This window comes from Alteromonas sp. MMG017 (assembly GCF_018100795.1).
In the GTDB taxonomy this organism is placed as follows: Bacteria; Pseudomonadota; Gammaproteobacteria; order Enterobacterales; family Alteromonadaceae; genus Alteromonas.
Window position 1 is genome coordinate 1 of record NZ_JAGJDY010000012.1, and the last position, 57,671, is coordinate 57,671.

Here is a 57,671-nt window from a genome sequence, read left to right on the forward strand (position 1 = left end):
GCCAAAAGCATTAAAGAAAGGCGCTCATTAGAGCGCCTTTTTTGTGTCTTGCGTTTATGTTTTGAGAGGGAGTCGCCCCCATCAGAAACACGGCGTGTACCCATCCATGGGGCCTTCGCTACAGCATCCATGCTGTAGAGAGTTTCAGAGGCGCACAACGCCCTTCCTTCCATAGCGTACCATCGTACGCAGCCACTAAGCTGAGCGGGAGTTGCCCCCATCAGAAACACGGCGTGAACCCATCCATGGGGCCTCTGCCACAGCATCCATGCTGTGGAAGGTTTCTGTTGGGGGCGACTCCCTCTCCTATAAACGCTGACCTGCACGATGAGGTAGTGGCGCGTGAATCCATCCATGGGGCTTTCGCTAAAGCATCCATGCTGTAGAGAGTTTCCGAGGCGCACAAAGCCCTTCCTTCTAAAGCGGGCACCGCACGCACCGACCTCACTTAGGTGAGTGTAACTAATAACCCATCATAAACGCGGTCTAATTCCATCCCTTACCATTAGGTCTATTGCCATATGTTTTCACTAACAAAAGTAAGATTTACTGTGCTTTACTATAAATTTTATAGGCCCTTGCAAGTGCTCTGATTTAACCGCGCCGGTTTAGTAAGGGCGGTGTATTGCATAAAAACAAAGGTATTTGCCATAGTGAAAAGTACATAAATGTTATAGTGTAACAATAGTGTGTGATGATAGATGCAGGCAGTATTTGGTTTAGTCGGGTACACGTAAATCAAGTGCGTAAGTATCAGTACAAAAGAGTGATAAAAATGATTAATAGAAGGCAGTTTTTTAAAGGGGCGGGTACCTTGGCATTTGCTGGGTTGGCATCAAGTGCGCTGGGTAAGGCGAATGCGGGTATGTTGACGCAAACAACCAAAGGTTATGGGCCGCTTGTGCCTGATCCTAAGAAACTTCTCGATTTACCTCAGGGTTTTAGTTACCAAGTTATCTCTGAACTGGGTGATGCCATGAGTGATGGATTACATGTGCCAGATCGTGCTGATGGTATGGGGTGCTTTGCGCTAGGTAATAATAAGGTTGCCTTAGTACGTAATCATGAATTACAGGCCGCTCACTTATCTATTCAGCCGGAATCTATTCAATCTCATACTACTGAATTAGCTTACGATAAATTTGAAAACGGTGTTGCGCTACCAGGGGGCACTACCACGCTGGTTTATAATCTTGATACTAAGGTTGTTGAAAAAGAGTTTGTTAGCTTAGTTGGCACTATTCGTAATTGTGCTGGCGGTGTTACCCCTTGGGGTACGTGGTTAACTTGCGAAGAATCTGTTGATAAACCTAACGGTGTTATTGCTAAAGAGCATGGTTATATCTTTGAAGTGCCCGCTGATGCCGACAAGTTAGTTGAGGCAAAACCGCTTAAAGAAATGGGGCGGTTTAACCATGAGGCGGCTTGTGTAGACCCAGAAACCGGTATTGTTTATTTAACAGAAGACAGAGGCGATAGTTTGTTTTACCGTTTTATTCCTAATGTTAAAGGGCAACTGGATAAAGGCGGCAAGTTACAGGCGTTGCGTATACAAGATGTGCCTCAGTTCGATTCTCGTAACTGGGATAAGGCGCGTATGAATCTGGGCGAATGGTTAAATGTAGATTGGGTTGATTTACATACGCCAGAAAGCCCTAACGATGATTTGCGCGTGCAAGGTTACCAAGCAGGGGCAACACTGTTTGCTCGTGGTGAAGGGCTGCATTGGGGCAACAATGAGCTTTATTTTTGCTGTACCAATGGCGGGGCTAAGCAATTAGGTCAAATAATGCGTTATCAGCCACAGAGCTCTCAGCAGCAAGGCGCGGAAGCTGATTCTGTTTCAAACGCTGAAGCTTCAGGTGGCAGATTGCAATTATTCGTTGAAAGTGACGACGCTAGTTTATTTAACTTTGGCGATAATCTAACAGTAAGCCCTAATGGTCATTTGATTGTATGTGAAGATCAGTACACCGAAGTGGTAGATAATCACCTAAGAGGCGTGACGCCAGAGGGTGATATTTATAATGTTGCCAAGCTTCACGCGCAAAGTGAGCTTGCTGGCGCTTGCTTCACGAATGATGGCAGTGTGTTGTTTGTGAATATGTACTCTCCCAGTAAAACCTTGGCGATCACTGGCCCTTGGATGGCACTTTAACTAACACAATGTTCAAGTAAGTTATTATTGGTAATGTGCTTCATGTTTATGTGAAGTACATTGCTTTTCTACTTTTCTACTTTTCTACTTTTCTACTTTTCTACCTTCTATTTCCTTTCTTTCCTTTTTCCTATCTATCCCTTTCTTCCCTGCCATGGTTGTCACTCTAAATTGGGTTCAAAGATACTAACTTCTTGTTATAAAAATAAAATTTACCTGTTGGTTTAACGACCAAGTAAATCGCCACTTCTCCCCAGTTCGGCCAGGCTAAAATACCAATCGAAAACCTCAATCATTTTTCTATTCTTTAGTCACATCTATAAATTCAATTAACTTAATCAGTTTATGTCGTTTTAATAGTTTTCGCAGAACAGTAATAATACTCGCATCAAACAAGGAGAGCTGTTGTGAGCACTATTTTAAGAAAACTTGCACCACAAAAATTTGTTAGCAAACCGACCCATCCGGTTTGCAACTATGCGAATAACTATTATGGCGACCAAATTTGTGTCGCTCAGAAAAACCCGACCACTAAAACTCGTATTTCAGGAGCAGCATAAATGAAGCGATCGTTTACCCGTAGTATTATAAGTTGTGTAACCGTAGGCATGTTAAGCATGGGCTTAAGTGCTCAAGCAGATACCCTTACTCGTCAAAATGGCGCACCAGTTGGAGACAACCAAAACTCTCAAACTGCTGGCCCATGGGGCCCTGTGCTTTTACAAGACTCTCACCTAATTGAAAAGCTAGCGGCGTTTGACCGTGAGCGTATTCCAGAGCGTGTGGTTCACGCCCGTGGTGTTGGTATTCATGGTTACTATGAAAACTACGAAGATTTATCTGACGATACGGTAGCTGCACCTTTCCAAGGTGAAGGTAAAAAAACCGAAGTATTCGTTCGCTTTTCATCGGTAGTACACGGTCACCTTTCGCCTGAAACGCTTCGTGATCCTCGTGGTTTCGCCGTTAAATTCTACACTGAACAAGGAAACTGGGATTTAGTAGGCAACAACTTCCCTGTGTTCTTTATTCGTGATGCAATTAAATTCCCAGATATGGTTCACGCATTTAAACCGTCTCCGGTAACGAACAAGCAAGATGCTAAGCGTGTATTCGACTTCTTCTCGCATGTTCCAGAATCTACACACACATTAACCATGTTGTTCTCTGACTATGGTACGCCCGCAAGCTACCTAAATATGGATGGTTCAGGTGTTCACGCTTTCAAATTTGTTGATGATGAAGGCAATGTGAAGTACGTGAAATTTACGTGGAAAGCGAATCAACCTATTAAGAACTTCACTGCTGAAGAAGCAATGAAACAACAAGGTATGGATTTCCAGCCACACACCACTGACGTTTACACTCGCATTGGTGAGAAAGGCGAGACAGCTTCATGGGATTTGTATTTGCAAGAACTTGAGCCAGAACAGTTAGACGACTTTGACTTCAACCCGTTAGATACGACTAAAATCTGGCCTGAGAAGTTAGTTTCTTCACGCAAAATTGGTCGTATGGTGTTAAACCGTGTACCTGACAACTTCTTTGAAGAAACTGAGCAAGCTGCATTTGCACCAAGTAACCTAATTCCTGGTATCGAGCCGTCAGAAGACAGAATGTTACAAGGTCGTCTGTTCTCTTATGCTGATACACAGCGCTACCGTTTAGGTGTTAACGCTTACCGTATTCCGGTTAACGCACCTAAAAATGTTGAAATTAACAACCACGAGCAACATGGCCAGCTTCGTACTACATCAACTAACCGTGATGTTAACTACCAGCCTAGCCGTCGCTTAGACTTGAATGAAGATCCAGCATACCGTTACTCAAGCAAGCCGCTTGCAGGTATGACACAGCAAATTCCTTTCTACAAGGAACAGAACTTCAAACAAGCGGGTGAGTTCTTCCGTAACCTTGATAAACAAGGTCGTAAGAACTTAATCAACAACATGGGTGGTGCATTGGCATCGGTACCTGAAGAAGAAATTCGCGTCATCATCAGTGCTTTCATGTACAACGCTGATAAAGACTATGGTACTGGCGTTGCTAAGCTAGCCAAGGTTTCTATCTCGCAAGTACGTGCAGAAGCAAAAGCCCTAATGGACGAGCAAGCAGCCCGTGCTGCAAAAGCTAAGAAAGTAGCGGAAAGCTTAACTGCTCTTATGCAATAAGAAACACTAACTACGAACTCGCCCTACCTATTTAGGTAGGGCAGTTGTAGTTATCAAAAATTATCAAAGACTTCGTTTGAATAACCTGATTTGCCTAGTAGGCTTTTTTTAATATCAACTACTCATATCTATCATTACCAACGTCAACAATAGGAGATCCACAATGCACATCGTTAAACGCACACTATTGGTTTTTACTTTACTGCTGAGTGTGAGCCTATGTCATGCACAAACTAGTGTTGATGACCTTAAAGCACGCTATTTCGACGCTGCCCGCGAGGGAAATGTTGAATTGCTTCAAGCTTTTTATCAAGCGGGTCTTGATGGGAACGTAGCTGATGAGAAAGGTTATACCGCGCTTATTTTAGCGGCTTACCATGGTCATAATGATGCGGTTTCATATTTACTTGGTAAAGACAGCATTAATGCCTGCCAAGAAGATAATAAAGGTAATACCGCTTTAATGGGGGCTATCTTCAAAGGACATCTGAGTGTAGCTAGAAAGCTCATGTTTGCCGAGTGCAATATTGATGAAACTAACGCTCAGGGGCAAACCGCATTAATGTTTGCTAGCTTGTTCGACAGACAATCTTTAGTGAGTGAGCTAATTGAAAAAGGCGCTAACCCACAACATAAAGACTTAGCAGGCAACTCAGTAGCTGATATTGCATTATCGCAAGGCAACTACAATTTGGCCAAATCGCTGAATGAGTTACATGTTAATCGGTGATACCGAAGTAAATAGACATATTCGAAGAACGTAAACGGGGGCATTGCCCCGTTTTTTTATTTTAGGCATACGTACTGCGAAAGACATTCACCATACAAGTGCTCCCCAAACAAGTACTTCCTTATAGAAATACAGCCTAAGTAAGGTTGCTATCCAACTTAAAATAATGGATTAAAAGTAGGGGCAACTCCCTATGGCTGGAGCTAAGTGATGATTAGATACTAAGTATTAGGAGATAAGCCTAATAATACTTATCTCCTCAAAAAAATGTAGAAATAGAACAACTGAAATAAGCCCTAAATTTATAAGTTGGAAACCTTATGAAAATATTTATTACGCTGCTCACGCTTACTATCGCCTCTCCGACATGGGGAGCGCTAATCACGTTTGACTTCAATCGGCTTTCGTTATCCTCTAGCACATCACAGGCTACGGTAACGGGATCTATTACGTTTGATGACACCATGTCAGATTTTAGTGCCTACACGTGGGAAAGCTTTGGTTTTAACTTCGAGTTCGATGGCGATACTTTCTTACTTGACGAAGATCATATTAGCGATATTGAAATTGTAGACTTGGAAGACCTTATATTCGGCGACGATTCCAGCAGTGGGTATGAAGGCTTTGTTTTCTCATTTTTCGATGGAAATTATACATTGGCAACAGGACAAGGCGGTATGGGAGCAGAAGAAACCTGCTTTTTTACTGACACGGATACTCTATGCGCAAATGAATTGTTCAGTTTAACAAGAAGCTCATCTCAAGATGGCGCAGTATCGGTCAGTGAACCACCTTTGCATATGTTTGTTCCACTATTATTAATGGTGCTATTCGCCAGAAAAAGAAAAATATAATAAAAGCATTGGGCGAAAAATGGCCCTAAAGCGCAGCAATTTGTTCCCGCCAATTTACTTGTTTCTCGTAAGTTGGTGCCTCCGCAGCCCCCACATTTTGTGGGGGCTTTTTTATGTCCAGTTCAGTGTTTGGCTAGCTGATTTTATTATACTTATGGTTATAGGGGGAACCCCCCATAGTGTCAGTGCCTCGCTTACGAAATACTCAAAGGGTAAAAACAACGAGGTGTACTATGAAAATTTTAAACAAGAAAAACTTATTAGCCGTTGCGGTAGCGTGCGCTTTACCGGCAAGCATGGTTAACGCAAAAACTTTCGACACAACGCTTGCAGACAAATTGCTAGCGGCGCCATCAGAGCTACAGCAAGTTATTGTCACGTTTGAAGGAAATGGCCCCCTTTCATTAGATCAATTAGACGCACTTGACGTACTGGGTATTACATCAGGTGTTAGCCTTAAGAACCTGCCTATCGCAGGTATTATGGCCACGAAAGCACAAGTTGACGCATTGTACAGTCGCGATGACGTAGTATCAGTTTGGAACAATGATCCACTTGTACTAGAAAATCATGAGTCGACCCAAATAACAGGCGTGCAAGCATTACGAGCAGACCGAGATTTGCGTAATAACGGCATACCTTACTCAGGCCGCGGTATTGGCGTAGTGGTTAACGACTCGGGCGTAGATGGCACCCATTCTGATATTGCTTTTCCTGACCACGTAGTTCAAAACGTACTTGCCCAAGTTAATTTAAATAGTTTTAGCAGCATCTTACCCATCTCTTATATCGAAAATGCGCCTAACTCAGATATCGGTGGTGGCCATGGTACTCACGTAGCTGGCACCGTTGGAGGTAATGGTGCAAAGAGCAGTGGCTTACATGCAGGTGTAGCGCCAGGCGCTGATATTATCGGTTACGGCTCGGGGGCTGCACTATTCATATTAGACACCCTAGGTGGTTTCGATTATGCCCTTACTCACCAGTACGACTACAACATTCGTGTTATTTCTAACTCGTTTGGTAATACAGGTGATGTAGGTACTGATTTTAATCCAGATGATCCAACAAATGTCGCGACGAAAGCATTGGCAGATAATGGCATTATTACGGTGTTTTCAGCAGGAAACTCTGGCTCTGGTGAGTCGACAATTACCGGCAACTTTAAAAAGGCTCCTTGGGTTATCACAGTAGCGGCTGGCGATAAGGAAGGCAATTTGGCTGACTTTAGCTCTCGCGGCGTAGATGGGAAAGGAGGCCAAGTTGTTGTCGATGGTGAAGTGTTTACATGGGAAGATCGCCCCACTATTACAGCACCTGGCGTAGACGTTGTTTCTGCAAGAGCATCAACATCGAGTTTAGGCGCACTAAGCGCTACCGATGATGCTGCGATGATAGAACCCGCCCATTTACCTTTCTATACTGTATCAAGTGGTACTTCAATGGCGGCGCCACACGTATCTGGGATAGTTGCATTAATGCTAGAAGCTGATCCAAGTTTGCAGTGGGAAGATGTGAAATCAATTATTCAACAAACTGCTACACCAATGGCGGGATTGGCTGAATGGGAAGTCGGTGCGGGTTACGCGAATGCTTATGCCGCCGTGAATGCGATTGTTAACGGCGTTGAAGTATATGGTGATACGTTAAAGTTAGACCGAAAATTTAACGGTTTTGCCAATGTATCGGAAGGCGAAAGTTTTACTTTGCCAACCACATATCTTCCTGTTGGTGAGCCACCGGTAGAAACCTTCGATGTGGGCCCTGACGTGTCTATGGTATTGGCAAGTGCTACCATTGAAACGGCAACGGCCTTTGTACTAGAAGACCCTGCGGGCAACCGATATGGCTCAGGTATTGGTTTGCCGCTTTTGGGCTCTTCAGTAGGTACTGCAGCGCCTGGTATGGCAGGGCAGTGGAAACTATATAGCAGCGGTATTGGAAGCGTCAGTGGGATATCTGTTGATCCGCTGGGCGTAACTAATGGTGTGGGAATTCCCTCTACTACAGACGTGAATATTCGATTACTAGAAACTTCTGGTTATGTCGGTATTGACGATGTTGCAGGTCACCCATCACAGTCATACGTTGAATACGTCATAGCTAATGAATTAATGGATGCTACCACTGATGGTTTTAAGCCGGACGACGCACTTACCCGTGTTGAATTCGCTGATGTACTTACTCTAAGTAATAGCGTGCGCCAGTCGATTGTTGGCAATACTGCGATGTTTTTTGATGTGGATTCAGCGTTTGCTGGAGCGGTTAACGCCGTCACCTCAGAAGGGGGCGTGTTGAGCGATCTCACCTTTAGCGAGAGCCCTCTCATGCTTACCGGTGGTAGCGAGCATTTTGGCGCTGCTGATACTGTGACCAAAGAAACCATGGCCTATTCTTTAATACAGGCATTAGGGTTAGAAGCGTCGGCACAATCTTTCGATACGGCTGAAACGCTGGTAGCCATTGTATTTGACCAAGCAGTACCCGTTGCCGATAGTGAACTTATTGTGCCTGAAATGCGCGGCTATGTGCAGCAAGCATTAGCCATGGGGTTAATGCAGGTGCAAGTGGAAGTAGAGCAAGGGCCATTTGATTTAGAGCCAACACTGGTGGCTTACTTCAACCCTACTGATGAAGTGACACGTGGAGAAACAGCCTTCGTGGTGACTCAGGCTCATCAGTTGTAAAAGCAATCGCTATTCAAGAAGGCCGGCTTTGCCGGCCATTCTTATTAGTTCGGCTGAACTGCTCAAGTTGAGTTTCTTGTATATATTACTTCGGTGATTTTCAGCGGTTTTCAGACTCATATTCAATAGCTCACCTATTTTTTTGCTGGTATTACCGGCAGCAACCAAAAAGAAGACTTCACGTTCACGGCGCGTTAGTACACTCAATGGGCTAACATGTTTTTGAAATTGCTCATCCTCGCAATCACCCACTCTGTCGGGGAAGAATGTTTGCCCTGCTGCTACTTTTTTTATGGCTTCAACAAGGACATCGCCAGATGATTCTTTTAATACATAACCTTTAGCCCCTGCATCACGCATGGCTTCTACATACTCAACTTCGTTATGCATCGACAACACAAGTACTTTGGCATCGCATCGCTGGGAAAGTATTTTATCAATGGCCACAAGGCCACTCATTCGAGGCATGGAGATATCCATAAGAATGACATCGGGTGAGAGTTTAACCACCGCTGAAACAAGCTCGACGCCGTCATCGCATTCACCGATAACGCTGATGTTATCAGTGGCATTTAACATTTGTGATACGCCTTGGCGCATTAATACATGGTCGTCTGCGAGCACTACACGAATTGTCATACGGGTACCGTTACTGTTGTTCTTGTGCCTTGACCTACAGCCGACGTTAACACTAATTGTGCGTTGAACGCCTTAGCGCGATCTCGAATACTCGATAAGCCCACACCGGGTTCTACGGATGTTTTATCAAATCCGTCACCATTGTCCACAATATCTAAGCGAATAACATTATTATGAAAGGCAAGACTTAGCGTAACTTTGCTCGCGTGGCTGTGTTTTATGGTGTTCACCAAGGTCTCTTGTGCAATGCGAAAGAGTAAAATACTCACGTCTTTAGTAATGCCTGCTGGAATATCAATGGTGCACTCATATTCAATATCCTCAGAGGCAAGCAAATTACGACAAAGCCAGCTTAACGCAGGTTTTAGCCCCAAGTCGTCTAAAATGGTAGGGCTCATCAACCTAGACAATTGGCGCACATCATTTAACGCCATTTCAGCCAAACCATGCAAGTTTTCAAGTTCAGGTGACTCTGTTGACAAAGCCTGCAAGCGTCGAGTAAGCCCTGTTAAAAGCTGACCAATACCATCATGTAATTCACGGGATAGCTTTGCCTTTTCAGATTCTTGTTGCGCCCATAGCCTTTTAGCGAGCTGTTGGAGTGTAGCTTGTTCATCATCAAGTCTGTTTTTAAGCGAGTCTTGAAGGGCTCGAATTGAGGCGAGCTGCTGCTCAATATCACTCAAGGTAGGCCTGCCTATATTCTAATGCTTGCGTTTCCGAAAGCTGCTCAAGCCATTGTGAACGCAAGGCTTTTAGTTTTGCTTCGTATTCAGGAAATACTGAGTAGTAAACATGATTGCGCCAGTAGTCTGGATGAACGGCTAATTGTTGCGCTAGGGTCTTGGCTAGCTCAGTTTTGCCAGCCCTAACTTCAAGATATAGCCAATGCAGATAGGACTGATAATAAGTTGGCTTGATAAGCGTATTAATCGTCTGCATCACTTCGCTGTTAGGTTTAAGGTTCAATCGATGTTGAATATCCAACAAAATTTTAAGTTCTGTCACTACAGGAATATGAGAGGTGTCAAAAGACGGGCTAAAGTCGGCTGTATTTATTGGTTGTTGCTGATGCTGTAATGCTAATAGTAGCCACTGCATAACAGCATGCTGATCGCGCCTTTCTTTAGCTGCTTCGCTGTCGATACTTGAAAGCACATCTTTTAAACACGGCCAGTCAGCTGTACGAAGACAGACTTCGCCATGCCATAAACTCACTTCAATCAGTGCTCTTGTATCTGAAGCACGCTCAGCCAATTGCTTAGCTTGCTCTATTTGGGTGAGGGCTTCACTTAACTTACCATTACTAAAATGGAAGTAACTAAATAATAAGTGGTTCACCATTTTTTCTTGATCGTTTTGCTGGCTCAACTTATTATCAACTTCAGAAAGATAGCGGGTAGCGGCGTTATTATCACCTTTTACTAAACTTAACTGTGCCAAGTTCTGATACGTTCGAAGCAGATGAGATTGGTCGTTGTTTCTCTCAAATAAAGTTTTGGCCTGCTGCCAATAAATATCTGCAAGTGACAAGTCGCCAATCAAAAAATGCATATAAGCCACATTGCTCATACTTTCTGGTTTTAGTACTTTGTCATCGATTTGAACCCGAATATCTAAGCCTCGTTTATAGTGCAATAAGGCTTTTTCGAACTCACCTTGTTCTTCATAGAGAAAGCCTAACGTATCATTGATGTGAGCTTCTTGTTCTAGATCACCGATATCCATTATTAGTGACAAAGCCTCTTTTAACGAAGACTCCGCTAGGTCGACTTTGCGAGTAAGTGATGCTGCAATCGCTAAATTGGCAAGTGTTTTAGCGCGCTCAGAAGGTTGAGATGTCGCATCTCTAAGTGATAGCGCGTCTTGAAAATACGATGCTGCAGTACCGTGTTCTGCAATACGTAAATGAGCGATACCAAAAGCATTAAGTACTAAGCTTTCACCTTCCTTGTTTTTGACTTTTCTAAACGCAACTAGCGCTTGAGTAAGGGTTTCACTAATGGCAGTGTCAATGTTGCCCCCCATTATTTGCAAACGCGCAAGTTCAAACCAAAGTTGGCCATCATTAGGCCGTAATTGCAACGCGGCTTGGTAATCGTCCATGGCCAACAGTGGCTCGTTAGCCCACTGATGTATATCGGCACGCATGGCAAGCAAGTCGGCTCGATTCGGGTAAAGGCTAATTAGCGCATCAATAGATTGCTGGGCCAACGAAAGATTATCATCTAATTGCGCCCGAAGTAGTTCTCCCTGCAAACGCCAATAGTCGCCAATATCGGGTATTGCCATTAAGATATCGAGAGACTCTCTAGCGACCAAAATATCGTTATTATTGAATGCTAGCTCAGCGTGAGCTAACCACCCCCCAGGATAATCGGGTGTGCTGGTTATCATTGCTTCAATAGCATCGTCACGGGCCAGAGGCGGTCCCGCCTGCCACGCATCATGTAACGCACTTAAGTAACGCAAGTCTGGTGTGTCTACCTCGGTGTTTAAGTGAGAAAACAGTGCTTCAACGAGTTTGTCGGCGAAGGCATCTAAATCGTCAGCCAAGCTGTTGGTCGTAATAGAATGACTTACTGTAAATATCTGTGTATTGGCTGGCATGCTAAGTACACTGGCGTGAAGTAAGTATGATTGGCTGCTAGTGGGAGTTGCATTAAGTAGCAACAGGCTGTCGGTGCCAAGGATTGCGCTGAAATCCACTCTATCATTGTCACTGTCCATAGGGGACAGTGCTAAATTTCGAATTAGCGTCGTGCTTTCGTTTTCGCCGACAAGCGCAATATCAGGGTGAGTTGAAAGAGGGTAGCGAAGTAAATCACTAATGGTGCCTAATAGTGGATAGTTGTTGTCGTGAATTATAGCCAGTTGTAGTGTTTTATTACCGAATCCATCTGGATTAGGTTTCGTTTTATTCACCACAACGGCAATCGTTGCTAACACAAGCAAAAATATTGTGAATGCGGCGACGAATTTTGACGATGAAACAGGCGTATCAGCTTGGGTCAACGCTTGTGTTAGGGTAGGGCGCTTTTCTGGAATTTGATGGGTAAGGTTGCTAATAAACTGAGTTTGCTTTCTAAGCCACAGGGTGTCAGATAACGAAAATGAAGACAACGCCACACAACTGAGCATATCGTTAAGCACTTTACCGGCACTGTAGGTATCAGAAAATTCCCCTGCCTTTCCTGAGTGAATCACCTCTGGGGCCGAGTACTGTAAATGGCCGCTCGTTTGCTCGCCATTTTTTTCCAATTGGCCTATGCCGAAATCAATGAGTAATAAATCATCATCTGCATTAATAAGGATATTGTCGGGCTTTATGTCACCGTGCTTGATATCGACACTTTGGCAGGTGGCAATTGCATCAAGTAATTGGTGCGACCATTTTTGATATGTTTTGCGAGAAATAGGGCGTTGAAGGCGCTCGAATAGCGGCTCACCTTCTATGTATTCCATAGTGAAAAAGGCGTAATAGTCGTCGGCAAATACATCGTGAACACGAATAATATTAGGGTGTTGAAGTTGTCGAGCAATAACAACTTCATTACGAAGAACCTGCATACTGGCTGGATCGGTAGCGGCACCAGGAATGAGTTTCAGTGCTACATCAACCGCAAGTAACTCGTCTTTGGCGGCATATACACAGGCCTGAGTGCCTGCTCCTAGCTGTTGAATGATGCGAAACCTATCAGCAAGAATGGTTCCGGAGGCAAGTCTAGGCCCTGATGGCAAAGCCTCAGTTTGAAAATGTTCAGGCGTTGAAGGTATATTCCCCGGCCCAGTCAAACGCATCTCCACACTACAATTACTACAGCATAGGTATCATCTCGCGCGTTATGCTGGGCTTATCGCAACGAGTGAAACCGATATTATTCTAATTAATTAGAGAAAGTTTATGCTCTATGGCGTGGAATAACAAACGAAGAGACAATAAATTGGCGAGAGACTTGGCAAACTCGATGTCCGTGTCGGTGAAATAGCGTCTTCCCACTAGGGAATCTGCGTATAAAACGCCTATTGGTTTATCGTCTATGCAAACAGGCACACTAATAGCGGCTTGAATACCATTACGAATAATACTTTGTTGCGCGTTTAGCGAGTCATCAACAACAATATTGCCTACCGCCAGCACCGAATTTGTTTCCATCGTGCGTTGAATAATAGTGCGGCTTCCGGTGAAGTTTTCCGCATTCATCCAGGGCTCGTAACCTAAACCAAACAATGCTTTATTTTCTTCATCAAACAAGATGAGGGAGGCGCGCTCGCAGGCTAACGATTGAATTAAACATTCGCGAGCGATATGAACTAACGCACTACTGTCATTACAGTTTTGAAGTTGGTGTTGATAGCGCTTTAATTGCCGCTCTCGCCATACACGTTGACTATCTAACTGAATGACTTTGTTATGCTCAACTGGTGTGAGTTGGCATGAAATGGGGCCAAAAAACAAATGCTGGGGTTTATTAATGGCAATATTTTTAACTGGCATGCCACCACTGAAACAGCCCGTTGAACTGGTATCGTTTAATTGCCATAAGTGGTCGTTAGTCGCCTGTAATTCGGCATGCAAGCGAGAGATTTGAGGGTGCGCTATGACAATGTCAGCATTGTGCGCACGACCTATTCGATACTGCCTGCCCTCAAAAAGTACGTGCTCTGCTACGCTGCCATTAGGTTGAGATACTGCAATTTGCAATGGCATAACAAGGCTCCATATAACCTGCGATTTACAGTGTGCGTAAACTAAAACGCAGGGTCTGCAATTGTGTCAGCAATATCCCTTTTGCGTTTACCACGCTACCGTTAGCAAGCCATACATCAGGAATTTGACTGCCAGATGCACTATCAACAACCGAAATTAGGCTATCCACTGCAGTTAATGCAGCAGCATCATCATCTATCGCCAATGCATTTTGAATATCGTTAATGCCACTATCTAGCGCACCTTGAAGTAGCAAAGAAATATCGCTTCTATTGCTATTAACGGTTTGGCTGATTTTACTGACTTTATCGCTAATGACTACACTTGGCGCGCGAGTATCAAGCAGAATAATAAAGTCCGAGAATTGTCCTGTACTGCCCCTTGCGCGAAGACTACCGGAAGATGTCAGTGTAGTAATATCTTCAAAAGTGCCATCTGCATGAGAGGTAAAGAGTCGAAATGGAATGGTAGGAACGTAATGGAGGGCCTTAGTATAAAGCTCAACCATGGCTACGCCTTCAAAACCAAAACCCGAATCTGCTTTTGGTGATATTGATACCAATACAGGAAAGCCAGATGTCGCGCTGGTTAATAATGAAGGTAGACGGTCAGTAATTAATAAGTCACTGGGGTCGAGAAGCTCGGCCGTAATGTCAAAGTTACTCGCATGAAGACCAATACTATTTTCAAACTCGATGGTGAGATCGACTTCAATTGCAGTAGTCAGTGATAATTTGGCTTGTATGCGGTTATCATCAACCGTAAGTATGTTCGGTAGAACGATTTGAGCTTGGGCGGTAGAAAACAACATTACCGCAAGGGTAATAACGCTGACTAAGAGCTTAAACTTCATTTGAGATATTTTCATAATACCAATCTCTATTAAACCTTGTTTAAAAAGTAACCCGAAAAGGTACTGTTATCAACAACTATAACAGCACCATTTTTCATTCAGCTGTTATTACTCATAGTATTGGGTAAACAATCTTGATGAAAGAACAGCGTAGTGGGCGCGGGTTACCGTCGACTCAGGATCAAAACTTGCTGTTAGCGTTGGGGTAACGCTAAAAGGGCTTTGTTCAGTACCAAAGGAGACATTAATTAGCGACATCGTAATGGCGAGTTGGACGTAGCCTTTTAATTCCGCTGGAATTTGATCTTGATCGGCGAGAACTATCTGTTCACCACTGTAATCGACAATAATGTCGGCATCAGGGTCGAAACTGGTGGCAACCGACTCTAACCCTAGCATTTGAACCATAGCATAAGCCGTGTCTAACTTACTCATTACACCAAACGGGTTGGCACTACCGTCTTCACTATAAAGCACGGGCGATTGTGTGCGTAAGTTGTCTTTTAATGCGCCGCCACTCACCATAACCGACTCAACAAACGCTTTATCAAAGCCTGGAACGGCACCAATGTTAGGAACGTCTTCGTTTAATAAGTCACGGTATTGTCTTACGGCGCCACCCATTACCGCATAGCGGGCAAAGTCTTTGCGTTTTAAGCCAGCATCTGGATAAAAGCCTCGGTTGTTAAGGGCATCCATTAATCGCTCACTGATCGCAAATTCAATCGCGTTTTGTTGTGCGTGGCCTTCAATATCATCAATGCCTTCATAACCACCACTTTCTTCAAACGATACCGTTACTTCAAAGGTTTCAGGAATACCTGGTCCATTAGTGATGGCCAGAGGGTCTGCTTGAATACCAGAAAGCGATGTTAAGCCGTAGGCATAGATTCCCCAAGTGCCTGGCATTGCTGGGGCAGACACACGCATAGTGGTACTTAATACTGGCGTAGTAAGGTTACCAAAATACTCGGTACCATCTGGGGCAACTAATACCAATTTCGTTAGGTTTGCTAAGGTACTGGCAGAGGCTTTAACGAGTACTTCGCTTTCGCCGACCTCAAAGATCTTTACTTCAGGTTCTCCCACTGGTGCATAGAACACGTCGAACACTTCTGTACGCTCACTGGTTGATACCAATGCATTAGCTTTGAAGGTTTTCGACGGTAAATTATTAACGGTTAAGCTGTGAGACATATCATAGTCGAGTGCAGCGGCTACTGCAGAGCGAGCATTAACGTAACCCGCTCCGACTTCCCAGCGTTCGTAACCTGGCATATTTGTGGCGGTTTCTTGCAAAATTTGTTTAATTGAAGCGTTGTCCAAAGATGGGTTTGCTTCAAGTAGCAGTGCAATGATGCCTGACACGTGGGGCGTTGCCATAGAGGTGCCTGAAATCATGGTATAGAACGGTAGGTTCTGTACTTCAATGGCATCAATATCTGCTTCACCACCGTTGGCCGCTAAGTTCGTTGTTGCTCGGGTAGAAACAATATCTACACCTGGGGCAACAACGGAAACCTCGTTGTTATATGTCCACTCGGTACCATCGGGCATAGTAAAATTGCCAGACTCGCTGTTGAGTCCCCGCGAAGAAAAGTCTGCCAAGCCACCAAATTTATCGCCAGCACCTACCGATACACCCCATGGAATTTGCGCATAAGGATTATGTGAATCTTCACCTGGACCATCGTTACCAGCAGCGAAAACACTGATCATACCTAGCTTATGAGCCTTATATGTTGCTAAAGATACAGGCCCTAATGGCTCGTACTTGCCGCTTGAACCCCAAGAGTTACTAATGACTTTAATTGGGTTGTCGTAGCTATAAACATTATTAATGGCAAAGTCGAAACCGCCAATGGTATCTAGTAAAAGCACTGCCCCACCGGAACCATAGCCAATAATGTCAGCATCAGGCGCGGCGCCTACATATTTGCCATCCGACATGCTGCCGCTACCAGCAATAGTGCCTGTTACGTGGGTACCATGACCTGAGTTAAGGTCGGTGTTAACTTGTCCTCTCAAGGTCAATCCATCAGTCACACCGGTAATGCCAATCACAGAAGCATGGGTAAGGGCTTGTACATTTTCTACCACGGTATCACCGAAAAAATGATCTTGGTGCGATGCATCAATACCCGAATCAATCACCATTACCGTAGAGCCTTTGCCGGTAAATTCCATACCGTTTCGCTGAATAAAGCCTTCGTTCTGCAAGTCTGCAACACCGGTAATTTCGCGAGCATCTGCGTTATATAACTTCATTTTTCGGTTCGCAAATACAGAGCGAACGCCGTCAATTTTTGCAATGGCATCTATTTGTGCCTTTGTGGCGATAACACCAACGATGGGCAATGATTTAAATTGAACGCCCTCTGAAATGCCGAGATTTAAGAGTTGTTGTAATTGAGATTCGGCTAAAGGGTCTAGCTGATCGTAAGTCACGACCGCCATAAGTGAGTCGTTTACATCAAGCGTGGTGAGTGTGTCGGTAAGCTGAGCGCCAATGTAGGCATCAGCTAACGTGTGAGCCGCTGGGCTTGCGAGCATGGCCGCAGCTAAGGTAGATAGGGCAAACTTTTTCATTATTCTCTCCAAAATGAGACTGCATGTTTATGTGGATATTCCCGTGATAAGACTGTCATCTTCATCGGGTATCCTTTGCAGCAAGGTACGCCCTTATAATGTCGGTTTGTTTTTTGTTCGAACATAGGGGTTTCACCCTATATGTCAGCGAGCATTGATATTGGCTGCAATGACTGGGCACTTTGCCGGGGTTAGTACTAATGTAAGTTCTGGTAGAAGCTCCAATAAAAGCACCTGTAAACATGCCGTATAGCAGTTGCGCTAAATAGCTGGTTTTAGGCTATCTTCAATACACGCAATCGCTTTTGATACGCCCTGCCGTTGATGGAAAACATTGTCTAGGAGAAATACCAAAAATGAAGTTTGACTCTATAAAATCTAGGCTTGTACTAATGACACTGATTTGTGTTGTTGGAATGGGCATGCTGGTGGTCAGTCAGCATTATTTTACGCAGCGGCTAATTGAATTAAACCAGCAGCGGGATTTATTGCTTCGTATGGGCCAAGACTTACTGCAAATGCGACGTCACGAGAAAGACTTTCTGATGCGCCATCAGCAGGAGTACTTTCAGCTATTTATTGAGCGTTCTGAGAGTTTTAGTGCTCGGCTTAATCAGCTTACCCCTTTAATTAGCGATTATGATATGCCTACGTCGCAATTAGGAAACTTAGCCGAGGGAGTACATAAATACCAACAACTTTTCCAACAAGTGGTTACGTTACAAACCGAAATAGGGCTGGTGCCAACATCTGGTTTGTTAGGGCAGATGATTGAGACTGAGGGAGCATTGCTCAGTCAGTCGTATTTTGACGTTGGGTCGAATGCGCTCATTCAACTTGATGGCGCAAGGTTGGCCATTCGCGATTTTCAGTTAACCCACAATAATTATTACGCTACCCTTGCCATTCAAAATATAGAGCGGCTGGCACAGGTGCAAAGCACGGGTAAGTCTGCACAGGTAGACGAATTACTCGGCTTATATAAAGAAGCGGTGGGAGCACTTGCTATTGCCCATCAAACATTAGGCCTTACACATAATGAAGGTTTGGTAGGGCGCTTTCGGCGACAAGCTCACAGTGTCGAGCAGCAGCTCACGTTAATCGACCAAGCTCTACAGCCTATTATTGAAAACCAAGAGCAAAAAGTAAAAATTTACAGTATCAGTATTGCGGTGCTCACCTCGGTGCTTTTAATTTTAATCCTAGTGAAGAGCTTCGCCACATTTCACCGCGCTTTTTCTAATTTCGTTATGTTCTTCTATCGGTGTAAGCGCCAATATCAGCGAATGGATCCGAGGAAACTCGGTTTTGCTGAGTTCAAATCGTTGGCTGAACTTGCCAATGAAATGGTAGAGTCTCGTCAAGCAATTGAAGAACGACTCGCTGTTGTGGAAGCAGAATTAGCACAAAAGCAGAGAAAACCAGAGACAAGTTGAAGGTAGGTGAACGTAGATATGCAATTTAACAAATTAGGCGGTAGCGACTTATCGGTATCGGATATTTGCCTTGGAACCATGACATGGGGTATTCAAAATACTCAGCAAGATGCCGATGAACAATTAGCAATGGCGATAAGTCATGGTGTGAATTTTATCGATACCGCCGAAATGTACCCTGTACCGCCGAACGATAAAACCTATGGTGATACCGAACGGATTTTAGGTAACTGGTTAGCAAGAAATCAATCAGCACGTGACTCGCTTGTTATCATGACAAAAGTTGCCGGAAGCGGCTTGAGCTATATAAGAGAAGGCGGTCCTATTACGGCAAGTGCCGTTGAGACGGCACTGAATGATTCGCTTAGCCGTTTAAATACCGACTACGTTGATGTCTACCAGTTACATTGGCCAAACCGCGTTACCCCACACTTTGGAAAGCATTGGCCTGATCGCGCTAACCCTACCAAAATCAATAAACAGCAAGAAATCGATGGCATGCGAGATATTTTAACCGGTATCAAAAAAGCGCTCGATGCTGGAAAAATTCGCCATTGGGGACTATCCGATGATACCCCTTGGGGTATACACACGTTTTTGACGCTGTGCAAAGAAATGAATATTCCTTTACCAGTTTCTATCCAAAATGAATTCAGTTTGCTGCATTTAAAAGATTGGCCGTACCTTATTGAAATGTGCGCGCTTGAGAACATTGCCTACCTTCCGTGGTCGCCGCTTGCTACAGGTATGCTAAGTGGTAAGTACATGAACGGTGATAGACCTAAAGGTTCTAGATGGACACTGGTTCAGCGCCAAGGGTTATTCAGAGACAAAGAGCCCGCTCGTGAAGCCACCGCTCGTTATGTTGAAATTGCCAAGCGAGCAAAGGTTACTCCATCGCAATTGGCTTTAGCATGGTGTAAACAAGTGCCAGGTGTGACTTCTACCATTATTGGCGCTACTACCACTAATCAGTTGGCTGAAAACTTATCTGCGTTCTCACTTAACCTTGATGAAAGCACACTGAAGCAAATAGGTGAGGTGGTTCGCCGCCATCCGTTAGGTTATTAGATACTGGTAACAAAAGGTGCAAACGTTAGAGCGTAAGTTTCTAATATTACGGGCCAAGTCATAACGACTTGGTGCCAGCCCTAAACACAGCCTGTCTTACCCAAGCATTGCAGTAAGGTTATAAATTGCGGTGATTTTATACTGTCGACGTTGGTCATTTATCTGTCACAACTTCGTCATAGTATGAATTCACTGTTATTTATTGACTGTTATTTTCTATGTCTCTATCAGATTCACCTCTTATTTGTGAAACCGAAACCCAGCATGGTAACTGGCGCCGTTGGCTACTGCTTATTGGTCTAGTGTATTTAATGTTGTTGGCCGTTAGCATGATAGGAAGCGGCTTCAAACTTGCCGCAGGCGATCAAGCTAAAACACTATTCACGTTTGCTAGTAACCCCATCATGGGGTTGATTATTGGCATGGTGGCTACCGCGCTCATTCAATCTTCAAGTACGGTGACTTCCATTATTGTTGGTATGGTAGCGGGTGGTTTACCTATCACCATTGCCGTGCCCATGATGATGGGAGCGAATATTGGCACCAGTATCACAAACACACTAGTTAGCCTTGGGCATGTCGCCAGAAAAGATGAATTCCAACGAGCATTTAACGCCGCCACTATTCACGACTTTTTTAACGTGATGTCAGTGTTTATATTTCTGCCTCTTGAAATGGCGTTTGGCATTCTAGAGCATACCAGCGCCTTTGTAGTGTCTATGCTAAATGCAGGTGGCACAATGGGGATTGATGGCTTTAACCCAATTAAGGCAATCACCCAGCCTGCGCTTAGTATCGTAACAGGCATGGTAAGCGGTTTACCTACTGTCTATCCCGGTATCGCCAAAATCATCCTTGGTATTGGGCTTATTGTTACTTCAATTACCTACATGGGGAAAATTATGAAATCCCTCATGGTGGGTAAAGCAAAAGATATTTTGCATAAAAGTATCGGAAAGGGGCCTATTTCGGGAATCTCATCAGGCGCGCTAATGACAGTGTTAGTACAGTCTTCCTCTACCACCACCTCGCTGGTGGTGCCATTAGTGGGCAGCGGAATATTAAAAGCAAAAGATATCTATCCGTTTACGCTGGGCGCGAATGTTGGCACCTGCATTACGGCGTTAATTGCGGCGCTTGGTGTGGTGGGTGTGAATGCAGGTGTTGCATTACAAATTGCCATTGTGCATTTGCTGTATAACGTTTTTAGCGTGGCGTTAATTTACGGTACGCCTATGTTACGCAATATTCCGTTAGATTTGTCTTACAAGCTATCGGTAATTGTGGCCGAGAAAAAGTTTTATGGGGTCGCTTATATTGGTGGGTTATTTTTCTGTATGCCGCTAGGTATTATTTTTATATCAGTGTAGCTTTTCCCACCGCTGTTATAGCCGCGAACTAAGGCTGGTGCTTACTTTGCACCTGCCTTATGTTGTTTTAAAGTTTATAGCCTTAAAATGTGTAGCGCTAGAACGTTGTTATGTCGGCGCTACTTTGCCCAAACACAAACATATTGCGCTTTCCACATTGCGCCATATGGTTGCTAGAGGCATAAGGCGTACCGGACTGTGTTACGTCGCTTTCCCATCCTTGCCCATTTTTAATAAACGCTTTTAATTCGAACCAACCGTCTACGGTTTTACTGCAATCCATTTGAACATCGAGCATCCAATAATGATCGCCCCATACGTTTGACGGGGTTTCTCCAAAACCATCGCTAGCCACGGTTTTCACTGCGCCCCACGATGAAGGCCAATTGTTGGTAGTCCAATCAAGCGCGCTGCCTTGTGCTTCGCTACTCTGGCTAGCTTCAACACCGTACCAATCAAGGTAATTGTCGTTGGCTTTCCACGGTGCCGTCGTGGTGTTGCGCATATTGTTGTGGGTAATGGGAATGGCACACGCATAGTTACTTGTTGTACAAGAGATTCCTAAATTTGATGCAGCATAGTCATGATCAATTCCGCCTCGAATAAACATGTCTTGTCCACTTTCGGTGGTGGCTTGTACAAAAATAACAGTGCGTTGCCAATCTGCATTGGGGTCGTCTGTGGTCAGCATTGCCCCTTGATGAATAGCAATGGCTTCCCATGAAGCAATATTTACGGCAACAGAGCCATCGGCGGCAACGGATATCACATCACCGCTACATTGGGTTTTGGCTGCATTAATATTACCGGTTAACACGTTGCAATATTGACCCGGCGCCATGGAGGTGGGAAGCGTGGTATTCATGGCATAGCTTTCTTTGTTAATGGCTACAAATCCACTGTCTGCGCGACCAAAGGCGATTTGGTTGCCGCCATTGCTCCACCAGTCGGTTACGACGAAATCATCTGAAGTGTGGTCTCTGAAATCAACGCCGCCTGTAATATACGACCAACGATGTTCGCATTTCCAGTTGTCAGCAAAGCATTCCAGTGTTCCGTTGTTATGCACGGGTACTGATGGTGCGCCGGCATCGGTGTCGCCATGGAAGTCGTAACTCGACATGACTTTGGGGTAACCATAAGGCCAAGCCAGCATAAAGATATTCGCTAGGTCGTATAACCGTCCGTCTTCAAAGGTAATAACGTTACCGCCTCCACCGTGACCTCGTTGATTATCATGGTTATCGACGAAAACCACGGCTTGATAGCTAGGCATAAAGCCCCACGCTTCACCGAAGTTACTTAGCCAAGCAAGTGATCCATTGCGAAAAACATTGCCAATTTCAACTGAGTATTTAAATTCGGTCACCAGACCATTTGAGAAATACTCATTAGCACCAACTGCCTCACCGCCTTGATCTATTACTTCTTGAAACACGAGGGGAGAGCCGTTGACCTGATTGATTATGCTCGATATGTCGACCGCAGGCATATGTTTAGAGGCATCCAGTCTAAATCCAGCCACGCCTATATTTACCAAGTCATTAAGATAGTTTGCTAGAGTGCTTTGTACGTAACTAGACTCGGTTTTCAAGTCAGCCAAACCGACTAATTCACAGTTTTGAACTTGCCATCGGTCTCCATAGTCATCAACCGAGCAGGTGTCATGGAAATCTTGAAGCGAATACATTGGATAACTTTTATTCCCAAAGGTATTGCCGTTTGTTCCCGTACCCGACCCTGCAGCCATATGATTGATGACGGCGTCAACGTAGATATCTACACCCACAGCATTGCAGCGCTGAACCATATTCGTAAAGTCTGCGCGAGACCCTCCGCGACTTTCTAAATCGTAGCTAACAGGCTGGTAACGAGCCCACCACTGAGGAACATTAATATGTTCATTCGGCGGCGACACCTGCACAGCTGCATAACCATTTTGGCTTAAATAAGTTTCGCATTCGGTTGCTACATCCTGCCAATCCCATTCGAATAAGTGCACGAATGTGGAGGGCTGTGAATGCGCAACGGGGGAGGCTATACCACAGCCTAGTAGGGTAGCAACTGCACTGGAAGTCAGCAATTTACGGTTGATCATAAAAGAGTCCTGGTGGCGTTGTTTAACTGCGTGAGAAAACTAACTAGACACTAGAGTGTAAATTAAATGTAAACAACGTGAATACGTATGCAGGCAGATAAGAATAAAAAGGGCGCCGAAAGAGGCGCCCGTAGTCATTACTGGTAAGTATCAGATTAAAAAGCGTATTTCGCAGAAACCTGTAGACGGTTCATGTCACCTTCCAACCCTTCCTCAATTTCGCGATGTGCAAACGCATACTCAGCGCCAAAAGTAAGTGCTTTGGTGGGTGAGTAGAGAAGGTTAGCCCGTGCACTATAGCTGCTTTCCGTCACACTAAGACCGGTAAGCGCTGTATCGTTATCAATATCCAATGCTGAAAACATGAAGCTGCTTCGCATTTTGTCGTTCCAAAGGTGACGGTAGGCGATAGCATAACCCGTTGAATCGATAGCTTCTAAATCGCCATCGGCAGTAATGACTGCCCCATTAGCTGCATTTAGTGCGGTGTATCTACCCATTCCTTGGCCTGTATTCACCATAAAGCGAATATCATCGCCGCTCGACAGTTTGTATTTTCCTGACAAGGCAACGCCGTAACTGGTTTCATCGGCGTCAATGCCACTGCCGTCATCATATGAAAGCTGGCGCACAAGACCTGCTATTTTTACGTAGCCCCAGTCTTGTTTCGCGGTGTAAGCCGCTACAAAATCAGGTACAGCATTGTCGTCAGCCACAATACGCCCACCGCCACCATTAGGTGTGACGGTAGTTTCAGGATTTTCTAAAGCCAACTGTAGGCCACCGTTGGTGTATCGCACCATGACTTGTCTACCGAAAGTAATACCGTCTGTGGTACCAATGAAATCAAGAGATTCCGGTAGGGAACCCACGTCCATAAATGTGGTCCATGTTTGACCCACTAGCCATTCTTTATACTGAATGTAGGCGTGGCGAACACGAGGAGTATAAGAGTTACTAATACGTTCATCACCACCGCTAGTGACGATAAAATCTAATTCTAATACCCCTTTGATTTCGTCACCTTCTGCTGTTGGCGTGTTGGTGCTAAATCTAAAGCGGGATTGACGAATATGTGCATCGAATTGGGTGCCTTCATCGCCGCCTGAAACCGGAGTCAGCGAGGGTATGTAAAAATCTCGACCAATACTACCGGAACCCAATGTGCCCTCAGAGTAGTTGCTCACCATAGCGTCGGCTTTTATGTAGCCGGTAAATTTAACGCTGGTATCGCCTAAGTCAGCGGCGCTAACGAGAGTGGCGCTAGACGCTGCAAGTGCTAACGATACGGCTAGCACTGAGTTTTTTATTGTGGCTTTCATTATATTTGCCCTAAAGTGTGGTTAAATAAATGTAAATTCAAAGTTAACTCCTATAGGTTTGCCGACCTTGCTATAAATTGAAATAAGCTAATGGTCGCATACGACTATAGTCGTAATTGATGAGCGGTTGAATTCCTAGGACTAAAGTTTATAAACCGTAAGACCAAAGTCGCATTTTTACTTTATAGTCTAATCATTACAGTGTTTAGTATATAAAAGCATTTCACATTATTGATATTGGAGGCAATTTTTTATGACTGCCAGTAAGACTTTTTCTGTTCCTGACGCGATTAAAAGTACGACCCACTTAACGGATGCTCAGTACGCTGAGATGTATGCTAATTCTGTAGCACACCCTGAAGCATTTTGGGCTGAACACGCTAACTTACTTGAATGGTTTAAAAAGCCGACCAAAGTGAAAAACACCCATTTTGGTGACAATGATGTTTCGATAAAATGGTTTGAAGACGGCGAGTTAAATGCCAGTTACAACTGTATTGACCGCCACCTAGCAGACAATGCAGGCAAAGTGGCTATTCATTGGGAAGGTGACTCTCCTGACCAAAGCCAAGATATTACGTTTCAAGAAGTGCATGATGAAGTCTGTAAATTAGCTAACGCACTTAAATCACTTGGTGTGGCTAAAGGCGACAGGGTCGCTATTTATATGCCAATGGTGCCCGACGCTGCTTACGCTATGCTGGCGTGCGCCCGTATTGGTGCTATTCACTCTGTTATTTTTGGTGGCTTTTCGCCGAACGCGATTGCCGATCGTATTAACGACAGCGATGCAAAGGTGGTTATTACCGCCGATGAAGGCCGCCGAGCAGGTCGTTCTGTGCCTTTGAAAGCCAATGTAGATAAGGCACTATCAAAAGGTGCTTGCCCATCCATTACTCATGTCATCGTTAAAAAGGTGACTGGCGAAGATGTAGCTTGGAACGACAGTCACGATGTCTGGTGGGATGAGCTAGTCGCAGATTGCTCTACTGAATGTGAGCCTGAAGTGATGAACGCGGAAGACCCACTCTTTATCTTGTATACATCAGGCTCAACAGGCACTCCTAAGGGCGTAGTGCATACTACCGGTGGTTATTTGCTGTATACCGCTATGACCTTCAAATATGCCTTTGATTATCAAGAAAATGATATTTACTGGTGTACTGCCGATGTCGGTTGGATTACTGGGCACAGCTATATGGTGTACGGCCCTATGATCAATGGTGCATCACAGGTGTTTTTTGAAGGTGTTCCTACTTATCCAGATGTGCGTCGTATCGCGCAGGTAGTAGAAAAATACAAAGTGAATAGCCTTTACACTGCACCAACTGCTATTCGCGCCTTGATGGCGCACGGTGACAAGCCAGCAGAAGGCTGTGACCTATCATCGTTACGGTTACTCGGTACAGTGGGTGAACCTATTAACCCTGAAGCCTGGGAATGGTATCACCGAGTGATTGGGCAAAGCCGTTGTCCTATTATGGATACATGGTGGCAGACTGAAACCGGTGGCCATATGATTACGCCATTGCCAGGGGCGACAGCACTTAAGCCTGGCTCTGCTACGCGGCCATTCTTTGGTATTCAGCCAGCACTGTTTGATGCTGAAGGCAACGAACTTGAAGGCGCAGCCGAGGGTAACCTTGTAATTAAAGATAGCTGGCCAAGTCAAGCTAGAACCGTGTATGGCGATCATCAACGCTTTATCAGTACCTACTTTAGTGCCTACAAAGGTGTATACTTTACCGGTGATGGTGCAAGGCGTGACGAAGATGGCTACTACTGGATCACTGGGCGCGTAGATGACGTGTTAAATGTATCCGGTCACCGCTTAGGCACGGCTGAAATTGAGAGCGCATTAGTGGCACATCCAAAAGTGGCCGAAGCGGCGGTAGTGGGCTTTCCTCATGATATTAAAGGGCAGGGTATTTATGTTTATGTTACCCCAATCGACGGTGTTGCCGTTGATGATGCGCTAACCACAGAGCTTAAAAACTGGGTTAGACAAGAGCTAAGTCCCATTGCGACACCTGATAAAATACAGTGGTCGGCTGGCCTACCTAAAACCCGTTCAGGTAAAATTATGCGTCGAATTTTGCGTAAGATTGCCGCGAACGAACATGAGCAACTTGGTGATATATCTACATTGGCGGATCCGTCAGTTGTTGATACACTCATTAAGGAGCGATTAAACAAATCATAAAGGATAATGCAATGACAACCCTGTTAATTGCCGATGATCATCCGTTGTATCGGGATGCCTTAAGAGGCGCTTTGTCATTGTCTTTACCAGCGCTGACGCTATCAGAAGCTGGTGATTTAACATCGACAGTCGATATTCTCAATCGCGAGGATATCGACTTATTGCTGCTTGATTTACACATGCCGGGCAGCAACGACCTTTTCGGGTTAATTCATATTCGTAAACTGTTTCCTGATGTACCTGTAGCGGTGGTGTCTGGCACGGAAGATACCCAGCTAATATCAAAAATTATGAGTGCCGGCGCGCTGGGGTTCATCCCTAAAACTGCCAGCTCGGGTGATATTGCTAATGCGGTACAAGCTATTTTAGATGGGGATGTATGGCTACCACCCAACTTAAGCGATAGCGTAGATGAGATTGATGAAGCGTTTTCAGAGCTTGCGGATCATGTTGCTTCCCTTACGCCTTCACAATATAAAGTACTGTGCTTTATGCGAGACGGATTGCTCAACAAGCAAATTGGTTATAATTTGGATATTGCAGAAGCGACGGTGAAAGCGCACGTTACCGCTATTTTTAAGAAGCTTGGCATTAATAACCGCACGCAAGCGGTATTAATAGCATCGCAATTAGAGCTTGAGCCACCTGCTACAAGTGATCACTAACATTCTTTAGTGATGGTTCAACCTGTTCGAGTACAGGCTTGGGGGTAAAATAAGTTAGGTAATGTTTAAGTGCTGCCTTACTCTGTTCACTCAGCAGCGGATTTTCTAGTTTAATCACAGTACGTCCACGCATTAGCGCCATGCTCTCTTGGTAAACGGGCTGTGCCATCAATGTTTTCTGAAACTCACCGGACGCCAGCAAAATAGTCAGACCTTCACTAATTCGGTTTGCCAACGCTTCCTGATCTGACGCGACAAAGTAAAACAGTGCGCTTTCATAAGACACTAGTAGGTGTGGTTCAATTTTCAGTGTGCTATCAGGCTGCTTATCCAATTCATATTGTATTTCCATTACGCTTCGTGGAAACATATCGGCAAAGCCCTCCGCCACAATTCTAAACGATGCTTGATAGGTGGTTTCAAGTACGGGAATTTCATTGTGACGGAAAATACGCGTGTCAGGCCAGTCATAGCCTTGCACCGCGCGCATCGATTTTAAATTTTCAAACGTTAGGGGGGAATCGAAGCGATTATCATCGGCACGAATAAGCATAATTCGCTTACCAAAAAATCCGCCCATAATAGGAATACGAATTGCGCGATGTTGTTTTTCTCTGTCAATAGAAGACACACTCCATGTGATATCTAACATGTCGTGTTCTAAGCTTCTTAATTGGCGCTCTTGAGCAACTTCCTGTTCGCTCACTTTTAACTCGAAGGTACCATATTTATCTTCAGTTACTTCCAATGCTTTGAACAATAATGTTTTAGCGTAAGCGTATACAGGATCGCGACCAGGATGAACATTGGGAAGGCGCAACTGACTATGCTGCATAGCCGGTTTACTTTCCTTTTCCATACGAGGCGACTCGGTGCTTTCGCCTGCAAAACCCGATGGGGAGGATAAGCTACTTAGCAGTAAGAAAGTAGATATTAATAATTTACGGCTAATCATTTGTCCTATCATTGTTTCGACTATTAATCCTTCCCTGTGAGTAAAAAGTCGTACTCGGGATCAACTAAAAAATGGCCGCTCATGGCTTCTCTACCAAGTAACATAAGATACGTCATTTCAGAGCGGTCGGTTAAGGTTAATTGAATTTCCCATTGCACACTATCCATGATTATAGGCGTTACTATCACATAACGCTTCTCTCTTGTCGCGGTAGAGCTTTTAACTCGCTTTTTTGTTTCAACTTTGACTTCTCTTCTTACCACTCTATCTACATTATGAATATCAGGGTGGATATCGAAGCGTATCCACAATTCATCATCTACCTCAAACTCTTCAATGTTATCTACATGCAAAGAGGAGGTTGCTGCGCCGGTATCAACTCGTACATTCAAATCGGTGATGGTAAACGCAGGTAGGTCGCACAACTCTACCGCTCCGATTACTTTTTTATCCGTCATGTTACTACCTTAATCAAGTATATTCTGTTTCACCTGGTAGCAGATTATCTTGTAATAATTCAACATGTTCTGCCACAGTGTCCGGTTGAGAGAAGTAGGCGATATGGTATACCGCTTCGCCTTCTTGAGTGAGAGGGATATTTTGCTTCCCAACCACCACACCTTCGGCTGGACTCTCGATACTGGCCAAATAGCCGCCGAAAGGGTCTGCTATAGTTGCCAGCTTATCGCCCTTGTTTACATGATCGCCTAACTGGGCTAAATGGGTAACAAAGCCACTTTCCGTTGCGCGTATCCAGCCGCTTTGGCGGGCAATAAAACGCTCTATATTGTGCCCTTTGCTACGACTCTTATTCAGCATACCTAAGTGACGCATGGTATTAATAATACCGCGAAGGCCCGCACGAATAGAAAACTCATCGTACCTAAGCGCTTGTCCTGCTTCATAGAGCAAAATTTTAACGCCACTCTCGCTAGCTGTTTCTCGCAGAGAACCTTCGCGCAGTTCAGCATTTAGCAACACGGGAACGCCAAACGCTTTTGCCATTTCAAGCACTTCAGGGTCGTCTAAATCGGCGCGAATTTGAGGTAAATTACTGCGATGTATTGCACCGGTATGCAGGTCTATGCCTACATCGCACTTTTGCACAATTTCCTTTAAAAATAGGTTGGCTAGTCGACCGGCCAGCGAGCCTTTCTTACTACCAGGAAAGCTGCGGTTTAGGTCGCGGCGGTCGGGTAAATAACGCGACTGGTTCAACACGCCGTACACGTTCACCATGGGTACCGCGATAAGCGTACCTCTTAACCGTTCAATGGCCCGTGAGCGAATGAGTCGACCTACAATTTCAATACCATTAAGCTCATCACCGTGAATAGCTGCACTGACAAACATAGTAGGTCCGGGGCGTTTCCCTCGGGTTACGTAAACCGGAATACTCATGTTTGTTGCGGTGTATAAAGGGGGCATCTCCAGCTCAATCTTGACCGATTCACCGGGCGCAATACTCTGCCCACCAATGACTAAATTATCCACTGCCACTTAGCCTTTACCTCGCGTCTTCGTTTTGTGCGGCTGCGCACTTTTCTCAATAAATTCAATGATCATACCGGCGACATCTTTATTGGTGGCTTTTTCAATGCCCTCCAGACCCGGTGATGAATTTACTTCCATTACCACAGGCCCGTTGTTTGAACGTAAAATATCGACACCACAACAGTTCAAGCCCATGGTCTTAGCTGCATCTACGGCAGTTTTTCGCTCCGCAGGGCTTAGTCTTACCAAGCTGGCTTGACCGCCTCTATGTAAGTTAGAGCGAAACTCCCCCGGTGCTGCTTGGCGTTTCATTGCAGCAACCACTTTTCCGCCTACTACAAAGCAGCGAATATCAGAACCGCCGGCCTCTTTAATAAATTCTTGCACTAAGATACTGGCATTTAGTCCCATGAAGGCTTCAATAATCGACTCTGCCGCTTTATGGGTATCGGCCAATACCACACCAATACCTTGAGTACCTTCAAGCAGTTTAATGACCACGGGGGCGCCACCCACGGTTTTTATCACGTCTTCTATTTTATCTGGGTGATGCGCAAAGCCAGTACGCGGCATGCCAATGCCCTTGCGTGACAGCAATTGTAAAGAGCGCAGCTTGTCTCTGGAGCGGCTAATTGCTACCGATTCATTCACACTGTATGTGCCCATCATTTCGAACTGGCGTACGACCGAGGTTCCGTAAAAGGTAACAGAAGCGCCTATGCGGGGAATAACCGCGTCGTAATAAGGTAGTTTATTGCCTTTGTAACGTACCGATGGACGAGCACTGGTTATATCCATATAGCAATGCATGGTGTCGATAACATCTACTTCGTGACCGCGTGCACGCCCAGCCTCTACTAAACGAGAAGTAGAATAAAGGCGAGGGTTCCGGGATAAAATCGCTATGCGCATTATAAATTGCCTGTGGTTATAAAGTGTGTTTAAAAATGAGTGCTGCTTAATCATTAGCACCTTTTATGGTGCATAGCCAGATTAGTCGGACTACAGCGAATTGGCGCGCATCATAAAGCACCTTTTATTGATGGTCTTACGAATTATTATTGTGGTGGCGACAGTAATATCTGGATGAACTCAAAAACGTTACGCGATAGCATGGGGTAACATGAGGATATAATGAGTTTTTTACTATGATGCAGTGGTGGCAAGAGGTAGTGGTATGGCTAACGGCCTACCAATCAAACCTTATTTGGAGTGGGTTGGTTTTACTGTTTTATTTAGCAGCTTCAAGAAAAATCCTACCCAAACTTGAAACCAATATCGAGAAAACTAAATTAAAGTCTACCAGTGCGATTAAGGGCTTATTTGCCGCTAGGGTTATAGTGGCCACGGTATCGTTAGCTTTATTGCTGCTTGCATGGGGAATAGACTTCTCTGGCTTACTGGTATTATCAACCTCCATTATCACGGTAACTGGGGTAGCACTTTTCGCCAGTTGGTCATTAATAAGTAATATTACCGCTTACTTTATACTGTTGACGAACGTTGCATATCGCCGAGGGAATTTTATTCGTATTCTCGATGGTGATAATTTTATAGAGGGTTACATTGCCGACTTAGGGCCATTTAGCACACGGTTGGTGACTTCTGAGCGCGAAACGCTAATGTACCCTAATAACCTTATTTTAACGCGCCCTGTGCTTATCAATCCGAAATCAGCGTGGGGCACTATGGGTAAAGTAACCCCAACAACGACAGTGAGTAAAACGGAAGAAAAAACCGATAAGCCGACGAAAAAGAGCAGGGTGAGAAGCGACCCGCAAGTTTAGTCGCTATCGGTATAGTGTGACTCGCGAATGTGGCGAGTCATGCTTTGAAGTAACGCTCTTAGTTTTGCTGGCTTTAAGGGTTTAGATAGATAGTTAACTCCTTGCTCCTTACATTTAGCCACTAAATCTTCATCCGGTGTCGCGGTAATCAAAGCTGCGGGTAAGATGGCATCAAGCTGGAACCTGATTTTATCTATCAAGGCTAGGCCGTTTTGTGTTTCATCGTGGCTTAATTGATAGTCCATCAATAATATCTGAGGGGACGTTTGCTCAATCAGGGCTAGGGCTTCATCCCACGACCCGGCTAACATCACTTTAACGCCCCAGCGAGCTAGCAACGTTTGCATTGCATCTAAGTTCTCCCGTTGGTCGTCTACACAAAGTACCTGCAATCCAGTGAAAGTTGTGTTTTTAGGCTTGGTTGTTGTACTTACTGCAGAACCTGGCTGGGCTTTTGGCAGGCTAAAAGTAAAGCAACTGCCTTTTTGCGGTGAGGACGATACGGTTATATCGCTACCCAATTGCTGACTTAACCTTCGTACCACGCCTAGTCCTAAGCCAATACCATGCTCTGCACTTTGATTGATGCGATAGAAATCACTAAAAATGTTATCTTTTTTATCCTCCGAAATACCAATTCCTGTGTCATAAACACGAAAAGAAACAGATGATTTAGTGGACTTAATAACGAGTAAAACTTTGCCTTTTTGGGTGTACTTCACTGCATTTGACAGCAAATTTTGCATAATTCGATATAAGTAGGTTTTGTCGGCCATTACCCAAAGTGGTTTCACCCATACCCGCAATGAAAGGCCTTTTTCCTGTGCTCGCATTCTTATATCGTCAATAAGCGGGCTGAGAAGCGCTTGTACATCTACGGGCTCGATGTCTGGTTTCATTTCACCTTGATCAAGGCGTGAGATATCTAAAAGCGTACCGATAAGTGCCTCACTTGAGGTTACCGAATGGTGCAGCTTTTGAATGATTTCATGTACACCATTCGATAGCTCTTGTTCTTCTAGCGCTGAAATATACAACTTGGCGGCGTTTAAGGGCTGAAGTACATCATGGCTGGCCAGTGCTAGGAAGCGCGTTTTACTGGCATTCGCATCTTCAGCCGCCTTTCTAGCCCTAATTAGTTCAGTTTCTGCACCAGAGCGCCGCTCTATTTCAAGCCGTAGTTCGGCGTTAATAGTATGCACCTCTTCGGTACGCCGCTTAATTCTGGCTTCTAAGTCGATATTGGATTCTTCAAGGGCCTGTTGAATCTCAATATGGTCGGTGATGTCATTAAAGCTGGTTACAAAGCCACCGCCTGGTAGGGGATTGCCCACCATTTCAATCACGCGGCCATCTTTTCGCTGACGTTTAAATCGGTGGGGTGTACCAGAGCGCAAATGTTCCAAGCGCTTTTCTACTTCCGCTTCTACGTCCAGCTTGCCAAATTCCCCTTGTGATGCGTTGAAGCGGATAAGTTTCTCTATAGGTATGCCCACCGCGAGAAAATCTTCAGGGTAGGTATAAAGAGCTGCGTATCGCTTATTCCAAGCGACTAAATTTAAATGTTTATCGACAACGCTAATACCTTGATCCATGTTTTCCAACGAGGTCAAAAGCGCGGTCATATTAAATTGCATGGCTTGTGTGGTGTCGTCGAAAAAGTTAATGACTTCCGTGAAGTCCATTTTCTTGCCACGCAATGCGCTGTCTAACAATACTTTGGCGCTAGATGCCCCTATAACACCGCCAAGCGCGCGCTCACAAAACGTAAGAAAGTCTTCATCGGGAGAAGCTTGGTGGTTCAACGTGCAGCTATTGTGATGCTGATACTGCTCAATAAGTTGTTCGCATCGGCCTGTGCCCATAAAGGTCGATAGCAGCGTAATAAGATCGGATACCGTTACATTGCTATTTGGCCCTTTAATGACACTATTTTTAACCACAGCAGGAGACACAAAAGCCTCGGCTTGAATTCTGTCGATAAGCCGGTGCGGGGCAAACCATGAAAAAATAATGTACATCACGGTATTCGCGCCAAGGCTAATCATCGCGCCTTGGCTGATAAGTTCGTTATTGGCAAATTGTGATGTTTGCTTTCCTACCAACGGGAATACTAACCACAATACCCAAAGTATTATTCCCACTAACAAGCCCGCGTAAACACCATGGGCATGCGCACGCTTCCAATATAATCCACCGAGGATCGCTGGCATTAATTGAATCACCAATGAAAACGCAATAAGCCCAATTGAATGGAGCGAGCGACTACTGGTCATTTGTTGATGATACAAAAATGCCATTAGCAGTATGAAGCCAATAACAATACGTCTTATAAGGCGTATTTGCGCAGAGAAATCTTTCTTCTCAGAGTGGCTGCCGCGAAACGCTAAATAGCGGGGCAAGATCACATCATTGGTTAACATGGTGCTTAAGGTTAGGGTTGCCACAATTATCATTGCAGTCGCAGCTGATAACCCCCCAACAAATACAATGACTTGTAGCAAGGCAGAGCCGGAAAACATAGCCAGGGACAGTACGTAAGAATCTGGCTCAACACTGGCGCCAGCAAAAATAGCTTTACCCGCAATAGCAATAATGGGGATAACTGCAGAAATAATGGCGAGATAAAGCGGGAACAACCAGCGGGCTGTTTTTAAGTGTGAAAGGCTCAGGTTATCAATGACCGCCACATGGAATTGACGAGGCAGGCACACAATAGCAGCCGCAGCCATAATGGTTTGAGCAATGAAGTTGAACGAGCTAAATTGCGATAATGCGGCAGTGTTCACAAAGGTCTCTAAAAAAGGGCCTGTTTCAGTTTGTCGCCACGCGCTATACCCCACAAACGCAACCAACACCAAGGCCAGCAACTTAATAGTGGACTCAAAGGCGATAGCGAGCATTAATCCTCTGCGGTACTCGGTTACATCGGCATGCTTAGTACCAAAATAAATCGCAAATATCGCAATAAATGTGGTGGCAGCAATCACGATGAAATTGCTATTAGGCTGTTGAGTTAATAACTGAAAAGTGGAGCCAATCGCTTTTAATTGCAACGCAATATAGGGAATGGTAGCCAGCAGCGCGATAACGGTCACTAACAAGGCGACGGTTTGGCGCTTGCCATAACGAGACGCAATAAAATCAGAAATAGTGGTGATATGTTGCTTTTTGCTTACCAGAGTTAGCTTATAAATAAATCGATATCCAAGCACATATACCAAAATTGGCCCTAACATAATGGGCAGATAAATCCATGTATCGCGGCTGGCTTGCCCTACCATGCCAAAAAATGTCCACGCCGTGCAATATATGGCGAGTGCCAGTGAGTAGATGGCTGGGTGCGAGGTTAACGCTCGTGCTCGAGGCGAGTTCTTATCGCCCCAACTTGCCAAAGAAAAAAGCAAAAATAGATACAGTACCGCAAGCGTAACCCAACCGAACGTCATGAATTTCCTTTAACCTAAAGTTAACAAGTCTGTGTGCATTATAATCATTTCGACCATAGTCTACCTACGACCATGGTCTCATTTGGAATTTGAATGGTGAGGTCTAGAGTATACGTCGTGCTCCTAAATGCTTGACTTTTGCCGCTCTAAGGCCTGTTCGGTCTAAACAAAAAAGCTTGGCAATAATGTTAGCAAAGCCGGGCGTTAGGAAAATGTAAAAATAAAACAATTGATTAACCTGACATGAGGACGGAACAATGGCATTTAGAAATGATGACGACAAAAAAGCATATTGGAAGGAGAATTTGTCTCTCCTCGCCAAGCTTTTGGTCGTTTGGTTTGCGGTGTCGTTTGGCGCCGGCATTTTGTTTGTCGATGTGCTAGACAATATCCACTTTTTTGGATTTAAACTGGGTTTCTGGTTTGCGCAACAAGGTTCCATTTATGTGTTCGTCGCTCTAATTTTTGTTTATATGTCAAAGATGAAGGCGATGGATAAACGTTATGGCGTAAACGAGGAGTAATACCATGGACGTTCAACTACTAACATTTATTATTGTAGGCGCAACATTTACGCTATATATCGCCATAGCTGTATGGGCTAGAGCGGGTTCTACTAACGACTTCTACGTTGCTGGTGGCGGTGTACCCCCGGTACTAAACGGTATGGCTACCGCCGCAGACTGGATGTCGGCAGCTTCATTTATTTCAATGGCCGGTCTTATTTCCTTTATGGGATACGACGGCGCAGTTTACCTAATGGGATGGACTGGAGGCTATGTATTACTTGCCTTGTGTCTGGCACCCTACCTACGTAAATTCGGTAAATTTACTGTACCGGATTTTATTGGCGACCGCTACTATTCCCAAACCGCGAGAACCGTTGCCGTTTTCTGCGCCATCTTTGTTTGCTTTACCTATGTGGCAGGGCAAATGCGAGGCGTGGGCGTAGTATTTAGTCGTTTCTTAGAAGTCGATATCGTAACCGGTGTGGTTATTGGCATGGTTATCGTGTTTTTCTACACGGTATTAGGCGGCATGAAAGGGATTACCTATACTCAAGTTGCGCAGTTTTGCGTAATGATTTTTGCGTATATTGTTCCAGCAGTGTTTATCTCTATCATGGTGACGGGTCATATACTTCCACAAACGGGGTTCGGCGCCACGCTCGCAGATGGGTCGGGGATGCATATATTACAGAAACTCGACAGTCTGTCGGTGGAACTCGGGTTTCATGAGTATACCTCTGGGTCGAAAAGTACCATCGATGTGTTCTTTATTACTTTTGCATTGATGGTAGGTACGGCTGGATTACCTCACGTTATCGTTCGTTTCTTCACCGTTCCGAAAGTACATGATGCACGTAAGTCGGCTGGTTATGCACTTGCGTTTATCGCTATTTTGTATACCACCGCACCGTCGTTGGCTGCATTTGCTCGAGTGAATATGATTGAAACTATTAACGGACCTGAGCTAACCGGAACAAGTTACGCTGAAGCGCCGTCGTGGATTAAAAACTGGGAGCAGACTGGGCTTATCGAATTCAACGATAAGAACGGTGATGGGGTGATGTTTTACTCGGGTGATGAACGCAACGAAATGAAAGTTGACCGTGACATCATGGTATTAGCTAACCCAGAGATAGCAAATCTACCTGCTTGGGTAATCGCATTGGTAGCCGCGGGTGGTGTAGCCGCAGCATTGTCTACGTCAGCTGGCTTATTGTTAGTTATCTCAACATCGGTTTCACACGATTTATTAAAACGAAACTTTATGCCGAATATTACTGACAAGTCAGAGCTATTTTTCGCACGGCTTGCGGCTGGGGTAGCCATTGTAATTGCCGGTTACTTTGGGATAAATCCACCGGGCTTTGTAGCGCAGGTGGTCGCCTTCGCGTTCGGTCTGGCGGCATCCAGTTTCTTCCCCGCCATCATTATGGGTATATTTAGTAAGCGAATGAATGATAAAGGCGCGATTGCGGGCATGATTGCAGGTATTGCGTTCACCGCCGCCTATATTATTTACTTTAAGTTTGTGAACCCTGCTGCAAATGTACCTGAAAACTGGTGGTTTGGTATTTCCCCAGAAGGCATAGGTACCTTGGGTATGATGGTTAATTTCCTTGTTGCTTTCGTTGTCTTTAAGTCTACCGATGAAGCGCCGGAAGAAATCCAAGAGCTAGTAGAGAGCATTCGTTATCCGAAAGGAGCGGGCGAGGCATCTGCGCACTAACGATGAGAAGCTAATTGTCAAAATAAGACACTGACGCTCGGTAATTGGCCGAGCCTTTGTTAAACCAACTCGCTCAAAGGGGTAACTCTAAACGGCGGGTTGGTTTTTATCGTTTCAGGAGCATTACGTATGACCGCTATTGCCCAGCAAGTCGCAGATTTTGTTGCTGCTTCTGCGCCCTTTGATACGCTTGATGTGGATTCATTAACTGATTTACTTACCTCGGCAGAGTTGCTCTACATAACAAAAGAAAACCTAAAAACCTTAATGGGGCAATCTCGCCGAATTTATCTCATCCAAAGTGGTCAGTTTTCGGTAAGTGCAGGGCAAGAGCCCCCCCGTTATGTCAGCGAGGGAGACTACTTTGGTTTTCAGTGTGTTTTGGACGGTAGCGACTATCCGATAGCGGTGACGGTAGAGAGCCCTGGCTTAGTGTATAGCTTTGAAGAAGCACCATTTAAAGCCCTTCTTCAATACGATAGCATTAATACTTTTTTCAATGGCCTGCGACATGATGCGCTGCAAAATCAAGCCATTACAGAATCAAAATCTATGTGGTTGTACAAACCACTTTATGATTTAACCGAAAATGCCCCCATTGGCACCGATGTAAGTACGCCTATTCAACAAGCAGCTCAATTGATGACGGATAACCGGGTGTCATCCCTTTTAATCACTGAAGCAGGGCAGCTGGTTGGAATTGTTACCGACAGAGATTTACGTTCTAGAGTGGTTGCCGCTGGCATTGACCTGACGAATCCTGTTAGCAGTGTTATGACGTCGTCGCCGGCAAATGTTGCCAGTAACCTAACGTTATTTGACGCCATGGCGTTAATGACCGAAAAAAATATTCACCATTTACCCATATTAGATAAAGACAGTCATGAACCTGTAGGTATGGTAACGGCCAGTGATATTGTTCGCCACCAACGAGGTAGCGTACTATTTATCATTGGCGAACTGTCGAAAGCGAGCAATTTGTACGAATTAACACGTTTAGCGTGGCAGCTTCCGCATTACTTTTCTGCACATGCTAAACACGCAGGTGATTATGATATTGCGGGTAAAGTGCTTTCTCAAGCAACTGATATTATGACGCGAAAGCTCATTGGGTTCTTTCAGCAAGAACACGGTAAAGCCGGCATGATGTTTTCGTGGCTAGTATATGGCTCCCAAGCCAGAGAAGATCAGACCATGGGATCAGATCAAGACAATGCACTGCTGTTAGCTGAATCACCCACGCAAGCACAAGCCGACTACTTTGCGGCCATGGCGGAGTATGTCTGCAAGGGGTTAGGAAAGTGCGGTATTAAGCTATGCAGTGGCAATATTATGGCAAGTAACCCCGAGCTTCGGTTATCGCTAGACCAAGCGGTTGAGCAAGCGCGGCAGTGGGTAAATGCACCTACCAAAGATGCTATTATGCACTTTAATATTTTTCTTGATGCACGCTGCGCTGCTGGTGATATGGGGCTGTTTAAAACGCTACAGCGCCAACGAATGCCTTTGCTCAAACAAAGTTTATTTCTTGCGGCATTATCCCGTCATACAAATGAAGTCTCTGTGCCTCTTTCTATGTTTCAAAAGTTTACTTATGAAAAAGGCGGGAAACTTAAAGATACGATTGATTTGAAAGTACGCGCGGTGGCACTAATTAATAATATTGTGCGTATTTATGCCCTAGCGGGTGGAATTTCAGTACCTGGCACCCTTGCAAGGCTATCTTTATTGCCCGAAAATTCAGAGCTTTCAACCAAGGATGCCGCGAACTTACGGGATATCTGGATATTTTTAAATCGCTTACGATGGCGTCATCAGCTTCAGCATAACGTGGCGGATAATAGTGTGTCAGTGTCATCTTTGTCTTCTATAGAAAGGCATCAGCTAAAGGCATCTTTTCAAGCTATTGAAAGAGCCCAAAAAGCGATAGTCATGAATTTTTCAGGTGGTATGGCGTAAGTATGTTGCAATGGCTAAGTGACTGGTTATCCGGGCGCGGACGAGGGTCACTTGATAGGTTCAAAAACGCGACCTTACAAGACACTACCCTGATGTCTATTGATTTAGAGCTGACTTCCTTAAACGCCAATGAGTCAGAAATTACGTCTTTTGGTTGGGTGTGTGGGCGCAACAGTAGTATTGCCTTAGAAACCTGCACTTACAGTGTTGTGAAAACCAAAGCGCCTTTAGGGCAAAGCCCAGTTATCCATGGACTCATTCAAGACCATATTGCGAAGGGCGAAAAAGTAGAAGATGTGCTAACTAAATTTATCGCACAGTTACCATCGAAGATTTTGGTTATCCATAATGCTAACTTAGATTTAGCCGTGCTAGATGCGGTATTTAGGCGATTAGATTTGCCGGCACAAGAGGTTTATTACATCGACACTTTACAACTTGCTTTGTATGAATTGAAAAAAGAGCATGAAGTCGTTCCCTTAAATAGCGCATCCCTTGGCGCATGTTTACTGAGAGCCGGTTTACCGGAGGTGCCTCAACACAATGCATTAGAAGATGCCATGGCAGCGTTACTTTTATGTTATGCACAGCTAGCGTCATTAGGGTTAACACAACAAAGTTCCTTGGCGGACTTATTACATACCAAAGCCCTTGGTAGGAAAACACTTGGCGTGGTTAAACCTTAATAATTTACCTTAAACTAGGCTTTACTATATCTCTTAAACTTTTGACTCCATTACATTATGAGCCGTTTCCACGCTACCTACCACACAGTTTCTACCTTGCCCTTTCGCGGCATATAAGCTTTTATCAGCTTGAAGCATAGTGAAGTCGATGGTTTTATTATCGTCTGGATTTTTCGTTGCCACACCAGCGCTAATCGTCACCCTTGCAAGGTCTGAATCGGCGTGGGCAATATTTAAATCGAACACGGTACTTAAAAGTCGATTGGCGACTAACTTTGCGCCTTCCTCATTAGTGTTAGGCAGAATAACTAAAAACTCTTCACCCCCCACACGAACTAATTTGTCCATAGGGCGCAACAAGCTATCGTTAATCGATTTACTTAGCTTCCATAAGCAACTATCGCCCTCCATATGCCCATATCGGTCGTTGTAGCGTTTGAAATAATCAACGTCAAACAGCACAAGAGAAAGGGGGGTATGGCTCCGCTTACCATCTTTCATAAAGCGGGGAAGATAGTCTTCTAAATAATGCCTATTGTAGGCGCCTGTAAGCCTATCAATATAAATGAGGTTTTCTAACAGATCGTTTTTGAGCTTATGGTTAAGGTGCGCTTTCACGCGATTTTGTAACGTACACGCATTAATAGGTTTGGTCACAAAGTCTACACAGCCAGAATCCCAACACTTTGATTGTGCTTCGTCTGTCGTTGTTGCGGTAACAAAAATAATGGGGATATCAGTTTTACTCGGATTTTCACGCAAGGCTTGTGCTACTTGGTGTCCATCCATGATGGGCATATTCACATCCATCAGGATTAAGTCGGGCGTGTTTTTTTCACAGTAAGCAAGCGCAGCTTCTCCAGAAGAAACAGACGTACAACTCACCATATCTTCAAGAAGCCCTTCTAAAATCATTCGAGAGCTTGCTTGATCATCTACAATTAATAAATGGCAGTCTGATAATGCTCGTTTATTCACTTGCTCAATAAACATGTTAGTCCTTAACCTACAACGCAGCCGTTTCCAATTATTTGTAAACGTTAAACCCAGAGTAACGCGGCAGATGTAAAAAATGCATTAAACAAAAGTTTAATAATTAACATTTTTGCGAATTTAAATTAACGAAACAAAGAGAAGCACATACAGTATTAGGTTAGTTACCAGCCCTATCATATAAAAATAGGTTCTCGGGCTCGGGTTACGCTCAGTCGCCATCCCATAATATAGTGCCATATGAACAATTCTACATAAGCCATACACCCAAGCTAATATAGCCAGATAGAGAGGAGTAACGCCAACAAACATACAAAGTATCGCCGGAATAATAAACTGGTTTACGTTCTCAAGTGAATTGTGAAATGTTCTATGGCTTCTAAATACGAAGCTGTCGTGACTTAAGTCTTCGGCCACTTTTCCCGGTACATAAGATGATTGTTTGCGATGCGCCATAGCGGCAACGATGTTTTGAATTAATACTGTAAAAATGATTACCGCAAGCCCTGCGATAGCGTAGGTGTAAACAGTGAACATGACTTCATCCTTGTAAGCTGATTCATTGGTATACGGGCTTAAAGGAAGTAATGGATCTTATCTGAAGAAGAAATCTGTCTCGCCTCTGATAGCGTACTAACTAGACTAATTAACTACATTGATTTTCCTTTGCTATCAAACTAACTTCCGTAGTATTGCGTTATTCAGTATAAATTAGTGTGCTCTCCCGCTACCCAGTTTTTTTATTTGATTAGGACAAATATGCAGACACTTCAAACTCAAGAGTTAATGCCAGTCATTGAGAAGGTTGAGAATGCAATCGTCTCGCACAGGCTTTGGGTTAGAAACTTAATGCGGGCTCTTGTATGTCATGACTCTTATTCGGAAAATGATCTGTTAGATAATGCGCACGAGCTCTGTAGCTTTGGTCGCTGGTACTTCGGTGAACAGCCAAATGAATTGAGAGAAAGTAAGGTTTTTCGCGAAATTGAAGTAAAGCATAAGTGTATGCACCAAAGTGCGGCCTTGATGTTAAAAAATGAGAAAAATAACAAGCCCATCAGTAATGAAGCTTTCGACGCCTTCTATATAGATCTTGATAATTTCTTGAATACACTTGATAAACTTAAACAAGAAATTAATACCCTTTTGTACAATCGGGACCCTTTAACGGGGGCATTTAACCGTCGCTCACTTGATGAAGAGTTGTTCGAAATTAATCAGCTGATTTCTTCGGAATCTAAAAGTGCGTGTATTGTCTTGCTAGATTTAGATCATTTCAAATCAATTAACGACAATTATGGACACAATATGGGAGACCAGGTTTTAAAACAAACCACGGAAGTAATACTTGGGAGTTTAAGAAGTATTGATAAATTATTTCGATACGGTGGCGAAGAGTTTGTTATCTCTTTAGTACCCACCACAATAGATAGTGCTTCAATGATTGCTGAGCGTATGAGGGCTGAAATTGCTGCAATGCAGGTTGTTTGCGAAGATGAAATGATACAGGTAACGGCTTCATTTGGTATTGCTCAAGTTAGTGCAAGTGCTGATGCATCAATGACATTAGCGAAAGCAGACAAAGCACTTTATAAAGCCAAACAGAGCGGACGAAACCAAGTGGTTATTTTCGAAGAAAAAATATAGGGCGTCCTAGTTGAAAGGGGCATCTTACAAATGGCCAAAACGCGAAGAATGGATAAGTAGCGGAAACCCGCTACTTATTAACAATGGCTACAACGCTTTTTTGACTTCAGCGGGAAGTAATACGGTATCAATAACATGAATGACACCATTTGATGTTTTCACATCGGCTTTAATCACGGTGGCATCGTTAATCATTACTTTCCCCATGGCGGTTACCACAGTGAGATCAGTACCTTCTACGGTTGTGGCACTGGTTAGCGACATCACATCTTCAGCCATTACCTTACCCGATACCACATGGTATGTAAGCACCTGTGATAGTAATGCCTTATTTTCAGGCTTAAGCAGCATCTCTACCGTACCTTCTGGTAGTTTAGAAAACGCTTTATTGGTTGGGGCGAATACTGTGAAAGGGGCCTCACTTTTTAGGGTATCAACTAAATCCGCAGCTTTAACTGCCGTGACTAAGGTAGAAAACATCTCTTTACTTGCTGCAGTATCAACGATATCTGCCTTCTCTGATTCCATATGATGTCCGGCAAAAGCCGATAAACTTATCAAGCTCATCATTACCAATGGGATTAACTTAACCATAAATACCTTCCTTAAATTTTGGGAGAACATAAATTGATGTAGCGAGAATGGTTACGCCTCTTCTACCAAAATTGATGATTAAGTTTACGTAATAGAAAGCAGAGCTTTAGATAAAAATGTAAAAATAATGTTAAATTTAGTAAATTGCGCTATACTTCGCCAAGGTGTTAATAGGGGAGGGCTGCATTATGTTACTTCGACATCTTATTACCGCACTACTCGTTTTATTCAGTTTAGCTATGCTAGGTTGTGCTAGCACTACGCCTGTTGTTGCCACGAATCCTTATCCAGCATTACACGATCATTTATTCCCCAGCTATGCGTCTTTTCCGATTGAGACACAAGAGCAAGTCTTTTCACTTGAGGAAGATGCGCAGCTATTTGTAGATGAGGCTGTTTTTGAGTCAGGAGGAAAGACAACCAACGTAAAAGGGCTAATTTCCTCAATCTTTGATCATTCTGAAATGGGGTTGTTGTACCGCAGCAATGCGAATTCGGTTGCCAGTGAGACGTTTAATAATCGTTCTGCCAACTGCCTTTCTTTATCAATCATGACTTACGCCATGGCGCAGCACGCAGGCTACGATGCCACTTTTTATGAAGTAGATATACCTGAATACTGGACGCGACGAGATGGCTTTAGTTTTTTAAACGGCCACGTCAATTTAACCATCAATGTACCTAAAGACCCATTAGTGACGAATATCGGGCCAAGTAGCGCAGATGTTGATTTTGATCCGCAAATGATTAGAACGCATTTTCCACGGGTGCCTGTTACCAAGCGCCTTGTGCTGTCTATGTTCTATAACAATAAAGGTGCAGACGCGCTAATTGCGAACAGTTATACGCAGGCATACAGCTACTTTAGGGCTGCTGCAGTTTTATCACCTGAGTTACAACAAAGTTGGGTTAATTTAGGTGTGCTTTACCGTATGGTCGACGCATTTGAAGCCGCAGAGCAAAGTTATCAGTTTGCGTTAAATCTGGATGAGAACAATCTGACGGCGTGGGACAACTTGTCTATCTTGTATTACCACCAAGGGCTATTTGATAAATCAGCACAGATTAAAGCAAAGGTGGAGGCGCAACGAAAAGAAAACCCTTTTTACCATTTCATTCTTGGGGAACAAGCTTTGGATGAAGGAGAGTTTGCAGACGCTTTAACACATTACCAGCGCGCACTTCGCTTAGACAATACAAGACACGAAGTGTTTTTTGGGTTGGCTAAAGTGTATTACGAGATAGGCGATATCAGTAACGCTGAGCGTTACATCAAACGCGCCATCCAACTTGCACCCAATCCACAGGATGAGAACCGTTACATGAGTAAGCTTTCTAACATTGCTCTGAATTACTAATTCATAACGACTTACAAAACAACTAATGACCACTGACATGCGGCGAACGCACGAATAAATTGCACCAACAAAAAAGCCACGTTTTAACGTGGCTTTTTTTAAAGAAAATAGCGCTCTTTAAATAACACCTAGCTCTTTCAAACGTTCCTGCAGATATGTGCCTGCAGTATGGCGTTCTGAAAGCTTCACATCTGGACGAGGGTGCAAGAACAATGGCAATGAAATACGTGACTTGGTCATGTCTGCGCCGTCTGGATTCACAACACGGTGAGTCGTAGATGGGAAGTAGTGACCCGATGCTTCTTGAAGCATATCGCCGATATTCACAATTAAGCTACCAAAATCGCAAGGTACGTCTAACCAGCTGCCATCTTGCGCTTTTACTTGTAATCCTGGCTCGTTAGAAGCTGGAAGGATAGTAATAAGATTAATATCTTCGTGAGCCGCTGCGCGAATAGCATCTACTTCTTCTTCGCCACTTAGTGGTGGGTAGTGAAGTACACGTAATAGGGTCTGATCTGAATCTTTGATCATGTCGCCTAACGGTTGACTGTACTTGTCGCTTACTTCCTCTGGAGAGTGTTTTTCAATCCAGCCTAAAAGCTCAGAGGCAAGCGTGTTCGCTTCTGAATAGTACTGTGACAGCAAAGGACGAAGTTCGTCAGGACATTGACCCCAAGGGTAATAATGGAAGTACTCTTTAATATCTTTTTTCGTGAAGCCTTTGGCTACCTCAGAAACGCTTTGAGGGAAAAAGCCATCTTGCTTACCTTTGTTGTAAAGGTAGTCATTTTTTTCTTCACTATCGAAAAAGCCTTGCCAGCTATCATAAATGCCTTGCACAAGTGACTGTTGAATTGGGTGGTTTTTCAATACCCCAAAGCCCGTCTCTCGTAGTGACTTAACGAATTCTTTTTGGGCGTTTTCCGCCGTGTAATCAACAGCAACTAATTGCATAACTTTATCCCGTTTAATTTGATTGCGGCATTATAAGGGTAGACGGGCCGCCAAAAAAGCTTTGGTAGTTGACTTAAATCAATCAACGTCATCTAAGATGCCTAATGTAATCAATGTAGACCATTTAGTCTACATTTGGGCAATAACTTAGCCTTAAACTTAATCTAGTATTAGTTCAATCTAATCGTTTAGCCAAGTGTTAAGTAGAAGCCAGCGAGTGCTGCGCTCATCAAGTTTGATAACGTTGCTGCAATAACAGCCTTTAAGCCTAAATGAGCAATTTCTTTTCTGCGTGTCGGAGCCATAGCACCAATACCACCCATCAAAATAGCAATAGAAGACAAGTTTGCAAAACCACAAAGTGCAAAAGTGACAATAGCTTGTGTTGATTCAGATAACTCTGAACGTACATCAAGGTAGCTCAGGTAGGCCACGAATTCGTTAACTACCATTTTCTGACCGATGAAGCTTCCTGCTATTTGGGCTTCTTCCCATGGAACGCCAATTGCCCATGCTAGAGGTTGAAGTATGTAACCCATGATCCCTTCAAAGGTGACATTTTCATAACCTAATAAACCACCTGTCCAGCCAACTAGGCCGTTGAACATGGCAATAAGGGCGATGAATGCAAGAAGCATAGCGCCCACGTTCAATGCGAGCGTCATCCCAGATGCAGCGCCGCTAGCTGCTGCATCGAAGACGTTGGCATAGCCTGTGTCTTCTGAATCTATTTCGCTTAAGCCGTCTTTAGGTTCTTCTGTTTCTGGCAGAATAATCTTTGCCATTAACATACCACCAGGGGCTGCCATAAAGCTTGCTGCGAGTAGGTATTTTAAATCAACGCCCATACCTGCATAACCTGCCATTACGGAACCTGCAATAGAGGCAAGGCCACCTACCATCACGGCAAATAGCTCAGAACGCGTCATATGAGGTATGAAGGGACGAACGACCAATGGAGCTTCTGTCTGCCCTACAAATATATTTGCTGCCGCTGACATAGATTCAGGGCGACTGGTTCTCAATACCTTTTGGAGGAAACCACCAATTACTTTAATAATTAAACCCATCACTTTTAAGTGATACAGCACAGCAATAAGCGATGAAAAGAAAACGATAACGGGTAAAACATTGAAAGCAAATATAAAGGCAATAGATTTATCGCCAATAGGGCCAAACAGGAAGTTAATACCGTCTTGGCTGTAGGCAATGATGTTAGCAACAAACCCCGTCGCTGCTAACAGAACTTCTTTGCCAGGCTCAGAATACAGAACAAATGCACCGATTAAAGCTTGCATAGCAAAGGCGCCACCAACAGTACGCAAACTAATGCTGCGTTTCGCCGACGAGAGCGCGAATGCAATACCTAAAAGGACTGCAATGCCCAGTAAACTCACCATAATATCAATCCTTTATAGAAGCGCTTGCTGTATGTGAGATTTGATCACATCTAGAGCAATTTGGTTTTTACCACCTTGTGTAACTACTACATCAGCAGTGAACCGGCTTGGCTCGATAAATTGGTGATACATCGGTTTTACAGTCTCTTCGTACTGTTTGGCAACTGACTCGATAGTGCGTCCACGTTCTTTGATATCTCGTATCATGCGGCGCATAAGACAGATATCCAGTGGGGTATCGACAAAGATTTTCACGTCATAAAGTGGCAGAAGATCTGCACGAGCAAGCAGCATGATTCCTTCAAGAATAATAACTGGTGCTGGGTTCAAACGTTCAGTGTCAGGCAGGCGAGTATGCGTTTTAAAGCAGTAATGAGGATAATCAATAGGTTGACCATCTCTAAGTGCCTGCAAATGCGCTTTAAGCAATTCATGCTCAAATGCATTGGGGTGATCGTAGTTGTTTTTTTCTCGTGCTTCCATGGGCAAGTGGTCTTGAGCGCGATAGTAGTGATCTTCGCGAAGCACTTGCACAGGCCTTCCTTGAGCAGAGAAGCCGTTAAACAAATTTTCGGTAAACAGTGACTTTCCAGAGCCTGAAGCTCCAGAAATGGCAATAATTAAAGGCGATTGCATAATTCTAGAAAGCTGATTTTATTGGAGCAAAGATACGCGTTTAGCCTCTATGAATCAATGTTATATTCATACCAATTGGTCAAATGGATCGCTATTTGCTAGCTGAATCAATAACATTCGCTTATTTTGAGCGCGTTTTCATTCCTAAATTTATTTTCATATCACTGTCATAATTGATTAAAAAATAGCTAGTTTCCGATAATTTCTACATCGTCAGGGGACAAACTGGTAAGCGCATAAGAGTGTTGTTTTGAACGAGAGCCTTCCCCCTGAGCTCGTGGAGGGTAATAACGTTCTTTTTCCTCAGGGTACAAGGCAAACACTTCATCTAACGAGGCGCGAATCTCGCTTAAGGTTTTATCTAAGTTGGCGTTAAAGTCTGGCCTTTTACGTTTTGTATGTCCTAGTTCAATCAATCGTGAAAAGGCTTTATTAGCTAGTGCTATCAGCTCGATAGGCACATCTTTGTGCGGTGGAAGTGGGTGCTCTGGGTTCTCGGTGCAATATTTAACGAGTGCCGTATAAAAGCAAAGGGGCTTATTTTGCAATATAACAACGGTGTCATTTACGCTATTGCCTAACGTTTTATCTCGCAAATTAATGACAAGTTTGGGCTTAGGTGGGGCAACTAACTCTTCATTGACAATGTGCTTTGCTTTTCGCTGCCTAGGAATAGCAAACGCTGGCGCAAGCAGCACCGATACTATCAACGCCCACCAACTCATCGTCAGGTTTTGATACATAGGAAGCGATTGCATAGTTAGCGTAATTTTTTGCTCTGCATTTTCGAATACAAAAGTATGGGATAAGCTGTACTCGGGATACGTTTCATCAGCATTTACACCCTGAATTGAGGTGACTCTAATCGGGTAATTGTCAGCGGCTAAATCTTCGTTGATAGTTTCAATATACCGACCTACCGCATACGTATTTACGGGGGTATTTAGCGTTGCATTCCCAACATCAAGAAACGCACTGTCTAATATGATTCTTCTTTCTACGTTGTCTTTCGCATTATGGCGAGCAGACTGAATACCAATAACCTGACCAAACGTACTGATGATTTGAAGTACCGCAAAAAGTATCAGTACACAAATTAGGGTAAACGGGCGAACAGTTGACATCATACTACTCATCTTTGCTACATCCATTCACGAGAACGAGAGTTTTGTAATAGGGGCGTGAGTGAGAATCGGCGATATCTTTCACTACAGACTGCATGGCGCAAAGTAAATCGGTGTTTTGCATCTGCATTTTTAAAAACCATTGCATGCCGCTAACGCTCTTTAGTAGAGGGGTTGCATAGTTCTTAGACAAAATTTGCTCATCTTCTTCAGCCCAATACGATGAGATAATATCGACTTCTCCCGCAAGTAATGCTCTGCGCAAATCTTTGTGGGAATTGAAGTACACAATGTCTACGTTGTTCTCAGTTAACCCAAGATTTTGAAGTATGGTTTTTGGAACGATGTGACCTGAGCGGCTGGAAGGGTAATCGAGCAGCCCAATTCGTTTGCCAAGCAAGTACTCTTTTTCAAGCAGGGGCTTTTCACGTTGAGATATAAAGAAAGCGCTGTAATTAGGGTGCGATGCTATTAAAGTTAAACCATAAATTTGATCTGCACCGAAGGCATCTACTACATTACGTTTAATCAACGCTAAATCGACCACGCCATGGTTTATATAGCGAAAGGTATCGTAGTCGCTTTGCCCGACGATGACCCTGACTTGGCCAAATTGCCTTTTGATGATTTTGTTATCGCATAAACGTTCTAAGGCCATATTCGCGATAGAGCCATCTGTGACATACACTGAAAAGATGTCTAGGTTGTTTTGTAACTCGGTTTGGCAGGTTAAAGTTCGACCAGTTTGAGGGGGCACCGGAATAAATTCTATTTTCTGTGAAAAATAGCCAGCGCTGCCGCAAACAAGTGCGGCAATAAGGAGTATGATCCACCTTCCGGTAGCAATAATTCTGACTTTTGGCAAAAAAATAACCAAATGAGTTAGTGATTTATGTGCTAATTTCATCAGCTAAGGTTATTTATTGCAATAGGTAAATTTATTTTAATTGGTTATAGTCATGAAAAATAAGTGTTTTTTACAAATCAGACTGAATTTTGTTAAACGCTGTTTATTAGTCCATGATATGTCATCAATAGAAACCACAAGAACAAGTCAGACGACCTTGGTTTTGATAAGTAAAATAACTTGACCAAATGGTCAGGTGTGTGGTGCAAAAAATGCGATGAAATCACGTCACGGAATTGACGAAATATACAAAACTGTAATAAATATGACACGAAGGTCTATAACAATTTCATCCACTCAAAGAAGTCTTTTAGTCAATATCAGAGGTCGTAGAGGGGAATAAATTCCCTCTACGCTAAAAAAAAAGAATTTTAAACAAAAAGGGAAACACACATGTACTCATCAGCTAAGCTCAGCCGCGTTGCTGCAGCAGTTGCACTAACAGTGGGTCTAACCACGACTGCAATGGCTCAAGTAACGTCTTCAGATATGAATGGCCAGATAGTCGGTCCAAACGGCAACCCTGCTGTTGGAACCGTAGTTAAAGTAACTCACGTACCAACTGGTGCGGTTAAATCAGTCACGGTAAATAGTGCTGGTACATTTAACCTTCGTGGTTTACGTGTAGGTGGTCCTTACACTGTTGAAATCGACTCAGATGAATTCGCAGATCAAACTATCAGCGATATTTACCTAGAGCTTGGTGAAGCGGCAACTATCCAAAGAACACTTGAATCTGCAGCTAACTACGAAAACATCGTAGTAACCGCTTCTCAAGTAGGTAGTTTGGCTTTCGGTCAAACTGGCCCTTCAGCAAACTTTGACTTGGCAACACTTCAACAAGCGCCAGCGATCAACCGTGATATCACTGATATCGTTCGTATTGACCCTCGTATCTATGTAGATGAAGGCGGTAGCGGTGGTATCCAGTGTGTGGGTAAAAGCCCTCGTTTTAACAGCTTGACGGTTGATGGCGTTCGCATGAATGACCTTTTCGGTCTTAACTCGAACGGTTACCCTACAGAAAGAATGCCTTTCTCTTTTGACGCTATCGAAGGTGTGTCAGTAGAAATTGCTCCTTTTGATGTAATTTACGGCGGCTTCTCTGCGTGTAACATCAGTGCAGTAAGTAAAACAGGTACTAACGAAGTTCATGGTTCTGCGTTCTACGACTATGGTAGCGACAGCCTACGTGGTGACTCACTTGAAGGTGATGATATCAACCTTGGTAGTTACACTGAAAAACGTTACGGCTTCACAGTGGGTGCACCGCTGATTAAAGATAAGCTATTTGTTTTTGCTGCTTACGAAAAACTAGAAGGCGCAAACACATTTGACCGTGGTGCTATCGGTTCTGGCGCAATTAATGAAGTAGCGCTTACACAAGCACAACTTGAGCAGATTCAATCTGTTTCTCAGTCATTGTATAACTTTGATGCTGGTACAACGCCACTTAGCATGCCTAACGAAGATGAAAAGCTTCTTGTTAAGTTAGACTGGAACATCAACGAAAACCACCGTTTTGCGTTTACTTATAACTACAACGATGGTAACAACTTCTCAGAATCTGACGGCGACGCAGATGAGTTTGAACTATCAAGCCACATCTACGAGCGTGGCGCAGAGCTACAATCATTTGTTGGTGTACTTTACTCAGATTGGACAGACAAATTCTCGACTGAAATCCGCGTTTCTCGCACAGAGCTAGATAACCTACAGCGTTCGATGTATGGTGACGGCACTCCAGGCGGTAACGACTTTGGCGAAATTAAAATTGAGCTAGGTAATGATACAGATACTTCTGAAGACGACCTTACGGTTTTCTTAGGTTCTGATGACAGCCGTCAAGCTAACGACTTAGACTGGGAAGCGTTAAGCCTAATGTTCCGTGGTAACTATTACTTCGACAACGGCCACGCGTTAACTTTCGGTTACGAGAGTGACAAACTAGATATCTACAACCTTTTCGTTCAGCACTCTGAAACCTCTATTACTTTTGAAAGCTTAGAAGATTTCACTAACGGAACAAATGCAGAAATCGAATACGGTTATGCATATTCTGGCAACCTATTAGACCGTGCTGCTGAGTGGGGTTACACATCACACTCTACTTACGCACAAGATGAGTTCTATCTTACTGACGATTTAAAAGTAGTTGCTGGTTTACGTTATGACTGGATTACAACATCTGACGAGCCTGTTGGAAATGCTGATTTTGTAGCTGGGAACGGTTATGACAACACGGCTAACCTAGATGGACTTAGCTTGCTACAACCACGTGTTGGCCTTAACTACACAGTAAGTGATTCAACTGAACTACGTGGTGGTGTTGGCTTGTTCTCAGGCGGTAACCCGAACGTATGGATGACAAACAACTATCAAAACACCAACGTTATTGGTGGTGAAGTTGAAGGTGAATACGCTAACTTATTCGACGGCAGTGTTACATGGGTTAACACAGAAGACGGCGTAACTGCTGGACCTGGCTACTCAGTACCTTCTGATTTAGACGAAGAGATGTCTTCTGGTGCAGGTAGTAACTTTGAAAGTAACAACCTAGATCCAGGCTTCGAAATGCCTCGCGAATGGAAAATCTCTGCGGGTATGACTCATATCAATGACGAAGATTACGTATTCAACTTAGATTTCCTTCTAAGTGTGACGCAGAAACAAGCCATGATTAAATATGTGGGTCTTGAGCGTGTAGGTACAACTGACGAAGGTTACCCTGATTATGACTCAGTAGGTTACGGTTCACTTGAACTGACTAACTCTGATGAAGATTCAGTGTCTTACTCACTAACAGCGACCATGAACAAGTCTTGGGACAACGGTATTACTTTCACCGGTGGTTATAACTACAGCCACGCTGAAGATGTACAACCAATGACGAGTTCAGTAGCGTTCTCTAACTTCCAGTACAGAGCATTTACTGACATTAACGAAGAAGTATCTTCACTGTCTGATTGGAATATCGAGCACCGCTTTACTGCTGACCTTCGTTACACTACTGAACTTATCGACGGTTACAGCACTATTTTCTCTGCTTATGCAGTAGCACAGTCTGGTCGTCCGTTTAGTTACACCATCAGTGGTAACTCTGTATATGGCTACACGCCATACCTTGAAGGTAACAACGTGTTACCGATTGGTGCAGAGCGTAACGACCAAACTAGCCCTTGGTGGTTCAAAATGGATATCGCAGTTAGACAAAATATTCCTGCGTTCCGTGAAGATCACTCTGCTCAGGTTTATTTCGTTATGAATAACTTCACCAACTTCATCAACGATGAATGGGGTATTTTGGAAGAAGTTAACTTCAATACTGCTGCGCTAGGTACATCATCTCCTGAAAGTCGTCAGGGTGATGCATCACTTTGGGAAATGCGTGTAGGTATTGACTACCGCTTCTAAGCAACAGTTTAAAAAACAGTTGTAGTGTTAAATGCCACTTTCCAATTTTGGAAGTGGCATTTTTTTTATCTTGTAAATCAACTTCTCTTTATGTTTCTCATCGCATTCCTTTTCTTTTTCTGATCTAACCATTGTCGCCATACGAACGAATAACTAAATGAATTGTTCACATGGAGAACTTATGTCGAAACATATATTGATGGTAATGACCTCACATGAATTATTAGGTGATACAGGCAATAAAACAGGGATGTGGCTGGAAGAGTTCGCGTCACCTTATTACGCGTTCAAGGATGCAGGGTATACCATCACCTTAGCTTCACCTATGGGCGGCCAAGTGCCAATCGACCCCAACAGCTTGGCAGATGATGCCATGACCGACGATGCTATCCGTTACACAAAAGATGAGGTAGCACGAAGCGCAATGTCTTCAACAATTGTGTTGGAAGATGTTCGAGCAGATGAGTTTGATGCTGTGTTCTATCCGGGCGGCCACGGCCCGCTGTGGGACTTATCTGACAATACCCACTCCACAATGCTAATTGAAGATATGATCAAAGCACAGAAGCCTGTAGGCGCTGTTTGCCATGCGCCTATCGTGCTGAAAGAAGTAAAACGTGCCGATGGCGAATTTTTCATTAACGGGAAAACCGTTACTGGCTTTTCGAATAGTGAAGAAGACGCAATGGAATTAACCGAGGTTGTGCCTTACTTAGTTGAAGATGCACTCATTAGTAAGGGCGGTAAGTACGAGAGTACAGAGGACTTTGGCGTTAAAGTGTGTGTTGATGGTCTTTTGGTGACGGGGCAAAACCCAGCATCATCAGGACCCGCAGCAGAAGCGCTTATTAAGCTACTGTCGTAGTTTAATTCACTCACTTACACTACTTACTTAGTCCACACCGACTAAACAATAGCCGGTGCGCCAGTTTTATAGAACGTTTATACTGGCAGAAATAAGAAAACGCCGCTGACTGTGTCGTATCTCAAGAAGACAGGAGATACAACACAGTACAAGCGGCGTTTTTATATAAGTTTAATGTTAGAAGCTAGCTTGAACGTTAAAGCTCATAGTGCGACCTAGTGGGTCGTAAAGTTCATCATCGAAGCCTCGCCATTCGCCTGGCAAGTATTCTTCCAGCTCGTCAGTAAGGTTAGCGATGCCTGCTGATACTTTAACGTTATCGTTTACGTGATATGAAACCGTTACGTTATGTTTAAAGTAGTTATCCGCATAATCGTAAGAGGAGTAAAAGGTTTCTCCGTTGGCACCAATGAATAGTGTCCTCCAAGAGGCAGTCCACTTATCACCGTCTGTCCAATCTACAGTCAGGTTGGCGCGGTTATCAGGATAGAATAATTCACCCGCCCACTCAGTACCTTCTTCTTCGTAACTAAACACATGAGAATACTCAAGGTTAACCCCAAAATCCCCAATCTCAGTTGCTAAGTCGTAGTTGGCAGTAATATCAAACCCGTTTGTTGTCACTTCTGAGTAGTTAGTATAGCCCGATGTAATAGACGTAATTTTACCATCGCTATCACGTACGATACTGCTAGAAGTCCCATCTAAGTCTGCGGCAATTAAGTCTTCAACATCGATGTCTTCAATTTTGTTCTCATAGTCATACTGGTAATAAGAGACTTCAAGTGACAAATCATCTGTTACATCATAAACCACACCAAGAGTAAGCGACTCAGAGTTTTCTGGGCTAAGGTCTGGATTACCACCGTAGTAGGTTAGATGCTGTTGACCCGATGAGCAGTAACTGTCATCGCTACCTGGGTTACCTAATGTATCGCAGTAGTAGGAGTCGTAGGCATCTGGGAAACCGTAAGAAATGGTCGCGAACATTTCACTCATTGTCGGAGTACGGAAAGCTTCTCCCCAGCTAGCACGAAGCAATAGTGACTCAGTTGGACGCCAGCTGATACCTAGCTTGGGTACCGTATCTGAGAACTCTGAGGTTGAGATGCTAGCACCCGTATCGCCTTCAAGCTCGTAGCCGTCGTAACGAAGCGCGGCTGAGACTTCGACTTCATGAGGTAATTCAATGGCAAGCTCAGTATAGTAAGACTGTCGTTCACGGCTTGCGTAAACGTCGTCACCGCCAGAACCGCCCGAGATAATGCCCAAACCCGATTCAGGATCAGATACCTGTTCAAAATCAAGGTACGAGTACTCAGCGCCAAACACAGCACTCACTGTCATGAAGTTATTTGAGAAAAGCTGACCTGAAATGCTTCCATCAATGATGTCGCGCATTTGGGTAGTTTGATAGGTGCCAGTATGATCAGCGTTTGTTAAAAGGTCAGCGTTATAAGCATACCAATCATCGGTGCTAAGGCCTTGTACGTTGAATAAATCGAGTTGCTCAGTATCAATTAAATCTTGTACAACGGTGTCATTAACCAAGTTGTAACCGAATACTTCTTCTTTTGCAGATGTGCGCTGGTAATAAACTTGCCAGTCCCACTCGTTTCCAGCAATTTCAGTATAACCTTCAAGGCCTGAAACCATTTCAAAAGTGGTTTTTTCAGTTTTAGTATCGCGCGTGCCCAAGCTAGAGGTGCGGAAATAAACCGAACCGTCTTGGCCATATGGGTTCATTGCATTATCGGCGTCGATAGTTAGCGAAGATGTAGAAACCGGGGTAGCAGCATAACGCGTATCTGTAGATGTCTGCATTGCAGAGAAGCGAGTGATGAGTTGTAAGTTTTCTGCCAACTCATATTCCACTTTTGTCATCAGTGAGTTTTTCTCAGTCGCGCCGTATAGCCATGTGGTATTGCCATAATAGTAACCACAACGGTCTGACTCAACAGACGTATCTGCTACATCGCCACACAAATCTTCGTTGTAAAGAAATTCACCTGCATCTGAATCGTAGAAGTTTGCCACTGGGCTATAGGTTGAATAGCTATTTAGTGCATAGTCACCTGATACCGCAACATCGCTAACTTCTTGTGTGTTTTCATGCTCGGCTATGAATACAATGCTGCCTTTGTCGCTGGTAACACCAGCAGAAAAATTGTACTTACTGGAATTACCACCGTCAGCACCTGGATCTTCAAAGCTATAACCTACATTTACGCCATCGAACTGTTTTTTGGTAATAATATTAATTACGCCTGCAACAGCATCTGAACCGTATATGGCCGATGCGCCATCGCGAAGAATTTCAATGCGCTCAACAATCGACATCGGGATCATCGACATATCAGAAGATGAACCACCATCGTACCCTAAACCAGGAAGGCGACGGCCGTCCATAAGAACGAGTGTTGCGCCTGCACCCAGACCACGCAAGTTTACTTCGCTTGAAGCTGAAGCACCGCTGCCGTAACCAGATTGGCCGCGAAACGAACCAAAGGTGTTAATTGAAGAGTTACGTAAAACTTGCGCTACCGATGTATCGCCAGATAACGCAATAGATTCAGCAGTAATAACAGTGACCGGAGAAACTGACTCTAAATCCACTCGTTTAATCCGAGAGCCAGTAACTTGAATTTTTTCTACAGGTTCAGCTGAATTTTCGTCATCTGATTGTGCGAGGGCCATTGGCGCGACAAACATGGTAGCGGAGCCCGCCAGTACTATTCCGCGCTTCACAGCAGTGCTGAGTTTATTGGTGTTAAACATTTTAATTCCCCTTGTCGAAGGTGATTACACGTTGTAATTACAAAGACGTTTATTAGTTTTTATTTTGAGCAGATGTTTTCTGTCGGGAGAATTAAGCACTTCGTCGTGCTGTTTGGCAATTTACAAAGTGTATAATTTGTTCTATTTAGACCTAATTTACCTTATTTATACGCAGAGTGATGAAACCTTTACGGTTCTATACATTGGTAAGATAATTATTGCTTTTATCTCTCTTAATATTTATTTAAAGATAACGCTAAATATTAATTAAAAGAAAAATAAAAAATAATGTGAGGGTGTAAATAGTGTGCAGGTTTTGTGTGCAAGTAGTGTGGATCTAGCGCAGAATCGGCGCAGGTTTTACGCAGATTCAGTGTGGGCAAATCTGGCTTGAAGTAAAAGTGGGGGATAGCGTTTCAGTATAGGTGAAAAAGTGAGAGAAAGTTTCTGTAATTATAATTAATGATAATGTTATTCTTTTGGGTTTCAGAATTTATACGTTGGTGAATAAGAGGCGGTTTTTAGTGATGGTGATATTATTTAATTTTAAAATTTGAGTTTAAATTTTGCTGTTTTTATCTAAGGAAGGTTTTTGAATTTTATAATTAATTTCTAGTTTTCGAATTCTTTACTTTTCTTTTCTTACTCTTTTCTAAGTCTGTGATAATTTAAATACACAGCTACCAAGTTGTTTTGTATCTCCCTGGTACAAATTCTTTACCGCCATCTTGTGATGGCGGTTTTTTTTGTTCAAAACTTAAGGCGGTGCCTTACACGTTCTCGAATAAGTCTTCTACCCGTTGGCGCAACTCTTCAATAAGTGTCACGTCGGCTGGGGCGATAAAAATGGTATCGTCGCCCGCAATGGTACCGAGC

43 protein-coding genes (1 of these 43 running past the window's edge) are annotated in these 57,671 nt (G+C 44.0%); 20 read left to right on the forward strand and 23 right to left on the reverse strand.

Annotated elements, in window-relative coordinates:
- Positions 1-775: 775 nt before the first annotated feature.
- The 6 genes from J8L84_RS16985 to J8L84_RS17010 all read left to right on the forward strand — a co-directional run bounded on the left by J8L84_RS16985 (position 776) and on the right by J8L84_RS17010 (position 8,600).
- Positions 776-2,158 (forward strand): alkaline phosphatase PhoX, encoded by a 1,383-nt coding sequence (locus tag J8L84_RS16985; protein WP_211071733.1) that lies wholly within the window; start codon positions 776-778, stop codon positions 2,156-2,158.
- Positions 2,159-2,565: 407 nt separating this feature from the next.
- A complete protein-coding gene (locus J8L84_RS16990; RefSeq protein ID WP_211071734.1) occupies positions 2,566-2,718 on the forward strand; it encodes a hypothetical protein in 153 nt (50 codons plus the stop codon).
- Between the two features lie 48 nt (positions 2,719-2,766).
- The gene (locus J8L84_RS16995; protein ID WP_247670855.1) at positions 2,767-4,329 is read left to right on the forward strand and encodes a catalase; all 1,563 of its coding nucleotides are present in this window, start codon (positions 2,767-2,769) and stop codon (positions 4,327-4,329) included.
- Positions 4,330-4,492: 163 nt separating this feature from the next.
- Complete coding sequence (locus tag J8L84_RS17000) at positions 4,493-5,059, forward strand: ankyrin repeat domain-containing protein (protein WP_211071736.1); 567 nt, start codon at positions 4,493-4,495, stop codon at positions 5,057-5,059.
- A gap of 320 nt (positions 5,060-5,379) precedes the next feature.
- Positions 5,380-5,913: a hypothetical protein gene (locus J8L84_RS17005; RefSeq protein ID WP_211071737.1), complete on the forward strand. Its 534-nt coding sequence runs from the start codon at positions 5,380-5,382 to the stop codon at positions 5,911-5,913.
- Between the two features lie 233 nt (positions 5,914-6,146).
- On the forward strand, positions 6,147-8,600 hold the full coding sequence (locus tag J8L84_RS17010; RefSeq protein ID WP_211071738.1) for a S8 family serine peptidase: 2,454 nt from the start codon (positions 6,147-6,149) through the stop codon (positions 8,598-8,600).
- Between the two features lie 9 nt (positions 8,601-8,609).
- On the opposite strand, the gene J8L84_RS17015 is transcribed toward J8L84_RS17010, so the two are convergent.
- From J8L84_RS17015 to J8L84_RS17040, 6 genes are all read right to left on the reverse strand, one after another.
- The gene (locus tag J8L84_RS17015; RefSeq protein WP_211071739.1) at positions 8,610-9,239 is read right to left on the reverse strand and encodes a response regulator transcription factor; all 630 of its coding nucleotides are present in this window, start codon (positions 9,237-9,239) and stop codon (positions 8,610-8,612) included.
- Positions 9,236-9,925, reverse strand: a complete 690-nt coding sequence (locus J8L84_RS17020; RefSeq protein WP_211071740.1) for a sensor histidine kinase — start codon at positions 9,923-9,925, stop codon at positions 9,236-9,238. Before J8L84_RS17020 ends, J8L84_RS17015 begins: the two co-directional genes overlap by 4 nt.
- A complete protein-coding gene (locus J8L84_RS17025) occupies positions 9,918-13,034 on the reverse strand; it encodes a serine/threonine-protein kinase (RefSeq protein ID WP_247670849.1) in 3,117 nt (1,038 codons plus the stop codon). The genes J8L84_RS17020 and J8L84_RS17025 overlap by 8 nt, the downstream gene beginning before the upstream one ends.
- Before the next feature lie 88 nt (positions 13,035-13,122).
- A complete protein-coding gene (locus J8L84_RS17030) occupies positions 13,123-13,950 on the reverse strand; it encodes a GAF domain-containing protein (protein ID WP_211071742.1) in 828 nt (275 codons plus the stop codon).
- A 25-nt stretch (positions 13,951-13,975) separates the two neighbouring features.
- Positions 13,976-14,818 (reverse strand): DUF6689 family protein, encoded by an 843-nt coding sequence (locus J8L84_RS17035; protein WP_211071743.1) that lies wholly within the window; start codon positions 14,816-14,818, stop codon positions 13,976-13,978.
- A gap of 93 nt (positions 14,819-14,911) precedes the next feature.
- Positions 14,912-17,392 (reverse strand): S8 family serine peptidase, encoded by a 2,481-nt coding sequence (locus tag J8L84_RS17040; RefSeq protein WP_211071744.1) that lies wholly within the window; start codon positions 17,390-17,392, stop codon positions 14,912-14,914.
- 356 nt (positions 17,393-17,748) lie between these two features.
- Here J8L84_RS17040 and J8L84_RS17045 point away from each other — a divergent pair, with 356 nt between their 5' ends.
- From J8L84_RS17045 to J8L84_RS17055, 3 genes are all read left to right on the forward strand, one after another.
- Entirely contained in the window at positions 17,749-18,828 is a 1,080-nt protein-coding gene (locus J8L84_RS17045) for a chemotaxis protein (RefSeq protein ID WP_211071745.1), read from the forward strand.
- An 18-nt stretch (positions 18,829-18,846) separates the two neighbouring features.
- Positions 18,847-19,899 (forward strand): aldo/keto reductase, encoded by a 1,053-nt coding sequence (locus tag J8L84_RS17050; RefSeq protein ID WP_211071746.1) that lies wholly within the window; start codon positions 18,847-18,849, stop codon positions 19,897-19,899.
- 218 nt (positions 19,900-20,117) lie between these two features.
- Positions 20,118-21,269, forward strand: a complete 1,152-nt coding sequence (locus tag J8L84_RS17055; RefSeq protein ID WP_211071747.1) for a Na/Pi symporter — start codon at positions 20,118-20,120, stop codon at positions 21,267-21,269.
- A 97-nt stretch (positions 21,270-21,366) separates the two neighbouring features.
- Here the strand turns inward: J8L84_RS17055 and J8L84_RS17060 are convergent, their stop codons facing one another.
- Both J8L84_RS17060 and J8L84_RS17065 read right to left on the reverse strand, forming a co-directional pair.
- The gene (locus J8L84_RS17060) at positions 21,367-23,367 is read right to left on the reverse strand and encodes an alpha-amylase family protein (RefSeq protein WP_211071748.1); all 2,001 of its coding nucleotides are present in this window, start codon (positions 23,365-23,367) and stop codon (positions 21,367-21,369) included.
- Between the two features lie 155 nt (positions 23,368-23,522).
- Entirely contained in the window at positions 23,523-24,689 is a 1,167-nt protein-coding gene (locus J8L84_RS17065) for a DcaP family trimeric outer membrane transporter (protein WP_211071749.1), read from the reverse strand.
- A gap of 253 nt (positions 24,690-24,942) precedes the next feature.
- Between J8L84_RS17065 and acs the strand changes: the two genes are divergently transcribed.
- Together acs and J8L84_RS17075 are read left to right on the forward strand one after the other, a co-directional pair.
- Positions 24,943-26,892 (forward strand): acetate--CoA ligase, encoded by a 1,950-nt coding sequence (gene acs, locus J8L84_RS17070; protein WP_211071750.1) that lies wholly within the window; start codon positions 24,943-24,945, stop codon positions 26,890-26,892.
- Between the two features lie 11 nt (positions 26,893-26,903).
- Positions 26,904-27,557: a response regulator transcription factor gene (locus J8L84_RS17075; RefSeq protein ID WP_211071751.1), complete on the forward strand. Its 654-nt coding sequence runs from the start codon at positions 26,904-26,906 to the stop codon at positions 27,555-27,557.
- Here J8L84_RS17075 and J8L84_RS17080 read toward each other — a convergent pair.
- Genes J8L84_RS17080 through rimK form a run of 4 tightly spaced genes read right to left on the reverse strand, consistent with a single transcriptional unit; the run spans position 27,541 to position 30,918 of the window.
- Positions 27,541-28,524: an amino acid ABC transporter substrate-binding protein gene (locus tag J8L84_RS17080; protein WP_211071752.1), complete on the reverse strand. Its 984-nt coding sequence runs from the start codon at positions 28,522-28,524 to the stop codon at positions 27,541-27,543. The genes J8L84_RS17075 and J8L84_RS17080 overlap by 17 nt on opposite strands.
- An 11-nt stretch (positions 28,525-28,535) precedes the next feature.
- Positions 28,536-28,970, reverse strand: a complete 435-nt coding sequence (locus J8L84_RS17085; protein ID WP_211071753.1) for a RimK/LysX family protein — start codon at positions 28,968-28,970, stop codon at positions 28,536-28,538.
- Between the two features lie 13 nt (positions 28,971-28,983).
- The gene (locus J8L84_RS17090; RefSeq protein ID WP_211071754.1) at positions 28,984-30,012 is read right to left on the reverse strand and encodes a succinylglutamate desuccinylase/aspartoacylase family protein; all 1,029 of its coding nucleotides are present in this window, start codon (positions 30,010-30,012) and stop codon (positions 28,984-28,986) included.
- On the reverse strand, positions 30,013-30,918 hold the full coding sequence (gene rimK / locus J8L84_RS17095) for a 30S ribosomal protein S6--L-glutamate ligase (protein WP_211071755.1): 906 nt from the start codon (positions 30,916-30,918) through the stop codon (positions 30,013-30,015). It abuts the gene before it with no gap.
- Between the two features lie 236 nt (positions 30,919-31,154).
- Here rimK and J8L84_RS17100 point away from each other — a divergent pair, with 236 nt between their 5' ends.
- The gene (locus J8L84_RS17100) at positions 31,155-31,793 is read left to right on the forward strand and encodes a mechanosensitive ion channel domain-containing protein (RefSeq protein WP_211071756.1); all 639 of its coding nucleotides are present in this window, start codon (positions 31,155-31,157) and stop codon (positions 31,791-31,793) included.
- Here J8L84_RS17100 and J8L84_RS17105 read toward each other — a convergent pair.
- A complete protein-coding gene (locus J8L84_RS17105) occupies positions 31,790-35,242 on the reverse strand; it encodes a PAS-domain containing protein (RefSeq protein WP_211071757.1) in 3,453 nt (1,150 codons plus the stop codon). The two genes, J8L84_RS17100 and J8L84_RS17105, sit on opposite strands and share 4 nt — an antisense overlap.
- Before the next feature lie 257 nt (positions 35,243-35,499).
- On the opposite strand from J8L84_RS17105, the gene J8L84_RS17110 reads away from it, so the two are divergent.
- The 4 genes from J8L84_RS17110 (at position 35,500) to J8L84_RS17125 (ending at position 40,122) form a co-directional block, all read left to right on the forward strand.
- A complete protein-coding gene (locus tag J8L84_RS17110) occupies positions 35,500-35,766 on the forward strand; it encodes a DUF4212 domain-containing protein (RefSeq protein ID WP_211071758.1) in 267 nt (88 codons plus the stop codon).
- A 4-nt stretch (positions 35,767-35,770) separates the two neighbouring features.
- A complete protein-coding gene (locus J8L84_RS17115) occupies positions 35,771-37,477 on the forward strand; it encodes a sodium:solute symporter family protein (RefSeq protein ID WP_211071759.1) in 1,707 nt (568 codons plus the stop codon).
- A gap of 129 nt (positions 37,478-37,606) precedes the next feature.
- Positions 37,607-39,436, forward strand: a complete 1,830-nt coding sequence (locus J8L84_RS17120) for a DUF294 nucleotidyltransferase-like domain-containing protein (protein ID WP_211071760.1) — start codon at positions 37,607-37,609, stop codon at positions 39,434-39,436.
- Between the two features lie 2 nt (positions 39,437-39,438).
- Positions 39,439-40,122, forward strand: coding sequence for a 3'-5' exonuclease (locus J8L84_RS17125; protein WP_211071761.1), 684 nt, complete (start codon positions 39,439-39,441; stop codon positions 40,120-40,122).
- A 33-nt stretch (positions 40,123-40,155) separates the two neighbouring features.
- Here the strand turns inward: J8L84_RS17125 and J8L84_RS17130 are convergent, their stop codons facing one another.
- Positions 40,156-41,115 carry a diguanylate cyclase gene (locus J8L84_RS17130; RefSeq protein WP_211071762.1) on the reverse strand — a complete coding sequence of 320 codons (960 nt, stop codon included), beginning with the start codon at positions 41,113-41,115 and terminating at the stop codon, positions 40,156-40,158.
- A gap of 120 nt (positions 41,116-41,235) precedes the next feature.
- Entirely contained in the window at positions 41,236-41,652 is a 417-nt protein-coding gene (locus J8L84_RS17135; RefSeq protein ID WP_211071763.1) for an MAPEG family protein, read from the reverse strand.
- 222 nt (positions 41,653-41,874) lie between these two features.
- On the opposite strand from J8L84_RS17135, the gene J8L84_RS17140 reads away from it, so the two are divergent.
- Entirely contained in the window at positions 41,875-42,762 is an 888-nt protein-coding gene (locus J8L84_RS17140; RefSeq protein ID WP_211071764.1) for a diguanylate cyclase, read from the forward strand.
- 87 nt (positions 42,763-42,849) lie between these two features.
- Here J8L84_RS17140 and J8L84_RS17145 read toward each other — a convergent pair whose 3' ends face one another.
- A complete protein-coding gene (locus J8L84_RS17145; RefSeq protein ID WP_211071765.1) occupies positions 42,850-43,356 on the reverse strand; it encodes a fasciclin domain-containing protein in 507 nt (168 codons plus the stop codon).
- Between the two features lie 188 nt (positions 43,357-43,544).
- On the opposite strand from J8L84_RS17145, the gene J8L84_RS17150 reads away from it, so the two are divergent.
- The gene (locus tag J8L84_RS17150) at positions 43,545-44,714 is read left to right on the forward strand and encodes a tetratricopeptide repeat protein (RefSeq protein ID WP_211071766.1); all 1,170 of its coding nucleotides are present in this window, start codon (positions 43,545-43,547) and stop codon (positions 44,712-44,714) included.
- A 117-nt stretch (positions 44,715-44,831) separates the two neighbouring features.
- Here the strand turns inward: J8L84_RS17150 and J8L84_RS17155 are convergent, their stop codons facing one another.
- The 5 genes from J8L84_RS17155 to J8L84_RS17175 all read right to left on the reverse strand — a co-directional run bounded on the left by J8L84_RS17155 (position 44,832) and on the right by J8L84_RS17175 (position 49,696).
- The gene (locus tag J8L84_RS17155; protein ID WP_211071767.1) at positions 44,832-45,671 is read right to left on the reverse strand and encodes an isopenicillin N synthase family oxygenase; all 840 of its coding nucleotides are present in this window, start codon (positions 45,669-45,671) and stop codon (positions 44,832-44,834) included.
- 188 nt (positions 45,672-45,859) lie between these two features.
- Entirely contained in the window at positions 45,860-47,071 is a 1,212-nt protein-coding gene (locus tag J8L84_RS17160) for a NupC/NupG family nucleoside CNT transporter (RefSeq protein WP_211071768.1), read from the reverse strand.
- Positions 47,072-47,083: 12 nt separating this feature from the next.
- Complete coding sequence (udk, locus tag J8L84_RS17165; protein WP_061997908.1) at positions 47,084-47,707, reverse strand: uridine kinase; 624 nt, start codon at positions 47,705-47,707, stop codon at positions 47,084-47,086.
- Positions 47,708-47,895: 188 nt separating this feature from the next.
- Positions 47,896-48,834, reverse strand: a complete 939-nt coding sequence (locus J8L84_RS17170; RefSeq protein ID WP_247670850.1) for a hypothetical protein — start codon at positions 48,832-48,834, stop codon at positions 47,896-47,898.
- A gap of 1 nt (position 48,835) precedes the next feature.
- Positions 48,836-49,696 carry a PhnD/SsuA/transferrin family substrate-binding protein gene (locus tag J8L84_RS17175; RefSeq protein ID WP_247670851.1) on the reverse strand — a complete coding sequence of 287 codons (861 nt, stop codon included), beginning with the start codon at positions 49,694-49,696 and terminating at the stop codon, positions 48,836-48,838.
- Positions 49,697-50,131: 435 nt separating this feature from the next.
- On the opposite strand from J8L84_RS17175, the gene J8L84_RS17180 reads away from it, so the two are divergent.
- Entirely contained in the window at positions 50,132-53,152 is a 3,021-nt protein-coding gene (locus J8L84_RS17180) for a TonB-dependent receptor (RefSeq protein WP_211071771.1), read from the forward strand.
- Positions 53,153-53,333: 181 nt separating this feature from the next.
- Entirely contained in the window at positions 53,334-54,017 is a 684-nt protein-coding gene (locus J8L84_RS17185; RefSeq protein ID WP_211071772.1) for a type 1 glutamine amidotransferase domain-containing protein, read from the forward strand.
- A gap of 177 nt (positions 54,018-54,194) precedes the next feature.
- Here the strand turns inward: J8L84_RS17185 and J8L84_RS17190 are convergent, their stop codons facing one another.
- Together J8L84_RS17190 and argR are read right to left on the reverse strand one after the other, a co-directional pair.
- Complete coding sequence (locus tag J8L84_RS17190; protein ID WP_211071773.1) at positions 54,195-56,795, reverse strand: TonB-dependent receptor; 2,601 nt, start codon at positions 56,793-56,795, stop codon at positions 54,195-54,197.
- Between the two features lie 770 nt (positions 56,796-57,565).
- Positions 57,566-57,671, reverse strand: the final stretch of a protein-coding gene (argR, locus tag J8L84_RS17195) for a transcriptional regulator ArgR (protein ID WP_013782583.1). It continues 359 nt past the right edge of the window; the window shows 106 of its 465 coding nt (coding positions 360-465); the start codon falls outside the window, past its right edge; its stop codon occupies positions 57,566-57,568.

Bases quoted from the DNA above. Each gene is read 5' to 3' on its own strand.
- J8L84_RS17060 (WP_211071748.1), bottom strand. From the start codon at position 23,367: ATGATCAACCGTAAATTGCTGACTTCCAGTGCAGTTGCTACCCTACTA.
- J8L84_RS17190 (WP_211071773.1), bottom strand. From the start codon at position 56,795: ATGTTTAACACCAATAAACTCAGCACTGCTGTGAAGCGCGGAATAGTA.
- J8L84_RS17185 (WP_211071772.1), top strand. From the start codon at position 53,334: ATGTCGAAACATATATTGATGGTAATGACCTCACATGAATTATTAGGT.
- J8L84_RS17030 (WP_211071742.1), bottom strand. From the start codon at position 13,950: ATGCCATTGCAAATTGCAGTATCTCAACCTAATGGCAGCGTAGCAGAG.
- J8L84_RS17035 (WP_211071743.1), bottom strand. From the start codon at position 14,818: ATGAAAATATCTCAAATGAAGTTTAAGCTCTTAGTCAGCGTTATTACC.
- J8L84_RS17125 (WP_211071761.1), top strand. From the start codon at position 39,439: ATGTTGCAATGGCTAAGTGACTGGTTATCCGGGCGCGGACGAGGGTCA.
- J8L84_RS17085 (WP_211071753.1), bottom strand. From the start codon at position 28,970: ATGACGGATAAAAAAGTAATCGGAGCGGTAGAGTTGTGCGACCTACCT.
- J8L84_RS16995 (WP_247670855.1), top strand. From the start codon at position 2,767: ATGTTAAGCATGGGCTTAAGTGCTCAAGCAGATACCCTTACTCGTCAA.
- J8L84_RS17040 (WP_211071744.1), bottom strand. From the start codon at position 17,392: ATGAAAAAGTTTGCCCTATCTACCTTAGCTGCGGCCATGCTCGCAAGC.
- acs (WP_211071750.1), top strand. From the start codon at position 24,943: ATGACTGCCAGTAAGACTTTTTCTGTTCCTGACGCGATTAAAAGTACG.
- J8L84_RS17115 (WP_211071759.1), top strand. From the start codon at position 35,771: ATGGACGTTCAACTACTAACATTTATTATTGTAGGCGCAACATTTACG.
- J8L84_RS17055 (WP_211071747.1), top strand. From the start codon at position 20,118: ATGTCTCTATCAGATTCACCTCTTATTTGTGAAACCGAAACCCAGCAT.
- J8L84_RS17145 (WP_211071765.1), bottom strand. From the start codon at position 43,356: ATGGTTAAGTTAATCCCATTGGTAATGATGAGCTTGATAAGTTTATCG.
- J8L84_RS17155 (WP_211071767.1), bottom strand. From the start codon at position 45,671: ATGCAATTAGTTGCTGTTGATTACACGGCGGAAAACGCCCAAAAAGAA.
- J8L84_RS17120 (WP_211071760.1), top strand. From the start codon at position 37,607: ATGACCGCTATTGCCCAGCAAGTCGCAGATTTTGTTGCTGCTTCTGCG.
- J8L84_RS17005 (WP_211071737.1), top strand. From the start codon at position 5,380: ATGAAAATATTTATTACGCTGCTCACGCTTACTATCGCCTCTCCGACA.
- J8L84_RS17010 (WP_211071738.1), top strand. From the start codon at position 6,147: ATGAAAATTTTAAACAAGAAAAACTTATTAGCCGTTGCGGTAGCGTGC.
- J8L84_RS17100 (WP_211071756.1), top strand. From the start codon at position 31,155: ATGATGCAGTGGTGGCAAGAGGTAGTGGTATGGCTAACGGCCTACCAA.
- J8L84_RS17050 (WP_211071746.1), top strand. From the start codon at position 18,847: ATGCAATTTAACAAATTAGGCGGTAGCGACTTATCGGTATCGGATATT.
- J8L84_RS17160 (WP_211071768.1), bottom strand. From the start codon at position 47,071: ATGGTGAGTTTACTGGGCATTGCAGTCCTTTTAGGTATTGCATTCGCG.
- rimK (WP_211071755.1), bottom strand. From the start codon at position 30,918: ATGCGCATAGCGATTTTATCCCGGAACCCTCGCCTTTATTCTACTTCT.
- J8L84_RS17045 (WP_211071745.1), top strand. From the start codon at position 17,749: ATGAAGTTTGACTCTATAAAATCTAGGCTTGTACTAATGACACTGATT.
- udk (WP_061997908.1), bottom strand. From the start codon at position 47,707: ATGCAATCGCCTTTAATTATTGCCATTTCTGGAGCTTCAGGCTCTGGA.
- J8L84_RS17135 (WP_211071763.1), bottom strand. From the start codon at position 41,652: ATGTTCACTGTTTACACCTACGCTATCGCAGGGCTTGCGGTAATCATT.
- J8L84_RS17105 (WP_211071757.1), bottom strand. From the start codon at position 35,242: ATGACGTTCGGTTGGGTTACGCTTGCGGTACTGTATCTATTTTTGCTT.
- J8L84_RS17180 (WP_211071771.1), top strand. From the start codon at position 50,132: ATGTACTCATCAGCTAAGCTCAGCCGCGTTGCTGCAGCAGTTGCACTA.
- J8L84_RS17150 (WP_211071766.1), top strand. From the start codon at position 43,545: ATGTTACTTCGACATCTTATTACCGCACTACTCGTTTTATTCAGTTTA.
- J8L84_RS17140 (WP_211071764.1), top strand. From the start codon at position 41,875: ATGCAGACACTTCAAACTCAAGAGTTAATGCCAGTCATTGAGAAGGTT.
- J8L84_RS17000 (WP_211071736.1), top strand. From the start codon at position 4,493: ATGCACATCGTTAAACGCACACTATTGGTTTTTACTTTACTGCTGAGT.
- J8L84_RS17080 (WP_211071752.1), bottom strand. From the start codon at position 28,524: ATGATAGGACAAATGATTAGCCGTAAATTATTAATATCTACTTTCTTA.
- J8L84_RS17015 (WP_211071739.1), bottom strand. From the start codon at position 9,239: ATGACAATTCGTGTAGTGCTCGCAGACGACCATGTATTAATGCGCCAA.
- J8L84_RS17130 (WP_211071762.1), bottom strand. From the start codon at position 41,115: ATGTTTATTGAGCAAGTGAATAAACGAGCATTATCAGACTGCCATTTA.
- J8L84_RS17065 (WP_211071749.1), bottom strand. From the start codon at position 24,689: ATGAAAGCCACAATAAAAAACTCAGTGCTAGCCGTATCGTTAGCACTT.
- J8L84_RS17075 (WP_211071751.1), top strand. From the start codon at position 26,904: ATGACAACCCTGTTAATTGCCGATGATCATCCGTTGTATCGGGATGCC.
- J8L84_RS16985 (WP_211071733.1), top strand. From the start codon at position 776: ATGATTAATAGAAGGCAGTTTTTTAAAGGGGCGGGTACCTTGGCATTT.
- J8L84_RS17110 (WP_211071758.1), top strand. From the start codon at position 35,500: ATGGCATTTAGAAATGATGACGACAAAAAAGCATATTGGAAGGAGAAT.
- J8L84_RS17170 (WP_247670850.1), bottom strand. From the start codon at position 48,834: ATGATGTCAACTGTTCGCCCGTTTACCCTAATTTGTGTACTGATACTT.